Below are 54,740 nucleotides of genomic sequence, written 5' to 3'. Positions count from 1 at the left end.
TACCTCGCGGGACCGGGGCTCTACCTCGGCAGGGCGCTCGGGCTGGGATCCCGGGCCGGACGACGCGCGGTCAGGACTCGGTGGTCTCGTCCTGGCCCGTGGTGCCGTCTTGGCCCGTGCCGTCCGGGGTTGTGGTGCCGTCCTGCGTGCCCGGGCGGGTGGGGCGGCCCCCCATGCCGCCGCCGGTCCACTCGCCCGCGACGGCGGTCACCGAGCCGGACGGGGCGGTCACCGTGTAGGTCTCACCGGTCGTCACGTCGGGGGAGGAGACGACGACGTTCGCCGTCTCCTTGGTGACGGTGAGCTCGGCGACGACGGTGCCGTCCGACGCCGTGACGGTGACGGTGTCGCCGGCGCTCGCAGAGACGTCGGCGGCGAGCCAACCCTGCTCGGAGTCCGTGGCCGGCACGACGACCATCCCCGCGCTGCCCGCCGCGACGAGCGAGCCGCCGGAGACGGCGAACGTGCCGTTCACGTCGAGCGCGCCGTTGCCGTCGTTCGTCGGGCCCTGGACGACCGTCTCGCCGCCCGTGACCGTGAGCGACCCGTTCGAGTCGATCCCGTCGCCGCCGGCGTCGATCGTGAGCGTGCCGCCGGAGATCGTCAGCGACGAGCCGTCGTCGGCGTCCATGCCGCCGCCCGCCATGCCGCCCGCCCCACCGCCAGGGCCGCCCTGCGGCAGGTCCGCGCCGTCGGGGGGCTCGACACCGTCGGGCAGGTCGCCGCCCTGCGGGGGCTCGGGCATCTCGCCGTCGGCCGGCATCTCCGGCGGGGTGCCGCCCGCCGTGCCACCCGGTGCACCGTCCGGCGGCTCCGGCATCGTGCCGTCGGCCGAGCCGTCGGCCGGGCCGCCCGCCGAGCCGCCCGCCGCCGAGCCGCCTGCTGCCGTGTCGCCTGCCGCCGAGCCGCCCGCTGCCGTGTCGCCCTCGCCGGTGCCGGTCGTCGACCCGACCGTCGCGTTGAGGCCGTCGTCGCTCGCCGTCACGTCGACGTCACCGCCGGAGATCGTGAGGGTCGCGCCCTCGATGCCCTCCACGGATGTGGTGACGGTGAGGTCGCCGCCGGAGACGGTGACGTCGCCGTCGGCGTGCACGCCGTCGTCGCCGGACGACAGCTCGACGGTCCCGCCCGAGACGGACACCGCGCCGTCCGAGTGCAGGGCGTCGTCGGCGGCGTCGACGGTGACCGTCGCGTCGTCGCCGACCACGACCCCCACGTCGCCCTTGAGACCCTTCGCGGACGCGTCGTCGCTCACGTCGGTACCCGCGCCGCCGGCCGCGGTGACGGTCAGCGTGCCGCCGGAGACGACGACGTCCGTCACCGCCTGGACGCCGTCGTCGCCCGACGTGACGGTGACGTCCCCGCCGCGCACGTCGACGAACCCGAGGGCCGCGTCGCCGTCCTCGGTCGACTTCAGCCCGTCCTGCGCGGCGGTGACGTCGAGCGTCCCGCCTGTGACGACGAGGTAGTCCTTGCCGCGCAGGCCGTCGTCGCCCGCGTCCACGGTGAGGTCGCCGCCCGCGACGACGAGGCCGTCCTTCGAGACGATGCCGTCGTTCGCGTGCGACGTCACGGTGAGCGCGCCGTCGCCGCCGATCACGAGGTCGGCCGTCGAGAACAGCGCGCCGTCGGGCTCGCCGTCGGCGTCCAGCTCGGAGGGCTCCTCGGTGTCGGTGAGGCTGTTCGTCGAGCCGTCGGCGAGGACCACCGCGACCTTCTCCGCGTCCTGGACGTTCACGGCGGCGTTGGTCGTCGAGGTGATGTCGGCGTCGTCGAGCACGAGCTGGACGAGCCCGTCCTCGGCGGTGTCGACGACGACCTGGCCCTCCAGCGTGCCGCTCAGCACGTACGTGCCGGGGGCGGTCACGGTGACGGTCGCGCCGTCGACGGTCGCGCCCTCACCGTCCACGGTGGCGGTGCCGCCGTCGAGCGCGACGGTCGTCGCCGACGCCTCGTCGACCGCGAGGTCGGCGTCGTCCAGCGCCACCTCGGTGTTGTCGGCGCGCGCCTCGTCCGGGGTGAAGCCGGCGACGGCGTCGGACGCGGTGGTCGAGGTTGTGGTGCTCGCGCTCGCGGACGTGTCGTCCGTGGCGGCGTCGCTGCCCAGGACTGAGCAGCCGGCGAGGACGGCGGCCGCCGCGGCCGCGGTGAGGTACGTGAGGGGTCGTCGGATGCGCATCACAGGCTCCTGTCGTCGTGCCCGGGGGTGCGGGCGGGGTGTCGGGCGAGGTGGTGGGCGGGAGTCCGGTCGGACCTCGTGCCGCCCGGGGAGGGGGTGAGGTGGCGGCGGATCACGCGCCGCCAGGGGCCGTCGGGCAGGTCGGGGCGCAGCAGCGCCAGCCCGGTGCCGTACTTGGAGATCCGCTCGGGGCGGTGGCCGTGCCGCCACAGCAGCCGGTCGAGGTCCGACGGCGTCGAGCCGCCCTTCGTCTCGACGACCGCCAGGTGGGTGACGGGCCAGGAGAGGGGGCGGGCGCCGTCGGGCCGGTCGAGCTCCCACGTGAGCCCGGTGTCGACGGTGGCGCGCGCGGCGCCGTCGGGCCGGGGGAGCAGGAGCGTCGTGCGGCGGTACCGCGACACGAGGCCGGGTGCGAGCGCGTGCTCCGGCACGCCGTCGATGCCCTCGGCGGCGAGCGTCCGGTGGACGAACTCCTGCCCGCCGCCGAGCGCCGTCGGGCAGTCGTGGGCGACGCGCTGCTTGAGCGTCGTGCCGCGCGCGGCGCGCGTCTTGACCTCGAGGAAGCTCGTCCCGGAGTCGAGGTACGTGCGCGTGCGGACCTTGAACCGCCGACGGCGGCGCGTCACCGTGAGGCGGAACGACGCGAGGTCGGGCGTGTCGAAGTACACCGACTCGTAGGCCGCGCTGCGTGCCCCGTCGATCTCGAGGACGCGCGCGGCGGTCGTGCGGGCGAGGGCGTCGAGCACGGCGACCGCGTCGTCCACGGGCAGGACGTACTTCCAGTCGACCCGGGTCAGCAGCGCGGCGGTCCCAACGAGCTCGTCGAGGTCCACCCCGGCGAGCGGGTGCAGGGCGGCGCGCACGCGGTCGTCGGCCGGGAGGGTCTGCGGGCTCATGCGCGCGCCCCCGTCCGGGCGGGGAGACCGTCCGGGTCCGCGGCGGCCACGCGGAGCGGCGCGGCGTCGGCCGCGAGCGGGGGGACGGCGTCGGGCAGGACGGCGGGGCGGGCGGGGCGCGCGCCCCGGCGCGGCGTCCGTGGGGCGGTCCAGCGGACGTCGACCCAGGTCGTGTCGTTGACGAGGTCGAGCCGCTGCACGCTCACCCCGCGGACCTCGGCGCCGAGCAGCTCCTCCAGGTAGCGCGTGAGCTCGGTCGGGTCGGCGAGGGCGCGGTCGACGACGACGGTCTGGCTCTGCGCGCGGCGCAGGACGCGCGGGTGGTCGACGACGGCCATCACCCCCACGACGAGCGCCATGCCGGCGAGGGACAACCAGCCGGTGGTCGCGCCGAGGCCGCCGAGGAGGCCCAGCGCGAGGGCCGCGAAGTAGTAGGCGACCTCGGTCTGCGAGAGCTCGGTCGAGCGGAGCCGGATGATCGACAGGACGCCGAAGAGCCCGAGCCCCAGACCGGCGCCGACGCTGCTCGTCGCGAGCGTCGCCGCGACCGCGAGCACCCCCACGTTGACGCCGAGGTACGCGACGACGAGGTCGCGGCGGCGGTGCCGGGGGAAGTAGAGGCCGAACGCGAGGACGGTGACCGCGACGAGGTCGACGAGGTACAGGACGGGCTGGGACACGAGGCCTCCGGGTGCCGGGGCGCTGGGCGCCGTGGTCGAGGACGTCCTCATTCCGCCGGTCGAGCCTGTGCGGTCGCTGTGGAGGGCACAGGGTGCGTGTATGAGTTCCCTCGGGGTCTCTCGACCGCGCGATCCACGCTGCTCGGCACAGGTGGTGACCGGCGTCACGACCTCGCGCCCAGGCGGTGATGTTAGCCTCACCTAAGTCACCGACGAGAGGTTGTCATGTCGACCACCACCGCGCCCGCCCCGCGGCGCGCCCGCCCGCAGACGGTCCTCGAGGTCCTCGAGACCGCGTGGCTCTCCCCGCACCTCGTGCGCGTCGTGGCCGGGGGCGACGGGTTCGCCGCGTTCACGACGAACGAGCACACCGACAAGTACGTCAAGATCTACTTCGCCAAGCCCGAGCTCGGGCTCGAGCCGCCCTACGACCTCGTGACGCTGCGCGACACGCTCGCGCCCGAGGACGTGCCCGTCACCCGCACGTACACCGTGCGCTGGGTCGACGAGGCGGCGCAGCGGCTCGCGATCGACTTCGTCGTGCACGGCGACGAGGGCCTCGCCGGGCCGTGGGCCGCCCGCGCGAAGCCCGGCGACCGCCTCGTCCTCTCCGGCCCCGGCGGCGGGTACCTGCCCGACCCAGCCGCCGACTGGCACCTGCTCGCCGGCGACGACTCCGCGCTCCCCGCGATCGCCGCCGCGCTCGAGGCCATGCCGCGCGACGCCGTCGGGCACGCCGTGCTGGAGGTCGGGACCGAGGCGGACCGCCTGCCGCTCGAGGCGCCCGGCGGCGTCGAGGTCACCTGGGTGCTGCGCGGCGACGCGCCCGCCGGGACGACGACGCTCCTGCCCGACGCCGTCGCCGACCTCCCGTGGCGCGAGGGCCGCGTCCACGTCTTCGCGCACGGCGAGCGCGGGGCCATGAAGTCCCTGCGCCGCGTCTTCACGGAGCGCGGCGTGCCGCGCTCCGACCTGTCGCTCTCCGGCTACTGGGCCTACGGCCGCGCGGAGGACCGCTTCCAGGCGGAGAAGCGCGAGCCCGTCGGCCAGATCTTCGAGGACTGAGGAGTTCCATGCACCGCACCAGCACCACCCGTCCCCGCCGCGCGCTCGCGGCCGTGTCCGCGCTCGCCGTCCTCGCGCTCGCCGCGTGCTCGTCCGGCGACGGCTCCGGCGACCCCACGCCGTCCGGCAGCACCACCGCCGACGGCGCCGCGGACACCTTCCCGGTGACCATCCCCACGGCGTTCGGCGACGTCGAGATCCCCGAGGAGCCGGAGCGCGTCGTCGCGCTCGGGTGGGGCGACGCCGAGACCGCCCTCGCGCTCGGCGTCCAGCTCGTCGGCGCGAGCGACTGGCTCGCGTTCGGCGGCGACGGCGTCGGCCCGTGGCTCGCCGACGCGTACGACGAGTCGCCCGAGATCATCGGCACCCTCGAGCCGTCGTACGAGCAGATCGCCGTGCTCGACCCCGACGTCATCCTCGACGTGAAGTCGTCCGGCGACCCCGAGCGGTACCAGCGGCTCTCCGAGATCGCCCCGACCGTCGCGATCCCCGAGGGTGGCGAGGCCTACCTCACGCCCATGGAGGACCAGGTCGGCATGATCGCCGCCGCCCTCGGGCGCAGCGAGGCCGGCGACGAGCTGCTCGCCGAGGTCGACGACGCGTTCGCCGCCGCGCGCGACGAGCACCCCGAGTTCGCGGGCAAGACCGCCGTCATCGGGTCCTACTGGGCCGAGGGCTTCGGCGCCTACGTCTCGACGTCCAGCCGCGGCGAGTTCATGCAGGGCCTCGGGTTCGACACCAAGCCCGAGATCGACGAGGCCGCCGGCGAGGAGTTCTCCGCCACCCTCGGCACCGAGAACGTCGACCTGCTCGACGCCGACCTCACCGTCATCCAGCCCATCGGCTTCACCGCCGCCGACGTCGAGGCCCTCCCGATCTTCCAGACCGTGCCGTCCGTCGCCGACGGCCGCTACGTCGTGTTCGACGACAAGGACCTCTCCAACGCCTTCTCGCTCGGCACGCCCACGGCCGTGATCTACGCGATCGACAACGTCACCCCGCTGTTCGCCGAGGCGCTCGCCGGCAAGTGACGCCCGTGCCCGGCGGCGGGGTGCGTGACGCCCGCGCGGTCCGGCGGCGGGTGATGCCCGACGGCGTGGGGCGGGCCGGGTGGTCCGGCTCCGCGCGGGTGTCGAGCGAGGCGTGAGTGACCCGGCGCAGGACCGGCTGACCGGCCGATTCGGTGTCCGGGGGTGTGACCAGGTATCCTTCCTGGGCCGGGTATCCCGGCGAGGTAGCGTGTCCGAGCGGCCTAAGGAGCACGCCTCGAAAGCGTGTGTGGGTGAAAGTCCACCGTGGGTTCAAATCCCACCGCTACCGCCACCCGAAGGGCCCCACCCGCAGAGTTCTGCGGCGGTGGGGCCCTTCGTCGTACGCCACCCTCCGATTTCGCTCCGTCTTGCCTGGCTGACCGCCTCCCGGCGCGGCCCCGCGCTCCGCCCGCTGCGCTCGCTTCGCGCACCCCACCGTCCGGCGGCTCACACTGCGGAGGGGCCCAGGAGTCGTTCCAAGACCGCTTCGTCGTCACACAGCCGCGCTCACGTCCAGTAGCGAGGGTCCCGCCACCAGTAGCCGTCGAGATCGCCGACCATCCGGACATCGGAGTCGCGCACGAGCCGCCGCAGCTCTCGCCCGGCGCCCGACGATGACTGACGCATCAGGGACTCGATGATGTCGCGTGTCTCAGCGAGGGGCCTGTGGAAGCCGCAGCACTCCCAGATGCCGCAGCTGGTCACGGACGGTTCGACCACGGCATCGGCGCGTGTCCAGACCGACAACGCGACGAGGAGCGATCCGCGCATCAGGCCTGCCCGATGCTCGTAATGGAGCACCGCCGCTCGGGCTGACCCGGACAGGCTGCCGCCACCGACCTTCGGTCTTCGGAGCGGAGTCGTCGCTCGCGCGATCAACTGCGCCTCCGCGCGCAGCTGGGAAGGACGCCTACGCGGCATGTCCCTTCGTGGAGGTGTGCATGCCGCGATCGTAGGGGCGCGGAAGGAGCTGCGTCCATCCGTCACTGTCCGGCCCCGAACCGACAGCCGAGCATCCGGCCAGCTCCGGCCTGCGTCAAGGGCGCCTGCGCGGTCGCTGCGCGATGGCCTGCGGCCACCCTTGACCCGGACCTCCGCGGAACTCTTGTGAGGCCGCGCGTCGGTGCAGGTCAGCGGCGATTCCATCCAGTCTCGACCGAGGGCATGAAAGGCGACCATCCAAGCCACCGCTACCACCCCGGAGGGCCCCATTCGCGGAACCTGCGGCTGTCGGGCCCTTCGTTGTCACCCGGTCGTGCTGAGACGCGCCGCCGACATGGCGCGATGAGTTCCCGTCCGCACGGAGGTCTGCCGTGCAGACCGTCGGAGCCGAGGAGGACGCGATGAAGCTGTTGCTCACGTCAGGGGGAATCACGAACCCGACCATCGAGGGGGCGCTCGTCGGGCTGCTGGGCCGGCCGATCGGTGAGTGCTCGGCGCTGTGCATCCCGACGGCGTTGTACGGCCACCCGTGGGTGGGGCCGGGGAAGAACGCCCGGGACTTCATCACGGGGGAGTCGGACCACATGGCGGGTCTGAGGTGGGGGTCGGTCGGCGTGCTGGAGCTGACGGCGCTGCCGAGCATCCCCGCGGACCGCTGGGTGCCGCTCGTCCAGGAGACGGACGTGCTGCTGGCCGCAGGCGGTGACGCGGGCTACCTGGCGCACTGGATGCGGCGGTCAGGGTTCGCGGACCTCGTGCCGTCGCTCGCCGACACGGTCTACGTCGGGATGAGCGGCGGCAGCATGGCGCTGACGCCGCGCATCGGCGAGGAGTTCGTGGGGTGGGAGCCGCCCGACGGCGAGGACGCGACGCCGCTGGGGCTCGTCGACTTCTCGATGTTCCCCCACCTGGGCCACCCGGACCTGCCCGACAACACGGAGGCCGCGGCGCGGCGGTGGGCCGCCGCCCTGGGCGGGCCGGCGTACGCGGTCGACGACGAGACCGCCTTCGTGGTCGACGGCGCGGTCGAGGTCGTGTCCGAGGGCGTCTGGCACCGCCTGGCGTAACCCGCGTCGGCTCGACCCGACCCCGGGCTCGACCCCGCGCCGGCTCGACCCTCGCTCCGGCGTCGGGCCCGACCCTCACCCCGAACGGCGCGACGCCCGCACGACGGCCGTCGCGGACGCGAGGCCGAGCACCAGGAACGCTCCGGCGACGAGCAGGGACCCGCGCGTCGCGTCGGCGAACCCGGACGCGAGCGCATCGACGACCTCGGGTTCCTGCGGCCCGAGCTCGCCGTGCGTGCCCTCGGCGCGCAGCTTCGCGATGACGTCGCCGGCGGAGCCGCTCGTCGCGTCGGCGAGGCGCGTGACCTCGGCGTCGGGCAGGCCCTCGCCGTCGAGAGCCGCGGGCACGGCGCTCGCGAGCAGGACGGCGAGCGCGGTCCCGACGAGCGCGGTGCCGAGCGCGGAGCCGACCTGCCGCGCCGTCGACTGCGTGGCGGAGCCCTGGCCGGACTCCTCGGCGGGGACCTGCACGAGGGTCGTGCTGGTGAGCTGTGCCGACGCCAGCCCCAGTCCGACGCCGTAGACGACGAGCAGGGCCGCGAGCAGCCACGGGGAGACGGTCGCGGTGACCGTGAGCGCGACGGCGACGACCCCGACGATCTCGAGCGCGAGGCCGATCACCACGACGAGCGGGGCGCCGACGGCGGCGGCGAGGTGACGCGCCGACGCACCGGAGAGGAACGCGCCGAGCGCCATCGCCGCGAGCACGAGCCCGGCGCCCATGGTGGACAGCGCGAGCACGTTCACGAGGAAGAGCGGCAGGACGAAGATGATGCCGAACTCGCCGACCGCGACGGTCGTCGCGGTGACGTTGCCCCACCGGAACGTCGGGATGCGGAAGAGCGTGAGGTCGAGCAGCGCGGACCGCCGCACCCGCGCGCGGTGCCGCTCCCACACGACGAAGAGCACGAGCAGGAGCAGCCCGGCCGCGAGGAACACGGGGGTCGGCGAGACGGGCGCGGACGCCGGCCAGGTGGCCCCGAGCAGCTCGACGTCCCCCTTCGGGCTCCACCAGCCGAACGTCTGGCCCTCGATGAGCCCGAACACGAGCGCGCCGAAACCGAGCGCGGACAGCAGGAGCCCGACGAGGTCGAGCCCGGGGGCGAACGCGTGCGCCCGGGTCTCGGGCACCCAGAGGTAGGCGCCGACCACGACGAGCGCGCCGACGGGGACGTTCACGAGGAAGATCCACGGCCAGGTGAACGACGTCGTGATCCACCCACCCGCGAGCGGGCCGACCGCGGCGGCGCCCGAGATGACGGCGCCCCACACCCCGAACGCCGCGGCCCGGTCCTTGCCGCGGAACGTCGCGTTCACGGTCGACAGCGTCGAGGGCAGGATCGCGGCCGCGCCGAGGCCCTGGGCGAGCCGCCCGACGATGAGCGAGCCGCCGTCGTCGGCCGCGGCGGCGAGCAGCGACCCGGCGAGGAAGACGACGACGCCCACCACGAGGAGCCGCCGTCGCCCGAGCCGGTCCCCGAGACGGCCCGACGAGAGCAGCAGCGCGGCCAGCACGACGGCGTACGAGGCGCTGATCCACTGCGCCTCGCTCAGCCCGAGGTTCAGGTCGGCGACGATGTCCGGGACGGCGACGGCGACGATCGTCCCGTCGATGACGACCATCGACAGCGCGACCGCCAGGACGACGAGCGCGCGCCACCGGTTGGCGTGGGCCCGCGGGTCGACGGCGGGTTCGTCGTCCTCGGGCGGTTCGGTCTGCGGCGCGTTCCCCTGCACGGACTCCACGGGGCCTCCCTCGTGTCGTGACGCGGCCCTGCCTCCAGGATCGCCGCGCACGCGGGGGAGCGCATCAGCAGCGCCGGGCAGGTCAGGCGCGGTGGCGCGCGACCGCCCCGGCGGCGAGGTCGCGCCACGGGAGGGGCGTCGGACCGTCGTCGCCCGCGACGGCGCGGCGCGTGCGGGAGGCGAGCACGGCGTCGTAGAGCGCGAGGAGCTCGGCCGCGAGGGCGTCGGGGTCGGCGGCGCCGGTCGCGGCGGCGAGGTCGCGCAGCCGGTCGACGAGCAGCCGGGTGTCGGCGGCGAGCCATTGGTACGCGGGGTGCTCGGGGTCGGTGACCTCGACCGCAGCGGCGAGGAACGCGCAGCCGCGGGTGCTCGTCGCGGTGGGGAAGCCGTCGAGCGCGTCGAAGACGGTGAGCGCCCGCGCGTCCGCGTCGTCCCCGCAGCGGTCCAGCGCCGCGTCCCACGCGGCCCGCCAGCGCTCGTGCCGCCGTTCGAGGTAGGCCGCGACGAGGTGGTCCTTGCCCGGGAAGTGCGCGTACAGGGTCGCGGGGGAGACCTTGGCGCGGCGGAGCACGGCGTCGACCCCGGTCGCCGCGATCCCGTGCTCGACGAACAACGCCTCCGCGGCGTCGAGCAGGCGGTCGCGGGCCGGTCGGCGTGCGTCGGTCCGGGGCATGGGGATAGCGTAACGATCACTATGCTGAAACGATCGTTACACCCCGTCGCACCCGCCCCCGGCCGCCTGGTCGCCGCGGGCACCGGCCTCGTCGCGGTGACGTACGGCGTCGTCCGCTACGGGTACGGCCTCCAGCTCCCGACGCTCACGACCGAGCTCGGCCTCTCGTCCGCTGCCGCGGGCGCGATCGCCGCCGGCAGCTTCGCCGCGTACTGCGCCGCCGCGCTCGGCGCCCAGCGCGCGATGGCCCGACGTTCCCCGCGCGCGGTCGTCTGGGCCGCCGCGGCGCTCGCCGCGGCGGGGGCGGTCCTGGTCGGGCTGTCGTGGTCGTCCGCGAGCCTCGCGGCGGGCGTCCTCGTCGCGGGCAGCGCCGCCGGTGCGGCGTCGCCCGCGCTCGTCGCCGCGGTCGGCGCGACGGTCGACGGCCGCCGGGCCGGGCGCATGCAGGCCGTCGTGAACTCCGGGACGGGCGTGGGCGTGGCGCTCGTGGGGGCGGCGACGCTCGTCGCGCCGGACGTCTGGCGGCCCGTGTGGTGCGCCGCCGCGGTCGGGGCGGTGGTCACGGCGGCGGTCGTCGACCGGAGCGCGCGCTGGCCCGCGGCCCCCGAGTCGCCGCCCGCGTCCGGGGGCGCGGGCGGACGGTCGCTCGGGCGCGCCGGGTTTGCGGCCGCGGTGGCCGGGATCGGCAGCGCCGCGGTCTGGACGTTCGGACGCGACCTCGTCACCGTGACCGGTGGTCTCCCCGGCCGCACGACGGCGGCCCTCTGGTGCCTCCTCGGCGTGGCGGCGGTCCTCGGCGCGCTCAGCGGCGACGCCGTCCGCGTGCTCGGCCTGCGCGGCGCCTGGGTCGTGACGGCCGTCGCGACGGCGGTCGGCACCGCCGCGCTGGCCCTCGCCCCGGGCAGCGTGCCCGTCGTGGCGGTGGCGGGCGCTCTTTTCGGCGCCGCCTACACCGCCCTGAGCGGCGTCCTCATCGCGTGGGGCACCGCGCTGCGCCCGCACGCCGCCGGGCGCGCGACCGCCGCCCTCTTCGTCGCCCTCACGGCCGGGCAGGCGGTCGGCGCGCTCGCGACGGGCGGGCTGAGCGACGTCGTCGGGCCGCAGGCCGCGTTCTGGGTAGGCGCGGCGCTCCTCCTCGTCGCGGCCGGGGTCGTCCCGCGCGTGCCCGACGGCGCAGGGCCCGGTCGGCAGCGCGCCGACCGCCCGGCGTCGGGCAGGACCGGGACGGTGGGCGCGCGCACGGACGGGGCGAGCGCGGGAGGGGCGAGCGCGGTCGGGACGGGTGCGGGCGGTGCGAGCGCGGGCGCGACGGCTAGCGGCTACGCGTCGTCGTCCGCGGGCGAGGCGCGCACGGGCTCGCCGTCCGGGCCGAGCGGCTCGACGAGCGCGAGCTCCTCCGCCTCCGGGTCGACCCAGCGCTGGTAGCCCGGGCCGGTCCGCGCCGTCTCGAAGCGGACGGCGACGCGGCCGTCGTCGCCGACGCGCACGACCCACCCGCGCCCGTCGGCCGGGGTCGCGACGTCGAGGCCGGGGGCGAGGAGGGCGGCCGTCGTCCGGACGGGGCCTGTCGCGGCCGCGCCGGGCGCCTCGGCACTCGCCGACTCTGCACCCACCGACTCTGCACCGACCGCCTCGGTGCCGACCGCCTCATCGCCCGCCGCCTCGGCACACACCACCTCCGCGGCGATCGGAACGGCGGGGGCCTCCGGCGCGTCCGCGCCGAGCGGCAGCATGAGCTGCGCGTGCTCGGACAGCGCGTGGAACGCGACCCCGAGCAGGCGGACGGGCTCGGTGACGTCCGCGAGGCGGAGCGCGCGGTGGGCCGCGTCGCGGAGGGCGCCCTCGTCGGTCGTCGGGCGGGACAGCGTGACCGAGCGGGTGAGGGTCGTGAACGACGCGAGGCGCACCTTGACCACGACGGTGCGCGCCGCGACGGCGTGCCGCTCGAGGCGGGCGAGCGCAGCGTCGACGACCGGGTCGAGCGCCGTGGCGATCGCGGCCCGGCCGTGGAGGTCGGTGTCGAACGTGTGCTCCGCGCCCGCGGACTTGCGCTCCCGCACCGTGGAGACCGCGCGGTCGTCCCAGCCGCGCGCGATCCGGTAGAGGTTGGTGCCGCCCGCCTCGCCCGCGACGAGGAGCAGCGTGTCGAGCGGCTGGCGGCGCAGGTCGGCGACGGTGCGCACCCCGAGCTCGTCGAGCCGCGCGGCTGACACTGGGCCGACGCCCCACAGCGCCCGCACGGGCAGGTCGAGCAGGAACGGGTCTTCGTCGTCGGCCCCCACGACCCGGACGCCGCCCGGCTTCGCGGCCTCCGAGGCGAGCTTCGCGACGAGCTTGGACCGTCCGAGCCCGAGCGAGACGGGCAGGCCGCTCAGCTCGCGCGCCCGCTCGCGGATCCCCGTGGCGAGCGCCTTGAGGTCGGTCTCCGGCCCGACGGCCGCGGCGACGTCGGCGAACGCCTCGTCGATGCTCACGGGCTCGACGAGGTCCGTCACCTCGCGCAGCGCCGCCATGATGCGGGCCGAGTAGGCGGAGTACGCGGCGAACCGCGGCACGACGACGACCGTCGACGGCGGGCACAGCCGCCGCGCCTGCTCCATCGGCATCGCCGAGCGGGCGCCGTACTGCCGGGCCTCGTACGACGCCGTCGCGACGACGCTGCGCGGACCCACGCCGCCGACGAGCACCGGGCGCCCGCGCAGGGACGGGCGCTGGTGCTGCTCGACGGCGGCGAAGAACGCGTCGGCGTCGAGGTGCGCGATCGTCGGGCGGGCGCGCAGCACGGGGGCGTGCGGCGCACGGTCGAAGCTCACCGCCCTACTCTGCGCCCTGCCACCGACAGCCGGTCACAGTTTCGTTCGGACCCTGGCGTTTCGGGGAGGCGCACGGGTATCTTGCAGGAGACCGAACAAATCCCGGGATCCCCAGCCCGGGCCGAAGAGCAACGAGGCCTTCATGACCGATCGATCGACACCCAGCGCGGCTGCCCCCGGCCGCTCGTTCGCCAGGACCTCGCCGCGACGCTCGCGCGTGGTCACGGCTTCCGCCGTCGTCGGGGCGCTCGCCCTCACGGCCGCCACCTTCGCGTCGCCCGCCGCGGCGGCGCCCCAGCCCACGGCGAAGCCGGCGGCCTCCGTCGCCGGGCCGTCGGACATCAACGGGTTCCGCAGCGTCGGCTACGTCATGGCCGACTCGCGCGTGACCCGCGACTTCCACGTGGCCGACCTCGTGCGCACCGGAGCGATCGAGGACCTCACCCACATCAACTACGCGTTCGGCAACGTCACGACCGACCTGGTGTGCGACATCGCCGACGTCCCCGGCGAGGGCGACCCCCTCAACGACTTCGTCGCGGAGGTGCCCGCCGCGGACTCCGTCGACGGCAAGGCCGACAAGCCCAACCAGAAGCTCGCCGGCAACTTCAACCAGCTCAAGAAGCTCAAGGCCGTCAGCCCGGAGACGAAGATCCTCGTCTCCCTCGGCGGCTGGACCTGGTCGGACAACTTCTCCGAGGCGGCGTCCACGGCCGAGGGTCGTACGCGGCTCGTCGACTCGTGCCTCGACCTCTACATCGACGGCAACCTGCCGGTCGTCGACGGCAAGGGCGGCCCCGGCGTCGCGGCCGGCATCTTCGACGGCATCGACATCGACTGGGAGTGGCCGGTCACCGGTGGCGAGACGGCGAACGTCCGCCCGGAGGACAAGGAGAACTTCCTGCTCCTCATGGAGGAGTTCCGTGCCGAGCTCGACGCGCGCGGCGCGACGACCGGCCAGGACTACCTGCTGACGGCGTTCGCGCCCGCGGGCGGCTGGAACGCAGGCCAGGGCGGCTGGCTCGACCCGCGCCTGTTCGCGGTCGTCGACTTCCTCAACGTCCAGGGCTACGACTTCCACGGCGGCTGGGTCCCGAACAAGACGGGCCACCAGGGCAACCTGCACCCCGACGGCGCGGAGAACTGGGGCCTCGGCCTCGACGGCGCGCTCGGCATGTACGTGAAGGCGGGCGCGGACCCGTCGCAGATCAACGCGGGCCTCGCGGCCTACGGCCACGGCTGGTACGGCGTCAAGGACGGCACGAAGGGCTGGCAGCCCGCCGCCGGGTACGTCGGCACCAAGACGTACGCCGAGCTGCGCTCCTTCGGCGGGAAGAAGTTCTTCGACCCGAAGATCGGCGCGAGCTGGCTGTACAACGGCGACCAGTGGTGGAGCTACGACGACCCGGCGTCCGTGACGGCGAAGGCCGAGTTCGTCGCGACGCAGGGTTACGGCGGCGCGATGTGGTGGGACCTCTCCGGCGACTACCGCAACGAGCTCGGCGACGCCCTGGGCTCGACGCTGCGCGCGGCGACCCCCGGTCCCGGCGTGGCCGAGGAGTGCGCGGTGCCCTGGTACGGCACCGGCGTCTACACCGGTGGTGAGGTCGTCTCGCACGAGGGCACGGAGTACAAGGCCCAGTGGTGGACCCGCAACCAGGAGCCGGGCGCGAGCAACGCCTGGAAGAAGATCGGCCCCTGCGGTACCGCGCCCGAGGTCGAGGCGGCGGTCTGCGCCCCGGCTTGGTCGCGCGAGGCCGTCTACACCGGCGGGCAAACCGTGTCCCGCGCCGGCGTGAACTACACGGCCCAGTGGTGGACGAAGGGCGAGCTCCCCGGTTCCGTGACGTGGGGCTCGTGGGACCCGGTGGGTCTGTGCGCCTGAGCTGACGGCTGGTCCGGGTGCCGCGCGCGCCCGGACCGCCCCCGCACGACGACGGCGGGCCCGGTCTTCGGACCGGGCCCGCCGTCGTCGTGGTCGGGGGAGAGCGTCGCCGACGGGGCGCCGCGAGCGCGACCCTCGGCGTCTCAGCGCTTCGAGCGCAGGTCCCGGCGCAGGTAGTGCCACGCGAGGACGCAGCACACGATGCCGTTGAGGAGCCCCACGACGACGTCCGCCGGCCCGTGGGCGCCGCGGTAGAGCCGCGAGAGCCCCACGCCGAGCGGCACGAGGCAGCACAGCACCGTCGCGACGACGCGCAGGACCGGGTTCGTGATGCGCTGCGCGAGCAGGGCGAGGGTCAGGTAGAACGCCGCCGACGCGCCCGTGTGCCCCGAGGGGAAGCTGGACGTCGGGGGCGCCTCGTCGAGCCGCGAGACGTCGGGCCGCTCGCGCCCCACGACGATCGACGACGTGAGGAAGATCAGCGCCTGCAGCGCGACGGCGAGCGCGGGCACGAGGGCGAACCACCACTGCCGGGTGCGCCACCACACGAGCGCGACGGTGAGGAGCGTGCCGCCGATGATGAACTCGGTCGTGCCGATGAGGGAGAGCACGTCGGTGACGGTGTCCCAGAACGGCGTGCGCCGTTGCTCGAACCACCGGTTGAGCGCGACCTCGCCCGGCAGGTCGCCGAGCGGCCCGGTGACGAGGAAGCCCGTCGCGACGATGACCACCCACAGCACCGCCCCAGGGAGGAACGCCCGCAGGCCGACGTCGCGCAGCACCTCCTTCGCCGTGGGGCGGGTCGTGTCCAGCTCGTAGCGGTGCACGAAGGGTTGCATCAGACCTCGTTCCTGGGAGTGTCACCGGAGGGACGGCCGGACCGCGCGGCGGTCCAGCCGTGGTAGCCGACGGCGGACGCCCCCGCGACCGCGCCGCCGAGGAGGATCCCGCCGACGACGTCAGACGGGTAGTGCGCGCCGAGCAGCACGCGGTCGGCCGCGGTGACGAGGGCGAGCGCCGTCGCACCGCCGACCACCGCGACGCGGCCTCGCCGCCCGAGCAGCGGCCAGACGAGCACGCTGAGCGTCACCCCGACGGCCGCCGCGTTCATCGCGTGCCCGGAGGGAAAGCTCGCGCCCGGCACGGTCGACACGGCGTCCTCGAGGACGGGCCGCGCACGGCCGACGACCTCCTTCGCGCCGAGGCCCAGAGCCCATGCGCCCCAGATCGTCCCGGCCGCCCAGGCCGCGCGCGACCCGAGCCCGTGGCGTCGCCACGCCCAGACGCACACGCCCATCGCGGCGAGGTTCATCCACCGCGCGGCGAGCGCCTCCTGCCCCACGAGGAGCGCGCGCTCGAGCGCGGGGCGCTCGCCGGCGAACCGCGTCGCCGCGGCGACCGCGGCGCGGTCCGCGTCGACGACGACCCCCGACTCCGCGCGCACGAGCCACGCGAGCGCGAGCACGGGAAGCGAGGCCGCGACCCCGTACGCCGCGGCCCGCCAGAGGGCGCGGTACGGGGTCCGGTGGGCTGACACCCCCGGACAGTAGCGGCACCCCCGCGTCGTCGCGCGCGGGAGCCGGTGCCCCGCGTCAGGCGGGGAGCGCCGCGACCGCCTCGATCTCGACGAGCGCGCCCGGCCGTGCGATCCCGACCCGCAGGACGGTCACGGCGGCGGGGTGCTGGCCCCAGACCTCTCCGACGGCGCCGAACCCCTCCATGAGGTCGGCCTCCGGGTCGAGGTAGACGGCGAGCCGCGCGACGTCCTGCGGGCCCGCGCCCGCCTCCGCGAGCACGGCGAGGACGTTCCGCAGCGCCTGCGCCGTCTGGGCCGCGACGCCGCCCTCGACGATCGCGCCCGCGGCGTCCGTGCCGTTCTGCCCGCCGACGTAGAGCGTGCGACCGGTCTCGACGATCGTGCCCTGCGAGAACGCCGGGTTGCGGTGCAGCCCGGGCGGGTTGAGGTGCGTGACGCTCTGCGTGGCCATGGTCGTCCCCTTCTGCGGTCCCGGTCCTGGTGCTGCCGACGCTACGCCGTGCCCCCGACAGACCCCCGACAGACCCCCGACAGGCCACCGGACACGACCCCGAAACGCCCCCGGCGGGTGGTCCGCGCGGCTCCGACGGGCCGGTCCGGCGTCGGCTGTGTAGGAAGGAGGGGTGAAGCAGTCAGCAGGGCTCGTGCTCTACCGGTTCCGTGCCGACGCCGTCGAGGTGCTCCTCGGGCACATGGGGGGCCCGCTGTGGGCGCGCAAGGACGCGGGCGGGTGGACGATCCCCAAGGGCGAGGTGGAGCCGGGGGAGGACGAGCACGCGGCGGCGCTGCGCGAGTTCGCCGAAGAGCTCGGCGTCCCGGCTCCTGCCGGCGCGGCGCCGGACCTCGACCTCGGCACGGTGCGCCAGCGCGCGGGCAAGCTCGTCGCGGCGTGGGCGCGGGAGGCGGACCTCGACGTCACGACGATCACGAGCAACACGTTCGCGCTGGAGTGGCCGCCGCGCTCGGGGCGCATGCAGGAGTTCCCGGAGCTCGACCGGGCCGGCTGGTTCGCGCTCGCGCGCGCCCGCGGGCTCGTCGTCGCGGGCCAGGTCCCGCTGCTGGACCGGCTGGAGGAGCTGCTCGCGCGCGAGCCGGCGCGGAGCACGACGACCGAGGGATGACGAGAGCCCGGGACCGCGGTCCCGGGACCGTCGAGCGGGAGACGTCAGCCGAGCAGGTAGGGCGCCGCGGCGAAGCCTGCGGCGAGCCCGACGAGCGCGACGGCGACGGCGGACAGGTGCGAGCGGCGCGCACGGCTCGCGGTACGGCGGGCTGCGTCGGTCACGGTGGTCATGACGGTCCTCTCGTGGGGGGCGGTTCCAGGGAGAGGGACCACGTCAGGCGCGATCCATGACGCGAAATCCGGCCGTCGTGGCGCGATCTGCGTCACACGCGGCGGCCGAAACGCGCCAACCCTGGTGCAGCATCGTGCACCAGGGTTGGTCGGCTCGCGCGGCGGAGCCCCGAGGGGGCCCGCCCGGAGGGTCAGGCGCGCAGGACGAGCGCGTCCCCCTGACCGCCGCCGCCGCACAGCGCCGCCGCGCCGACGCCGCCCCCGCGGCGACGGAGCGCGAGCGCGAGGTGCAGCGCGAGCCGAGCGCCCGACGCGCCGACCGGGTGGCCGAGCGCGATGGCGCCGCCGTCGGCGTTGACGACGTCCGCGTCGATGCCGAGGTCCGCGACGGACTGCAGCGCGACGGCGGCGAACGCCTCGTTGATCTCCACGAGGTCGAGGTCCGCCGCGGCGATCCCCTCGCGCTTCACGGCGGCCTCGATGGCCCGCGCCGGCTGGGAGTGCAGCGAGTTGTCGGGTCCCGCGACCTGCCCCGCCGCGCCGATCTCGGCGAGCCACGGCAGGCCGTTGCGCTTCGCGAAGGCGCGGCTCGCGACGACGACCGCCGCCGCGCCGTCGGACAGGGGCGAGCTCGACCCGGCGGTGATGGTCCCGTCCTGCACGAAGGCCGGGCGCAGGCGCTCCAGGGCCTCGAGCGTCGTGTCGGCGCGCACGCCCTCGTCGTGCTCGACGACGACCGGCTCGCCCCGCCGCTGCGGCACCTCGACGGGGGCGATCTCCTCGGCGAGCCGCCCGGCGTCGCGCGCCGCGGCGGCCCGCTGGTGCGAGCGCAGCGCGAACGCGTCCTGCTCCGGGCGGCCGATGCCGCGCGTCGCGCAGCCGCGGTCCGTGAGCTCGCCCATGACCTCGCCGCTGAACGGGTCGTTCAGGCCGTCGTGCGTGAGCGAGTCGGCCATCGTCACGTCCCCGAAGGCGAACCCGGAGCGCGACCCGACGACGAGGTGCGGCGCGTTCGTCATGGACTCCTGGCCGCCCGCGACGACGACGCTCGCCTCGCCCGTGCGGACCAGCCGGGCCGCGTCGATGATCGCGGTGAGGCCCGAGAGGCACAGCTTGTTGATCGTCACGGTGGGCACGTCCCAGCCGAGGCCCGCGAGGATCGCGGCCTGGCGCGCGGGGCCCTGCTTGGCGCCCGCCTGCACGACCTGCCCGACGATCACCGTGTCGACCTGCTCCGGCGCGACGCCCGCGGCCGCGAGCGCGCCCCGGATCGCGTGCGCGCCGAGCTCGGCCGCCGAGAGCGAGGCGAGCGCGCCGCGGAAGCGCGCGAACGGGGTGCGCGCGCCGTGCAGGAGGACCGGGGTGACCTCGTCCTCGGGGGTGACGGCGGCGGCGTCGGGCAGGGGGCTGGCGTCGGTGCTCATGGGACTCCGATCCGGGGAGGGCGAGGAGACGGGGCGAACAGGAAGGAGCCCCGGCGCCGCGAGGAGGGGCGAGCGGCGCCGGGGAGCGGAGGGAGGGCGTGCGCCCTCGGGACCGTCACACGAACGCGGAGACGCCCGTGATGTCGCGCCCGACGATGAGCGCCTGGACCGACTCGGTGCCCTCGTACGTGTGCAGGGCCTCGATGTCGGCGAAGTGCCGCGCGACGCGGTTCTGGAGCAGGATCCCGTTGCCGCCGAGCAGGTCGCGCGCGCTCGCCGCGACCTCGCGCGCCCCGCGGGTGCACGTGTACTTCGCGAGCGACGCCTGCGGGCCGGTGAGCGTCCCCGCCTCGTCGAGCCGCGTCATCTGCGCGACGAGGAGCTGGAGCTGCGTGATCGTCGAGAGCATCCGCGTGAGGCGCTCCTGCACCATCTGGTTCGCGGCGAGCGGGCGCCCGAACTGGACGCGCTGCTTCGCGTACGCGACCGCGGCCTCGTAGCACGCGACCGCGTGCCCGACGGCGGCCCACGCCACCCCGAGGCGCGTCGCGAAGAGCACGCGCGAGGTGTCCTTGAACGACCGCGCGCCCGGCAGGGCGTTCTCGGCGGGGACGAACACGTCGTCGAGCACGACGTGCGCCTGCCAGATCGCGCGGAGCGACACCTTGCCGGTGATGGTCGTGCCCGTGTAGCCCGGGGTGTCCTGCGGCACGACGAACCCGTGGACCTGGCCGTCGCCGTCGCCGCCGACGAGGCGCGCCCACACGACCGTGATGTGGCCCGACGACCCGTTGCCGATCCACTTCTTCTCGCCGTTCAGCACGTAGCCCTCGACGCCGTCGCGCGTCTCCTTGCGCGCCGTCGTCTCGAGCGAGACGGAGTCCGAGCCGTGGGTGGGCTCGGTGAGCGCGAACGCGCCGAGGATCTCCCCGCGCGCCATGGGCTCGGCGTACTTCGCCCGCTGCTCGTCGGAGCCGAGCATCTGGATGCTGCGCAGCGCGAGACCGCCCTGGACGCCGCAGATCGTCGCGACGGAGCCGTCGCCGCGCGACATCTCCATGGCGGCGAGGCCTGCCGCGAGCTGGCTCACGTGCGGACGACCGTCGACGTCGACGCCGTCGCGCAGCAGGTCGAGCTCGCCCATGCGCTTGACGAGGTCGAACGGCACCTCGGCGCGCTCCCAGTAGTCGTCGATGACGGGGAGCACCTCGTCCTGGACGAACTGCCGGACGCGCTGGAGGTGGGCGCGGTCCTCCTCGGTCGCGTCGGCGAACGCGCCGGCGTAGTCGAGGTCGAGCGGGGTCGCGAGGTCGTAGGTGGGCTCGGTGACGCCGGGCATGATCGGGGTGGTGGGCATCGGTGCTCCCCTGGGAGGGCGGCTGCGGTCGGTCGACCGTCCTCGACGCGGTTGCCCGGGGTGCGGGCCCGGCGTCGGCGGCGGTCCCTCCCATAGTGCAGCGATACCCCGTCTCAGTCAATCGAGACGGCGTATCGGCGGGAGGTGGGCGCCTCCGTCGTAGGGTGCCTGCGTGACGACGACGACCGGCCGGGTGGCCTGGGACGACGACGCCTCCGCGGGCGAGTGGATCGCCGGGCGGCTCGGGGAGTTCGGCCCGCGCGTCGACGGCACGGTCCCGCGCGGGTACGCGGCGTACGCGTGCGTCCCGCACCCGTCCTGCGACGACGACGGCACCCTGGCGACGCGGGCCGACGCCCTGGCGGCGGTCCTCGGGCCGTTCACGGGGGACCAGCCCGTCCACCTCGGCCTGTGGACGGGGCACGCCTTCTTCTACGACCACGGGACCGACCCGCGCACGACCTCCGGCGTAGCGCCGTTCGTCGGGTGGCCCGAGGACGAGCCGCGGTCGACCCCCGAGGAGATCGAGCGGGCGCTCGACGAGGCGTGGGACCACATCGCTCCCACGCTCGTCGAGCGCCCGGCCGCCCCGATGCTCGAGCTTCCGCACCGCGAGTACCACCTGTGGACGGGGACCCTCGGCGACGTCGGCGCGTTCCGTGACCACCAGCCGCCGAACCTGTGGTGGCCGGCGGACCGGTCGTGGTTCGTCGGGACGGAGATCGACGCCGCGGCGACCTACGTGGGTGGGAGCGACGCGCTCGCCCGGGCGGTGTGCGCGGACCCGACGCTGCGCGCGAGCCGCGTGGCGCCGTCGGACAGGATGCTGTTCGACGACTGACCCGCGGCCACGGCGGCGACCGGACGGGAGCCGGCGGTCAGGCGGGTGCGCCCGCCGCCGCGGCGTCCGCCTCGGCTGCGGCGGCCGCGCGGCGGTTGACGCGCCACCACACGAAGAACCCGACGAGCGTGAACGCGCCGTAGAACACGTACATGAACGCGGACGCGTAGAAGCCGGCCGAGATCAGCAGGGGCACGCCCACGACGTCCACGGCGACCCAGATGAGCCAGAACTCGACCCAGCCCTTCGCCATGCCGTACGTCGCGAGCAGCGAGCCCATGAAGATCCACGCGTCGGCCCAGACGGGCTCGTACGACTCGAGCGCGCGGAACACGGGGGTCAGGAGGGCCGTGCCGCCGACGAGCGCGACGACGAGGAACACGCGCTGGCGCCACGACGCCCAGCGCGGCACGACGGCGACGCCGTGGCTGTCCGCGTCGGCGTCACCGAGCCGCGCCTGGGTCTTGCGCCACTGCACCCACCCGTAGACCGACACGACGACGAACATCACCTGGCGGCCCGCCTGGCCGAGCAGGTTGACCGGGTTGGGCGTCGCGAACACCGCGCCGAGGAACACCGTGAGCAGCAGCAGGTTGCCGACGATGCCCACCGGCCACGCCCACACCTTGCGCCGCATGCCGCCCAGCGCCGACGCCAGGCCGAACCCGTTGCCCACGATCTCGCGCCACAGCAGGTGCTGGTCGCCGATCGTCAGCTGCGCGTCGAACAGCGCGTGGATCAGGTCCATCGGATGTCCTCGTCCTCCCGGGCACGAGCGCTCCGGGGTGAGGGCGGGCGGCGGGGACGGGCCACGAGGGCCCGACGGCGTCGCTCACCACGGCGAGACCGCGCCCCGTCGCGCGGGCTCGCGAGAGCCCGGCCGAGGACGGCCGCGCCGCACGTGCTTCCTCCCATCCGGACTGTCACCGTCGGTCCTGGAGTTCCACCAGGTCAACCGCGCGTGGGCGCGGGTCGCGGACTGTCACCGCCGGCTCGGAATTGCACCGACCCCGGAGCACGTTCGTGCGTACTGCGTTCTGCAACCGCCGATGCTACTCGCGCATTCCCCGGGCACGGGACTCGCACCGCACCGTCCCACGGACTGGAACACGATGCGATCTTGCGCCGCCGAGCAGGTGGTCCTGGTCCGTCCGCAGGCGCAGACGGACCAGGACCACCTGTTCGGCGGGGCGGGGTGGGAGGGGTCAGGCGAGGGCGTCGCGGACGGCGCGCGCGACGTCGTCCGCGACGGCCTGCGCGTCCGCGTCCGCGTCCACCACGGTCACGACGACGCGGCGCGCCGCGGGCACGCCGTCCCCGCTGCGCTCCCGGGCGGCGCCGTCCGGCGCGGCGTACCGGCCGACGGCGGCGCGGCGCAGGTCCGCGAACGCCTCCTCGAGCTGGGGGCGCAGGTCCTGCTCGGGGGAGCGCAGCCACCGGCGCAGGAGCGCGTTGTGCACCGCGACGACGGACGCCGCGAACGCGATGGACGCCGTCGAGCGGCGCTCGTCCGGCGGGAGCGCGTCGCGCAGGTACGCGGTGAACGCGCGCTCGTAGCGGTGGGTCGTGACGAGCTCGCGGTCGCGCAGCGCCGGCACCTGCTGGAGGAGCTGCCAGCGGGCCAGGGACGTCTCGCGCTGACCGACGTGGTGGTCGAACACCAGCCGCGCCGCGCGGCACACCTCGAGGTACGGGTCGACCGTCGGGTCGGGCGTGAGGTGCCCCTCGGCGTCGGGCACGGGCCGCGTCGCGGCGAGCATGACGACGACCTCGTCGAGCAGGAGCTCGTGGTCCGCGAAGACCACGTCCTCCTTGGACCCGTAGCGGCGGAAGAAGGTGGCGCGGCTGACCTGGGCGGCGTCGGCGATCTCCTCGACGGTCGTCTGCTCGTACCCCTTGCGGGTGAAGAGCTCGATCGCTGCGTCGACGGCCTGGGCATGGGTGCGGCTGCGGACGTCGGTCATGCACCGGACGGTACACCGGTACCCGGCGCTCGCCCGGCCCGGGGGCGGTGGCCCCCGGGCGGCGCCGGGTGCGAGGCTGGGGCCATGCCGGACCAGCCTCGCGTGCACGCGATCCACGTCGCGAAGGCCCGTCGGCTGCCGACGCGGGTCGTCGCGTCGGTCGAGGCCGAGGAGGGCAAGGGCCTCGTCGGCGACCGGTACCACGGGTCGAAGCACCGCCACGTGACGATCCAGACGCTCACCGACCTGGCCGCCGCCTCCGCGGAGCTCGGGCAGGAGATCGACCCCGGTCTCACCCGGCGCAACGTCACGCTCACCCACGGCGACCTGCCCACGAAGCCGGGCTCGTTCCTGCGGATCGGGGACGTCGAGCTCCAGGTGCTCCGGATCGCCGCGCCGTGCCGCCTGCTCGACGACTGGATCGCGCCCGGCGCGATGCGCGCGATGCACGCGCGCGGCGGCGTCGTGTGCCGTCTGCTGTCGTCCGGCATGGTCCGGGCGGGCGACGTCGTGGTGTGGGACGCGGCGGCCGCCGGCGGGGCGTGAGCCCCGGGGCGGCCTCTCGTCCGACGGTGGCCGGGCGCGTGCCGTCGGCAGCGGCGCCCGTGCTTCGACGGTAGACCCGTGGTGGCCCCGCGTCGACGGCTGGGGCGGGTGAGACGACGGCCGTCCACAGCCCCGACGGTCGTCCACAAACCCGGTGCCGTGGGCCCCGCCGGGTGGCACCATGGCGGCCATGCTCGTGACCCTCGCCGCGACGGCGTCCCCCGGGACGCTCGACGACGCCACCGACCTCGGCTTCCTGCTGCACAAGCACCCGGACCGGGCGCAGGTGTTCGACCTGCCCGTCGGCCGCGCGCACGTCTTCTACCCCGAGGCGACGGCGCAGCGGTGCGAGGCCGCGCTCCTGCTCGAGGTCGACCCGGTGGGGATCGTGCGGAACAAGCGGTTCGGCGGCGGCGACGCGTTCGCGCTCGCGCAGTACGTGAACGACCGCCCGTACGCCGCGTCGTCGATGGTCGCGGTCGCGCTCGGCAAGGTGTTCGCGACGGCGATGAGCGGCCGGTGCGACGCACGACCGGCGCTCGCAGACGCACCGATCCCGCTCGACGTGCACGTGCCGTCCCTGCCGTGCCGGGGCGGCGCGGACCTCGCGCGCCGGCTGTTCGAGCCGCTGGGGTGGAGCGTCACGGCGACGGCGGAGCCGCTCGACCCGACGGTGCCGTCGTGGGGCGCGTCGCGCCACGTCGACCTGCGCCTGCGCGGTACCCGCCGGCTCGCGGACGCGCTCGCGCAGCTCTACGTGCTGCTGCCCGTGCTCGACGACGCGAAGCACTACTGGGTCTCGACCGACGAGGTGGACAAGCTCGTGCGCGCAGGCGGCGGCTGGCTCGCGGACCACCCGGAGCGTGCGCAGATCCTGCGCCGCTACCTCGCGCACCAGCGCCGCTACGTCGAGGACGCCACCGCGCGTCTCACCGCGCTCGACGGGGACGTCCCCGAGGAGGACGCCGCACCCGCCGCCGGCACGCCGGCCGGCGCCGTCGCGTCGTCCGACGTGGGCCCGCAGGTCGCCCTGACGGGGACCGGCGTCGTCACGGCGGGCGACGCCGAGGACACGCCGGAGCCGCCGCTCGCTCGGCAGCGGGCCGACGCGGTGCTCGCGGCCCTGCACGACGCCGGGGCACGGACCGTCGTCGACCTCGGGTGCGGAGAGGGCGCGCTCCTGCGTCGCCTCGCCGCGGACCGGACCTTCACGCGCGTGCTCGGGACCGACGTGTCGGCGCGCGAGCTCGAGCGGGCGGCGGTGCGCCTGCGCCTGCACGAGGCGAGCGACGCCGAGCGGGAGCGGGTGCGGCTCGTGCAGTCGTCGCTCACGTACGTGGACGACCGGGTGGCGGGGTTCGACGCCGCGGTGCTCATGGAGGTCGTCGAGCACGTCGACCCGTCGCGCCTCGACGCGCTCACGGCCGCGGTGCTGGGCCACGCCCGGCCGCGGACCGTCGTCGTGACGACGCCGAACGCCGAGTACAACGTCCACTACCCGAACCTGCTGGACGGGCCCGGGGGCGCGCTCGTGCGCCACCCCGACCACCGGTTCGAGTGGACGCGCGCGGAGCTGCGCGCGTGGGCGGCCGCCGCGGGGGAGCGCTACGGGTACGCGGTCGAGCTGCGCGACGTCGGCCCGCTCGCCCCCGACGTCGGGGCGCCCACCCAGATGGCGGTGCTGACCCTCGTCGGGGACGCGGCGTCGCCCGACGTCGCGCCGGCCCCGGCCGCGGCACGGACCACGGAGGAGACCCGATGACCGGGCAGGCGACCGAGAGCGCGAGCCCGACCTCGGGCGCGACGCCGACCCCGACCCCGACCTCGACCTCGACCCCGAGCACGACGCGCGAGCTGCGCGTGCCTGCGTCGAGCCTCGTGGTGCTCGTCGGCGTGTCCGGCTCGGGGAAGTCGACCTTCGCGCGCGAGCACTTCGGGCCGTACGAGACGGTGTCGTCGGACGTGTGCCGCGGGCTCGTGTCGAACGACGAGAACGACCAGGCGGCCACGCGCGCGGCGTTCGAGGTCCTGGAGACCATCGTGTCCAAGCGGCTGGAGGCGAACCTGCTCACGGTCGTCGACGCGACGAACGTGCAGCGCGAGGCCCGCGGGTCTCTCGTCGCGCTCGCCCGCGCGCACGACGTCCTGCCCGTCGCGATCGTCCTCGACGTGCCGGAGAAGGTGGCGGTGGAGCGGAACGCGGCGCGCCCGGACCGCGGGTTCGGCGCGCACGTCGTCAAGCGCCAGCGCGCGGCGCTGCGGTCGTCGCTGAAGAGCCTCCAGCGCGAGGGCTTCCGCACCGTGCACGTGCTGCGCGGCGAGGACGAGGTGGCAGCGGCCCAGGTCGTGCGCACGCCCCTGCTCACCGACCGTCGCGACGAGCACGGTCCGTTCGACGCGATCGGCGACGTCCACGGCTGCCTCGACGAGCTGGTGGCGCTGCTCGGGGTGCTGGGCTACGCCGTCGTGCGTGACGACGCCGGCCGGCCCGTCGACGCCGTGCACCCCGAGGGCCGGCGCGCGATCTTCCTCGGCGACCTCGTCGACCGCGGGCCCGACTCCCCGGGGGTGCTGCGGCTCGCGATGGGCATGGTCCGTGCGGGGCACGCGCTCGCGGTGCCGGGCAACCACGAGCACAAGCTCGTGCGCGCGCTCGGCGGGCGCGACGTGAAGGTCTCCCACGGCCTCGAGACGACGCTCGCCCAGCTCGCCGCGGAGCCCGAGGAGTTCCGGCGCGGGGCCGAGGCCTTCTGCCGCGACCTCGTGTCCCACCTCGTGCTCGACGACGGCCGCCTCGTGGTCGCGCACGCCGGGCTCAAGGAGTCCTACCAGGGCCGCGCGTCGGGCCGCGTGCGCAGCTTCGCGCTGTACGGCGACACGACCGGCGAGACGGACGAGTTCGGCCTGCCCGTGCGCTACCCGTGGGCCGACGACTACCGCGGACGCGCCATGGTCCTCTACGGGCACACGCCGACGCCCGAGGTCGAGTGGGTCAACGGCACGATGTGCCTCGACACCGGGTGCGTCTTCGGCGGGAAGCTGTCCGCGCTGCGCTATCCCGAGAAGGAGGTCGTGCAGGTGCCCGCCGCGCGCGAGTACTACGCGCCCGCGCGCCCCTTCCTGCCCGATGGCGCGACCGGTCCCGGATCGTCCGCGCGCGCGGACGACTTGCTGAGCGTCACGGACGTGCTCGGCCGCCGCGGCGTCGAGACGGCGACGCACGGGCGCGTGACCGTGGGCGAGGAGCAGGCGGCGGGGGCGCTCGAGGTGATGAGCCGGTTCGCCGTCGACCCGCGCCTGCTGCTCCACCTGCCGCCGACGATGAGCCCGGTCGCGACCTCGACGCTGCCCGGGCTGCTCGAGCACCCCGACGGCGCGTTCGCCGCGTACGCGCGCGACGGCGTCGACCGCGTGGTGTGCGAGGAGAAGCACATGGGGTCGCGCGCCGTCCTGCTCGTCGCGCGCGACTCGGGGCCGGGCGGCTCCCGCGTCGTCGCGGAGCGGTTCGGCATCGAGGCGCCCGGGGCCGTCCACACCCGCACCGGCCGGTCGTTCCTCGACGGCCCGACGACGGAGCTCCTCCTCGCGCGGGTCGCCGCGGCCTTCGACGCGGCCGGGACGTGGGACGCGCTCGGTGCCGACTGGGTCCTGCTCGACGCCGAGGTCCTGCCGTGGTCGCTCAAGGCCGACCAGCTCCTGCGCGACCAGTACGCGAGCGTCGGCGCGGCCGCGCGCGCCGTCATGCCCGCGGCGCTCGCGGCTCTCGCCGCGGCGGAGGCGCGGGGCGTCGACGTGGGCGAGCTGCGCCGTCGGACGGCGCGGCGCGCGACCGGCGCCGAGCTCTTCGTCGAGGCGTACCGGCGCTACCGCTGGGACACGGGCGCGGTCGGCGACGGTGGGGGCGGCGGCGCCGATCCGCTGCACGGCGTCCAGGTCGCCCCGTTCCAGGTGCTCGCGAGCGGGACGGCCGGGCGACCGGGCTCGCCGGAGGTCACCGGAGCGACGCACGCCGACCGTGACCACCTGTGGCACCTCGGCGTCGCTGACGCGCTCGTCGCCGCGGACCCGGCGCTGTTCCGGGCGACGCGGCGCGTGGTCGTGGACCTCGCCGACGAGGCGTCGCGCGCCGAGGGCACGGCGTGGTGGGAGGAGCTGACGGCAGCCGGGGGAGAGGGGATGGTCGTCAAGCCGCTCGCCAACCTCGTGCGGCGGCAGGGGGCGCCGGGCAAGGGCGGCGGGCTCGTCCAGCCCGGCCTCAAGGTCCGCGGCCGTGAGTACCTGCGCATCATCTACGGACCCGAGTACACCGAGGAGCGCAACCTCGAGCGCCTCCGCGAGCGGTCGCTGGGACGCAAGCGCTCGCTCGCGCTGCGGGAGTACGCGCTCGGTCTGGAGGCGCTGGACCGGGTCGCGCGCGGCGAGCCGACGTGGCGCGTCCACGAACCGGTGTTCGCGGTGCTGGCGCTGGAGTCGGAACCGGTCGACCCGCGGCTCTGAGGCGCCTCGGCCGCGCTGCGGGCGTCGTGGGGGCAGGGGTGGGTCAGCCGCCGAGGAACGCCTTCATCGCGAGGGTCGAGAAGAGCACGGCGCCGGCGGCGACGGCCAGGGCGACGACCCAGCCGTTCGCCCGCTCGACCGGGGGGACGGCGGGCCGACGCGCGGGGGCCGCGCCCCGCCGTCGGGCCCGGGACGCGCGGCGCGCGGTGAAGCGCAGGCCGCGCGCTGCCGCGCGGGCGGACGGCTGCTCGGGTGCGCCGTCGTGGGCGGGGAACGCGGTGTCCCGGGCGGGGGTGGGGGTCACGGTGCGCCTCCGGAGGTTGGCCGGCGCCGCTGACCGGCGCCGTACCGACAGTCTGTCCCGCGGCCCACCCCGGGCGCGTCGCCCGTCCGGTGGATCCTGCGGCCCGCCGGGGTGCGACCTCCGGATGACGAGCGCGTGGTCCTCGTGGCCCGCGAGGTGCATGCTCTCGCACCGCCGACCGCACCGCCGACCGCACGGGCGAGCCCACGGCCGACCGCACGACGGCCCGCACGAGCGACCGCTCGGCGGTCAGCGCGGGGCGTTCTCCTGGTACCGGGGCCGCCCGCCCCGGGCGGCGCGCTTCAGGTAGCGGACCTCGCGCAGCGCGACGGCCGCCGCGACCACCAGCGGGACCCACGCCCAGACGCGCCCGCGCAGCACCAGCACGAGGCACACGACCGCGACGACGATCCCGCCGAGCACGGTGGCGACGCTCGCCCAGCGCACGCCGGTCCGGACGTCGTCGGCCCGCTGCCACCAGCGGCGCAGCCGCTCGCCGAGGCCGGGGCGGGGTGCCGGCCCCGGGCTGACGCTCATGCGCGGGCCTCGCGCGTGAGAGCGACGCCCTCGATGCTGCGGACGGCCATGCGGAGCGCGTCGGCGCGCGAGATCTCGCCGTCGTCGGCCATGGACCACGCGTTGAAGAGCATCCACCACAGGGTGCGGACGATCCACGCCACGCTGAGCTGGTCGTCGACGACGCCGGCCTCCTGCCCGCGGCGCAGCAGCTCCCGCACCGGCTCCTCGGCCTGCTCGGACTCGGCCCAGAACGCGGACTCGGCGTCGGCGAGCTCGGTGAACAGCACCATGTACCAGGGGCCGAGGTCGAAGTACTCGAAGGCGAGGCGGCGCAGCGCGGAGGCCGGGGGTCCGTCGTCGAGCCGCGCGGCGGCGATCGCCGCGCGCGTGCGCTCGACGGTCTCGGCACCGATCGCCTCGACGAGGTCGGCACGCTCGGGAAAGTAGCGGTGCAGGGTCGTGCGGCCCACCTGGGCGGCCTGCGCGACGTCGCCGAGCGACGCGGACTTGTCCGTGCTGAGCACCGAGACGGCCGCGTCGAGGATCGCGCGGCGGGTCCGGGTGCGGGTGCCGCTCGTGGGCGGCTCGTCGGGAGCCGCTCGGGAGGGCGTGGCCGCAGGGGTGCTCCGCGCGCTCGTTCGTGCCGTCACGCGGCCCACGATAGCCCGCGCCGTGACGGAACGCCGCTTGTCACGGATGGAACACCCATGTTCCACTAGGGGCGTCGAGCGCCCCGGCGCACGACCTCCCGCGCCGCGTCAACGACGGTTGACACGAGAGAGGATGTCAACCATGGTTGACGACATGTCCCCGACCTCCACCACGCCCGAGGCCCCACCCGCTCCTCGCGACGCCACCCCTCGGGGCCCGTTCCTCCCGCGCCTCGCGGTGCTGTGGCAGTTCGTCCGCCCGCACCGCCGGACCCTGCTGCTCGGCCTCGTGCTCGGGCTCGGGACGACGGCCGCCACCCTCGCGACGCCGATGGTGACCAAATGGGTGCTCGACACGCTCGGCACGGGGGAGTCGCTGACCCCGGCCGTGCTCACGCTCGTCGGGCTGCTCGTCGTCGGGCTCGTGCTCGGGCTGTGGCAGTGGGTCCTGCTCGGCACGCTCGCCGAGCGCGTGGTGCTCGACGCGCGGTCGTCCATGGTGCGGCGCTTCTTCCGCGCGCGGATCGGCGCGCTCACCGGCCGCCCGACGGGCGAGCTCGTCACGCGCGTCACGTCCGACACGGTGCTGCTGCGCGAGGCGGCGTCGTCGAGCCTGGTCAACCTCGTGAACCTGGCGGTGTCCCTGGTCGGGACGGTCGTCCTCATGGGCGTGCTCGACCTCGTCCTGCTCGGCACGACGCTCGGGGCGATCGTCGTCATCGGCGTCCTCGTGGGCGCGCTCATGCCCCGCATCGCGAAGGCGCAGGAGAAGGCGCAGGAGTCGCTCGGCAGCCTGGGCGGCACGCTCGAGGGCGGATTGCGCGCGATCCGCACCATCAAGGCGAGCCGCGCGGAGGGCCGCCAGATCGACCGGGTGCTCGACGACGCGCAGGACTCCGCGCGCCACAGCGTGCGGGCCGTGCGGACCGAGGCGGTCGCCTGGAGCATCGCCGGGGGCGGCATCCAGCTCGCGATCATCGTCATCCTCGCGCTCGGCGCCTGGCGCGTGGACCAGGGGATCCTGGCCGTGTCGAGCCTCGTCGCGTTCCTGCTCTACGCGTTCCAGATCGTCGAGCCCGTCACGGGCCTGACCATGAACGTCACCCAGCTCCAGGCCGGCATCGCGGCCGCGGGGCGGATCCGCGAGGTCCAGGCCATCGAGCCGGAGGAGGACGACGACCCCGCCGCGCGTCGTCCGGCCGGGGTGGGCGCGGCGTCGGGCACGGCGGCCCTGCACGACGCGCCGCGGCTGTCGCTGCGCGGCGTCACCGCGCGGTACCTGCCGGGCGGCGAGCCCGTGGTGCGCGACCTCGACCTCGACGTGCCCGCGCGCGGGCAGGTCGCGATCGTCGGCCCGTCCGGGGCGGGCAAGACCACGACCTTCTCGCTCCTGCTGCGCTTCCTGCAGCCCGAGTCGGGGCGGATCCTCCTCGACGGCGTGCCCTACGACGACCTCACGTTCGACGACGTGCGGCGCCGCTTCGCGTACGTCGAGCAGGAGACCCCCGTCGTGCCGGGCACCATCCGCGAGAACCTGCGCCTCTCGGACCCCGCCGCGACGGAGGAGGCGATGTGGGCGGCGCTCGCGCAGGTGCGGCTCGACGCCAAGGTGCGCTCGCTGCCCGACGGCCTCGACACGTCGCTCGTCGGGACGACCGTCTCGGGCGGCGAGCGCCAGCGCGTCGCCCTCGCGCGCGCCGTCCTGCACGCGCCCGACGTGCTGCTCCTCGACGAGGCCACCGCCCAGGTCGACGGGCTCACCGAGGCCGCCGTGCACGCCGTCATCGAGGACCTGGCCCGCGACCGCGCCGTCGTGACCATCGCGCACCGCCTGTCCACGGTCATCGACGCCGACGTCATCCTCGTCATGGAGGACGGCCGCGTCCGCGCGCGCGGCACGCACCCCCACCTCCTCGCGACCGACGAGCTCTACCGCGAGCTCGTCGCCGCTCTCCGCATCGCCACCGAGGAGGCCCCCGCACCGCGGTGACCGGGGTGCGGCAATGAGTTCCGCGCCCGCCCGCGGTCGGACGTGTCGTCAGGACGGACGACGGCGGCCGCGGCGCACGCGGACCGCGGAGGGTGAGGGCGGCATGGGGAACGTGACGTGCGACGTGGCGGTGTCGGTGGACGGGTACTCCTCGCGCCCCGACCAGACGCTGGAGCACCCGTTCGGCGCGGGCGTGGACCTGCACCGGTGGATGGTCGAGACCGCCGACGAGAACGCGGCCGAGATCGCCGCGATCGTCGACGCGGGGGCGTTCGTCATGGGCAGGAACATGTTCACGCCCGGGCGAGGGGAGTGGGACCCGGACTGGCAGGGCTGGTGGGGCCCGGAGCCGCCGTACCACGCACCGGTGTTCGTGCTCACGCACCACCCGCGCGAGCCGCTCGTCCTGGAGGGCGGGACGACGTTCTTCTTCGTCACCGACGGCGTCGGGTCAGCCGTCGCGCAGGCGCGGGAGGCCGCGGGGGACCGGGACGTCGCGATCGCGGGCGGGGCCGCGACCATCAACCAGGTGATCACGGCGGGGCTGCTCGACGAGCTCCGGCTGCACGTCGTGCCCCAGGTCCTCGGCCACGGCGACCGCGTGCTCGACGGCGGCGTCCCGCCCCTCGCGCTCGAGACCGTCGCCGTGCGGGCGGCGTCCCAGGTGACCCACGTGACCTACCGCGTGCGGGGGCCGCTCGGCTGACGCGTCTTCCGGCGGGCGCTCTCCCGGCAGGCTCAGCCGAGCACGGCGAGGAGGAGCGGCGCCGCGACGACCAGCACGACCACCGACCCGAGCACGACCACCCGCCGCCACGGGCCGACGTCGTCGCGCGCCCGGCGCTCGCGCGTCCGGTCGGTCCACGCCGCGCCGTCGTACCAGCGCTCCCTCCCCGAGCCCGGTGCGTCCGCGTACCACCCCGCCGGTGCCTTGCGCACGTCGCCTCCTCGCGTCCCGGTCCGGTGAGCCCTCGCACGACATGTGTCGCGGGCCCTCTGTCTCTGACACGCAGCGACGCCCCGAGAGGTTCCACCCGAGCGGGAGGACGTGCCGGAGGTGCGGCACACTGTGCGCGTGGAGGACACCGCCGAGGCGCCGCCCAGCGGTCCCGAGCTCGACCCCGTCGGGGCGTGGGGCCTCGTGGTCAGCCTCGTGCTGGGCGGGGTCGCCGCCGTGCTGTCGCTCGTCGGCTACCTGGTCGACCTGCCGCCGTGGCTCGTGGGCGTCTGCCTGGGTGCCGCGGTCCTCGGGGGGATCGCCGCCGCCGTCTTCTCCGCACGCCTGGCGCGCCTCGAGCAGAGGTCGGCCGGGCGTGTGCTGTGGGAGACGGTGACGGCCCCGGTCCGGTTCGTGCTCGACGTCCTGTTCTAGCCCGTCACCCCGAGGCGTGACGGCCCGCGCCCTACAGCCGGGCGACCTGCGCGGCGCCGTCGGTCGCGATCTGCTCGAACACGCGCTCGTCGGCCGCGAACTGGGTGCCCGGGATGGGCCGGTGGACGACGATCTCCGTGATGCCGGCCTCCGCGTAGCCGTGCGCCGTCTCGACGAACGCGTCGACCGACTCCAGCGCGGGGTCGGGCGTGAAGCCCGTGAGCAGGATGCGCTCCACCGACCCCGGGTCGCGACCGGCGTCGCGGCAGGCGGCGTCGAGCCGCTCCACCTGGTCGCGGACGGCGGCCCGCGACTGCGCCGGGGTCGCGTCGTCCCCGAGGCGGCCGTCGCCCGTCGTCACCCACGCCTGCCCGTAGCGCGCGGCCAGCCGCAGCCCGCGCGGGCCGGTCGCGGCGATGGCGAACGGCATCCGGGGCGACTGGACCGGGCCGGGAATGGTCCGCGCCTCGTGCGCCCGGTAGTGACCCTCGTCGTGCGTGACGGCGGGCTCGGTGAGCAGGCGGTCCAGCAGGATCGTGAAGTCGCGCAGCCGGTCGGCGCGCTCCCGGGCCGGCCACGGCTCGCCGCCGAGGACCGTCGCGTCGAAGCCCGTCGTCCCCGCGCCGAGGCCGACGGTCACGCGCCCGCCCGACAGGTCGTCGAGCGTCATGACGTCCTTCGCGAACGTCACCGGCTCGCGGAAGTTCGGCGACGACACGAGCGTGCCCAGCCGCACCCGCTCGGTGACGCCCGCCGCGGCGGCGAGCGTCGGGACCGCGCCGAACCACGGGCCGTCGCGGAACGACCGCCACGACAGGTGGTCGTACGTGTAGGCGGCGTGGAACCCGAGGTCGTCGGCGGACCGCCACACGTCCCGGCCCTCGCGCCACGGGTAGATCGGCAGGATCACGGTGCTCACGCGCATGGTCGCCAGCCTAGGGACAGCGGCCCACGCTGTCCGCCTGCCGGGTGTATCGCAGGAACGGCGTGGTCGTCCCCTCCGGGCACAGGTCGACGTCCGTGGCGAGCGCCCGGCCCGTCTGCGCGAGGAAGCGGCAGACCGCGCCGAGGGTGTGCTGGTCGTGGATCTCCCGGGCGTCGACGTCGAAGGCGATCTCGTCGTCGGGCCACAGGAACAGGTTCACGGAGACGCCGGGGGCGGGGCGGACGAAGACCGTCGGGAGCGCGTGGTCCGCGGCGCGGTGGAGGGCGCCGCCGTCCCACGGCCGGCCGTCCCGCTCGACGGACCAGCCGAGCGCGCGGTACCGCTCGACGAGCCGCGCGCCGTCGGACGCCCGGCTGCCGCGCACGAACCCGTCCGGCAGGCGCCCCTCGACGCTCCCGTCGAAGAACCTCGCGACGTCACGCCAGAGGATGCGCACGCGGCGAGACTAGCGGGCGCCGGTCACGTGCCCCGTCTACCGTGGCGAGGTGATCCAGCACACCGTCGCCTTCCGCCTCGTCCACCCCGCCGGCAGCGCGGAGGAGGCCGAGTTCCTCGGCACCGCCCGCGCGACGCTCACCGAGGTCCCGGGCGTCCGGGACTTCACCGTCTCGCGCCAGGTGAGCCCGAAGAGCCCGCTGACGTTCCAGTTCTCCATGGTGTTCGACGACGACGCCGCGTACGCCGCGTACGACGCCCACCCGGACCACCGCCGCTTCGTCGCCGAGCGGTGGGTCCCCGAGGTCGCGGAGTTCCAGGAGCTCGACCTCGTCCCTCTGGCGGACTGACCGCACCGTGTCCGTCGTGGCTGTGAGGGAGGACGTCCGGGCGCGAGGTAGAGCTCTGCGCGTCCTCGTTCGCGACCGCACGTCCTACCTCGCGGAGCGGGCGACGTGCGGGCGGGGGCGGGCGCGCGGTGTGGCAGGGTGACGGCATGACCCAGATCGACCTGCGCATCTTCACCGAGCCCCAGCAGGGCGCGTCGTACGACGACCTCCTCGCTGTCGCGAAGGCCACCGAGGACCTCGGTTTCGACGCCTTCTTCCGCTCCGACCACTACCTCGTCATGGGCGACGGCGACGGGCTGCCCGGCCCGACCGACGCCTGGACGACGCTCGCCGGCCTCGCCCGCGAGACGAGCCGGATCCGGCTCGGCACGCTCGTGTCGTCGGCGACGTTCCGCCACCCCGGCGTGCTCGCGATCCAGGTCGCGCAGGTCGACCAGATGTCGGGCGGCCGCGTCGAGCTCGGCCTCGGCGCGGGCTGGTACGCCCGCGAGCACGAGGCGTACGGCATCCCGTTCCCAGACAAGCGGTTCGGGATCCTCGAGGAGCAGCTCGCGGTGATCACCGGGCTGTGGGAGACGCCGGTCGGCGAGACGTTCTCGTTCAGCGGCGAGCACTACACGCTCACGGACTCCCCGGCCCTGCCGAAGCCCGCGCAGGAGCGCGTCCCGGTGATCGTCGGCGGCCACGGGCCCCGGCGCACCCCGGCGCTCGCGGCCCGGTACGCCAGCGAGTTCAACGCGGCGTTCCCCGACCCGGGCGTCCTGCCCGACCGGTTCGAGAACGTGCGCGCCGCGTGCCTCGACGCCGACCGCGACCCCGACTCGCTCGTGTACTCGGCGGCGTTCGTCGTCGCGGTGGGCAAGGACGAGGCGGAGTTCCGCCGTCGGGCCGACGCGATCGGGCGCGAGCCCGACGAGGTCCGCCGCAACGGCCTGGCCGGCACGGTCGGCGAGGTCGCGGACAAGATCGCGGCCGCCGCGGAGCAGGGCGCGACGCGCTTCTACCTCCAGGTGCTCGACCTGCACGACCTCGACCACCTGGAGCTCGTCGCGAGCGAGGTCGTGCCGCAGCTGCCGTGACGCCCGTGCCCACGGGTCGCCCCGGAAACACCGCCGTGACGTCGGGCCACTACCCTGCACCGGGGGTTTTTTCACACGGGCTTCACGGACGGGAGAGACATGAGCGCCATCGGGTGGCGGTTGCACGGTGACGGGAAGACGGTCCGACCGGGGGACGTCGTCGACCCGGACGAGCGTCTGACCTGGCCGCGGACCATCGGGATCGGGATGCAGCACGTCGTCGCCATGTTCGGCGCGACGTTCCTCGTGCCGCTCCTCACGGGCTTCTCGCCCGCGACGACGCTGTTCTTCTCGGCGATCGGCACGGTCGGGTTCCTGCTCATCACGCGGAACCGCCTCCCGAGCTACCTCGGGTCGAGCTTCGCGTTCATCGCGCCGATCGGTGCGGCGACCGCGTCCCAGGGCCAGTCGGTCGCGGTCGGCGGGATCCTCGTCACGGGCCTCGTGCTCGCGGCCGTCGGCCTCCTGGTCCACGTCGCGGGCGCGCGGTGGATCGACGTCGTCATGCCGCCGATCGTCACGGGCACGATCGTCGCGCTCATCGGGCTCAACCTCGCCCCGGCGGCGTGGGGCAACTTCCAGCAGGCGCCGGTCACGGCCGTCGTCACGCTCGCCGCGATCATCCTCGTGAGCGTCCTGTTCAAGGGGATCCTCGGGCGGTTGTCGATCCTCGTCGGCGTGGTCGTCGGCTACGTCGTGGCCGTGATCCAGGGCGAGGTGTCGTTCGACGAGGTGCGCAAGGCTGCCTGGGTCGGGCTCCCGGAGTTCGTCACGCCGACGTTCGACATCGCCGTGCTCGGCCTGTTCGTCCCGGTCGTGCTCGTGCTCATCGCGGAGAACGTCGGGCACGTGAAGTCGGTCGCCGCGATGACGGGCAAGAACCTCGACGACCTCACCGGCCGCGCGCTCTTCGCCGACGGCCTCGCGACGACGTTCGCGGGCGTCGGCGGCGGGTCGGGCACGACGACGTACGCCGAGAACATCGGCGTCATGGCCGCGACGCGCGTGTACTCGACCGCGGCGTACTGGGTCGCGGCGGCGACCGCGCTGGTGCTCTCCCTGTCGCCGAAGTTCGGCGCGCTCATCGCGACGATCCCGGTCGGCGTCCTGGGCGGCGCCGCGACGATGCTCTACGGCATGATCGGCATCCTGGGCGCGCGCATCTGGGTGCAGAACAAGGTCGACTTCTCCGACCCGGTCAACCTCACGACCGCGGCCGTGCCGCTCGTCGTCGGCATCGCCAACTTCACGTGGGTCGTGGGCGACCTGACGTTCGAGGGGATCGCGCTGGGCACCGCCGCGGCGCTCGTGATCTACCACGTGATGCGGAACGTCTCGCGGTGGCGCGGCACGACGCAGGAGCCCGCGAGCCCGGCGTCGGCCCCCGGGGGCGACGAGCCCGCCGTCCACGAGACGGTCGAGGACGCCCGCTGACGCGACGCGCGGGAGCGGCCTCCTCGGAGGCTCCATAGAGACGACGGCCCGGCAGGCGCGAGCCCGCCGGGCCGTCGGCTAGAGGCGCAGGCCCAGGACGAGGCCCTCGGCGACGTCGAGCCGGGTGAAGCCGAGGTGCTCGTAGAAGCCGATCGCGGACGCGTTGTCCTCCGCCACGCCGAGGTGCACCCCGGGCGACCCGGCGGCGCGGAGCGCGTCGAAGAGCACCTCCATGAGGCGGCGGCCGTTGCCGCCGCCCTGGGCGGACGGCAGCAGGTCGACGTGCAGGTGCGACGGGTAGTCGCCGAGCACGGACGGGTCCGTGCGGTGCGGGCGGTGGATCTGCTCGACGAGCGCCTCGTCGCGCGACCCCGCGGGGAAGCTCCCGAGGGGGTAGCGCTCCCGCAGCGGCGGCCACCACTCGCGCTCGCACCGGTCCTCGAACGCGGCGGTGTCGCGGGCGCCGAGCACGTAGCCGGCGGCGACGCCGTCGGCCTCGACGACGGACGCCAGGCCCGGCTCGAGCGCGAGGTACGCGCCGAGATAGACCTCGCCGAGCAGGCGCTGGTCGGCGTAGAGACCGCTCGCGTCGGCGCCGGACGCACCGGTCCGCAGGCAGATCTCGTACAGGCGGTCGACCTCGGCGGGGTCGGTGGTCCGGGCGGGCCGGAGGGGCAGGGTGCTCATGGGTACCGTTCGGCGGTCAGGGTGCCCGGCGGGCGCCGGGCCGGGACGTGCTAGCTAGCCCTCGGCGGGGGGCACGGGCAGCGGGCGGGGCGTGATCTCCTCGATCGGGACGCACCCCGTACGGCTCTCGAGCGGGACGTCGCCGGACAGGCCGACGAGCTCCGGGTCCACGATGTTCTCGAAGTCGGCGCCCACGTAGAGGTCGACCGTCGCGTCCCCGCGCGCGTCGAGCACGAGGCCAGGGTTCTCGTAGTGCGCAGCGAGGGTGTACGCCTGCGCGATGCCCGCGGCACCGAAGTGGATCTGCGTGCGCGACACGACGTCGGACTTCCCGTCGCCGTCGAGGTCCGGGGCGTTGCCCGTCGAGAGCACCGCGAACCCGCGCGACGTGAGGATGTCCTGGTTGAGCCGACCCAGCGGGTCGTCCTTGCCGGACGCGTTGTAGACGTTGACCTGGATCTCGCCGGTGGCGACGGGCAGGGTGCCGTCCGCGAGGCAGGGGACCTTGACCCCCGCGAGGTCGTCGACGGGCTCGGGGGAGGACAGCTCCCGGTCGAACGGCGCCTCGATCGCGCCGGTGTACACGGCGAGGGCGCCGATCCCGACGACGGCGAGCGCCGCGATGAGCAGCCCGAACACGACTGCCTGGCGCTCGTGCATGCGCCGGCGGCGGACGGCGCGCGCGGTGTCGGGGCGGAGTGTCACGCCAGCAACCTACCGGACCGGCCGCTCATCGCAGCGTCAGCACGCGCGCGTGCAGGATCGCCCGCTGCTGCAGCGCGGCGCGGACGGCGCGGTGCAGGCCGTCCTCCAGGTAGAGGACGCCGTCGAACTCGACCACGTGCGCGAAGAGGTCGCCGAAGAACGTGGAGTCCTCGGCGAGGAGCGCGTCGAGGTCGAGCGTGCGCTTGGTGGTGACGAGCTCGTCGAGGCGCACCTGACGCGGGGGCACCTCCGCCCAGTCGCGGGCGGTGACCCGGCCGTGGTCCGGGTAGGGGCGCCCGTCGCCGACGGCCTTGAAGATCATGCGGGACATCCTAGGTGCCCGACGGCGCGCACCGCCCCCGATGGCGGGGCGTCGGTCACGCACTCGTCACGAACTCCCCACGGGAACCGACGGGCTCGTCCGCGACCGCCCGGACCGACGGCCGACCGTCAGGAGATCGTTAGCGTCGCGCCCCGGCCCGTATGGGTCCCGTGAGGACGGGCTCCGCCGTCCCGGAGCGGGTGTTCGATCGTCGTCGGCGCCCCGTCCGGTGGGTGCCCGGCCGCCCGACAGGGGGCCGTCGGTCTCGACCTGGGGACGTCTCGTGCTCGACATCGTCTACGTGCTCGGCGTGATCGCCGTGTTCGTGCTGGTCGCCGGAATCGGGAAGGCGGTGGAGAAGCTGTGATCGTGCTCGAGCTCCTCGCCGCGGCTCTCGGTGCGGCGGCGATCGTGTATCTCGTGGTGGCGCTCGTGAGACCGGAGCGCTTCTGATGACCTGGATCTTCGCGCTCCTCGCGCTCGGGACCGTCGCCCTGGTCCTCGCGGCGCTCTACCGCCCGCTGGGCGACCACATGGCGCGGGTCTACTCCTCGCCGAAGGACTGGCGGGTGGAGCGGGGCCTGTACCGCGTCCTGGGCGTCGACCCCCGCTCCGAGCAGACGTGGCCCGCCTACCTGCGCAGCATCCTCGCGTTCTCGGCCGTGGGCCTCGTGCTGCTCTACCTGCTCCAGCGCACGCAGCAGTGGCTGCCGTACTCGCTCGGGCTGCCCGCGCCCTCGGAGCACCTCGCCTTCAACACGGCCGCGTCGTTCGTGGGCAACACGAACTGGCAGTCGTACTCGCCGGAGCAGACGCTCGGCTACACCGTGCAGCTCGCCGGGCTCGCGGTGCAGAACTTCGTGTCCGCGGCGGTCGGCATGGCGGTCGCCGTCGCGCTCGTGCGGGGCTTCGCGTACCGCCGGGTCGGCACGATCGGCAACTTCTGGGTGGACCTCGTGCGCGGGTGCCTGCGCATCCTGCTCCCGATCTCCCTCGTCGGCGCGGTCGTGCTGCTGGTCGGCGGCGTCGTGCAGAACTTCGACGGCTTCACGCAGGTCACGACCCTCGCGGGCGGCACCCAGAGCGTGCCGGGCGGGCCGGTGGCCTCGCAGGAGGTCATCAAGCTGCTCGGCACGAACGGCGGCGGGTTCTTCAACGTGAACTCGGCGCACCCGTTCGAGAACCCGTCGGCGTGGACGAACGTCGTCGAGGTCCTGCTCATGCTCGTCATCCCGTTCTCCCTGCCGCGCACGTTCGGCCGGATGGTCGGCGACGACCGCCAGGGCTACGCGATCCTCGCGACGATGGGCGTGCTCTTCGTGGCGTCGTTCGTCGCCCTGACCGCGCTGGAGTCCGCCGGGAACGGCACCGCGCCGCAGCTCGCCGGGGGCGCGATGGAGGGCAAGGAGGCGCGGTTCGGGGTCATCGGCTCGACCCTCTTCGCCACGACGAGCACCACGACGTCGACCGGCGCGGTCAACTCCATGCACGACTCCTACACGGCGCTGGGCGGGATGCTCCCGCTGCTCAACATGATGCTCGGCGAGGTCGCCCCGGGCGGCGTCGGCTCCGGGCTGTACGGGATGCTCGTGCTCGCCGTCATCGCGGTCTTCATCGCGGGCCTGCTGGTCGGTCGCACGCCGGAGTACCTGGGGAAGAAGATCGGGCCGCGCGAGATCAAGCTCGCGAGCCTCTACATCCTCGTGACGCCGACGCTCGTGCTCGTCGGCACGGCCCTGAGCTTCGCGATCCCGCCCGTGCGCGAGAGCGTCGAGACGGTGTCGATCTGGAACCCCGGCGTGCACGGCACGACCGAGGTGCTGTACGCCTTCACGTCCGCGGCCAACAACAACGGGTCGGCGTTCGCGGGTCTCACCGCGAACACCCCGTGGCTCAACACCGCGCTCGGGGTCGCGATCCTGCTCGGCCGGTTCGTGCCGATCGCCCTCGTCCTCGCGCTCGCGGGCTCGCTCGCGCAGCAGGACAAGGTGCCCGCGACCGTCGGCACGCTGCCGACCCACCGCCCCCAGTTCGTGGGGCTCCTGACCGGCGTGGTGGTCCTCCTCACCGCGCTCACGTACTTCCCCGTTCTCGCGCTGGGTCCCCTGGCTGAAGGGCTGCTGTAACCCATGTCCACGCTCACCCACCCGTCCCCGCGCACCGTGCACCAGCCGGCCGCGACCACCGGCGGCCTCTTCACCTGGTCGCAGGTGCGCCAGGCGCTGCCCGGCGCCTTCCGCAAGCTCGACCCGCGCCAGATGTGGCGCAACCCCGTGATGTTCCTCGTCTGGGTCGGGGCCGCGCTCACCACCCTGATCGCGGTCGTCGAGCCGTTCCTCGGCGGCCCGGAGGAGTCGGGCGGCACGCCCGTCCCCGGGTCCTTCACCGCGGTCATCGCCGTGTTCCTCTGGCTCACGGTCCTGTTCGCCAACCTCGCGGAGTCGGTCGCCGAGGGCCGCGGCAAGGCCCAGGCCGACTCGTTGCGCCGGACCCGCACCGCGACCGTCGCGCACCGGGTCGCCGCGTACGACGAGACGGGCGACCCCGGCGCCCTGCGCGCCCGCGCGGTCGAGGTGTCCTCGGCCGACCTGCGGCTGGGGGACGTCGTCGTCGTCGAGGCGGGGGAGCTGGTCCCCGGCGACGGCGAGATCGTGTGGGGCATCGCGTCGGTCGACGAGTCCGCGATCACGGGCGAGTCCGCGCCGGTGATCCGCGAGTCGGGCGGCGACCGGTCCGCCGTCACCGGCGGCACCCGGGTCCTGTCGGACCGCATCGTCGTGCGTGTCACCTCGATGCCGGGCGAGACGTTCGTCGACCGGATGATCGCGCTCGTCGAGGGCGCGAGCCGGCAGCGCACGCCGAACGAGATCGCGCTGAGCATCCTCCTCGCGTCGCTGTCGATCGTGTTCGTCGTGGTCGCCCTCACGCTCAACCCCGTCGCGTCGTACGCGGCGAGCCCGGTGAGCGTCGCGGTGCTGGTCGCGCTCCTCGTCTGCCTCATCCCGACGACGATCGGCGCGCTGCTCTCGGCGATCGGCATCGCGGGGATGGACCGCCTCGTGCAGCGCAACGTGCTCGCGATGTCCGGTCGCGCGGTCGAGGCGGCGGGCGACGTCACGACCCTCCTGCTCGACAAGACGGGCACCATCACCTACGGCAACCGGCAGGCCGCGCGGTTCGTCGCGCTGCGCGACGTCGACGAGCGCGAGCTCGTCCGGGCCGCCGCGCTGTCGTCCCTCGCGGACCCGACGCCGGAGGGCACGTCGATCGTCGAGCTCGCGCGCCGCGGGGGCCTCGACGTCGGGCCGACCGCGCCGGGCGAGATCGTGCCGTTCACGGCGCAGACCCGGATGTCGGGGCTCGACGAGCCGGACGGGACCCAGATCCGCAAGGGCGCCGGCTCCGCCGTGACGGCGTGGGTCGAGCAGGGCGGCGAGCGGGCGGCGTCGAGCGTGCTCGCGGAGCTCGACGACGTCGTGGAGGAGGTCGCGCAGTCGGGCGGCACGCCGCTCGTCGTCGCGGTGCGGACGCCGGACGGCGTGAGCCGCGTGCTCGGCGTCGTCCACCTCAAGGACGTCGTCAAGGAGGGCATCGCGGACCGCTTCGCCGAGCTGCGGTCTATGGGCATCCGCACGGTGATGATCACGGGCGACAACCCGCTCACCGCCGCCGCCATCGCGCAGGAGGCCGGCGTCGACGACTTCCTGGCCGAGGCCACGCCCGAGGACAAGCTCGCGCTCATCCGCGCCGAGCAGGAGGGCGGCAACCTCGTCGCGATGACGGGCGACGGCACGAACGACGCGCCCGCCCTGGCGCAGGCCGACGTGGGCGTCGCGATGAACTCCGGCACGTCGGCCGCGAAGGAGGCCGGCAACATGGTCGACCTCGACTCCGACCCGACGAAGCTCATCGACGTCGTGCGCATCGGCAAGCAGCTCCTCATCACGCGCGGGGCGCTCACCACGTTCTCGATCGCCAACGACGTCGCGAAGTACTTCGCGATCATCCCCGCGATGTTCATGGGCGTGTTCCCCGGCCTCGAGGTGCTCAACGTCATGGGCCTCAGCTCGCCGTCGTCGGCGGTGCTGTCGGCGATCGTCTTCAACGCGATCGTCATCGTGCTGCTCATCCCGCTCGCGCTGCGCGGCGTGCGGTACCGGCCCGCCGACGCCTCGACGATCCTCGGGCGCAACCTGCTCGTCTACGGCGTCGGCGGCCTCGTGGCCCCGTTCGTCGGCATCTGGCTCATCGACCTCGTCGTGCGCCTCCTCCCCGGCTACTGACCCGCACGACGACCAGGAGAACCCCATGAACACCACGGCACGCAGCACCGGGCGGGTCGTCTGGGTCGCGACCCGGGCGATGCTCGTCCTCACCCTCCTCCTCGGCGTCGGGTACACGCTCGTCGTCACGGGCGTCGGGCAGCTCGTCCTGCCCGCGCGCGCCGACGGCTCGCTCGTGCACGACGGCGCGGGCCGGGTCGTCGGGTCGGCCCTGCTCGGGCAGGCGTTCACCGACGCCGACGGCGACCCCCTGCCCGAGTACTTCCAGCCCCGGCCGTCGGCCGCGGGCGACGGGTACGACGCCGCGGCGTCGTCGGGCTCGAACCTCGGTCCCGAGAACGAGGACCTCGTCGCCGCGATCACGGAGCGGCGCGCCCAGGTCGCGGAGCTCGAGGGCATCGACCCGGCCGACGTCCCCGTGGACGCGCTCACGGCCTCGGGCTCCGGGCTCGACCCTCACATCAGCCCGGCCTACGCCGCCGTCCAGGTCGACCGCGTCGCGGCGGCGCGCGGTCTGACCACCGCGCAGGTCGAGGAGCTCGTCGCGCGGCACACTGGGGGGCGTGCGCTGGGGTACCTCGGCGAGCCGACGGTGAACGTGCTCGAGCTCAACGTCGACCTGGACCGGATCGGAGGCTGAGCATGGCGCGCGGACGGCTGCGGGTCCTCCTCGGGGCGGCGCCCGGCGTCGGGAAGACCTACGCCATGCTCGAGGAGGGCCGCCGTCTGCGCGACGAGGGCCGGGACGTCGTGGTCGCGGTCGTGGAGACCCACGGCCGCGCCGCGACGGCGGCCATGGCGGAGGGCCTCGAGGTGGTGCCGCGCGTCCGCGTGACCCACCGGGGCGTCGCGCTCACGGACCTCGACCTGGACGCCGTCCTCGCGCGGCGCCCGGACGTCGCGCTCGTCGACGAGCTCGCGCACACGAACGCGCCGGGCCTCGCCCACGAGAAGCGCTGGCAGGACGTCGACCGGCTGCTCGACGCCGGGATCGACGTCATCTCGACCGTCAACATCCAGCACATCGAGTCGCTCAACGACGTGGTCGAGAAGATCACGGGCGCCGTGCAGCGCGAGACGATCCCCGACGCCGTCCTGCGCGGCGCCGACCAGATCGAGGTCGTCGACCTCGCGCCCCAGGCGCTGCGCGACCGCCTCGCGGGCGGGTACGTGTACCCGGCCGAGCGCGTCGACGCGGCGCTGTCGAACTACTTCCGCCTCGGCAACCTCACCGCGCTGCGCGAGCTCGCGCTGCTCTGGCTCGCCGACGAGGTCGACGCGGCGCTCCAGCTCTACCGGACCGAGCACGGGATCGACAGCACCTGGGAGGCGCGGGAGCGCGTCGTCGTGACGCTCACGGGCGGCCCGGAGGGGGAGACGCTCGTGCGGCGCGGCGCCCGGATCGCCGCGCGGTCGGCGGGCGGCCAGCTCCTCGCGGTGCACGTCACGACGCAGGACGGCCTGCGCGACGCGGCCCCCGGCGCGCTCGCGCACCAGCGCGCGCTCGTCGAGCAGCTCGGCGGGACGTACCACCAGGTCGTGGGCGACGACGTCCCCACCGCGCTCGTCGAGTTCGCCAAGGGCGTCAACGCCACGCAGCTCGTCATCGGGGTCTCGCGCCGGGGCAGGCTCGCGTCGGCCCTCAGCGGCCCCGGCATCGGCGCGACGGTCACGCGCGAGGCGGGCAACATCGACGTCCACATCGTCAACCACGCCGCCGCCGGGGGAGGGGCACGCCTGCCCCGCTCGGGCGGCGCGCTCACCCTGCGGCGTCGCGTCGCGGGGTTCGTCCTCGCGCTCGTCGGCGGACCGCTGCTCACCTGGCTCCTCGTCACGGCGCGCGACGAGGACACGCTCGTGACCGACGTCCTGGCGTACCAGCTGCTCGTCGTCGTCGTCGCGCTCGTCGGGGGCGTCTGGCCCGCGGTCTACGCCGCGGTCCTGTCGGGCGTCACGCTCGACTACTTCTTCGTCGAGCCCCTGCACACGATCACCGTGGGCGAGCGGTTCCACCTCGTGGCCCTCGTCCTGTACGTCGTCATCGCCGTCCTCGTGAGCGTCGTCGTCGACCGCGCGGCGCGCACGACGCGCGCGGCCCGGCGGGCGGCCGCGGAGTCCGAGGTGCTCGCCACGGTCGCGGGCAGCGTCCTGCGCGGGCAGGACGCCGTGCAGGCCCTCGTGAGCCGGGCGCGCGAGGCGTTCGGCATGGTGGGGGCGCGGCTCGTCGTCTCCGGGACGGAGCTCGCGGCCGACGGCGACCCGGGGCCGGGCACGCCCAGCACCACGGTGCGCGTGGACGACCGGGCGGACCTCGAGCTGTTCGGGCCGGACCTCGCCGCGTCCGAGCGGCGCCTGCTCAACGTCATCGCGGTCCAGCTCGAGGCCGCGCTCGAGCACAGCGACCTCGCCGAGGTCGCGAGCGAGATGGACCAGCTCGCCGAGTCCGACCGCGTGCGCAGCGCGCTGCTGTCGGCGCTGAGCCACGACCTGCGTCGTCCGCTGAGCGCCGCGACCGCCGCCGTGAGCGGCCTGCGCTCGACGCGCGGCGCGCTCAGCCCTGCCGACCGGGACGAGCTGCTCGCGACCGCTGACGAGAGCCTCGGCGCGCTCGGCACGCTCATCACCGACCTGCTCGACGTCAGCCGGCTGGAGGCGGGCGTCCTCGGGGTGTCGCGCACCGAGGTCGAGCCGGCCGACGTCGTGCTGCCCGCGCTCGACGAGCTCGGTCTCGGGCCCGCCCAGGTGGAGCTCGACCTCGAGCTCGACGTCCCCGCGGTCGTCGCCGACCCGGTGCTGCTCCAGCGCGTGCTGGTCAACCTGCTCGCCAACGCGACGCGGCACTCGCCGCCGGACGAGCGCGTGCGGATCTCGACGAGCGCGTTCGGGGGGTCGGTCGAGATCCGCGTCGTCGACCACGGCCCGGGCATCCCGCCCGAGCGGCGCGAGGACGTGTTCGTGCCGTTCCAGCGCCTCGGCGACACCGACAACACGACCGGCCTCGGGCTCGGCCTCGCGCTGTCGAAGGGGTTCGTCGAGGGCATGGGCGGCACGCTCACCCCCGAGGACACCCCCGGCGGAGGGCTCACCATGGTCGTGGCCCTGCCCGCCGCGGGCCCGACGCCCCACCCCGACGCCCCGGAGACCAGCGCGCCATGAAGATCCTCATCGCCGACGACGACCCGCAGATCCTGCGCGCCCTGCGCATCACCCTCACCGCGCAGGGCTACGAGATCATCACGGCGACCTCGGGCTCGCAGGCGATCGCGCGTGCGATCGACCACCGCCCGGACGTCCTCATGCTCGACCTCGGCATGCCCGAGCTCGACGGCCTCGACGTGATCCACGCCGTCCGGGGCTGGTCGGACGCCCCGATCCTCGTGGTGTCCGGGCGCACGGGCGCCGCCGACAAGGTCGAGGCCCTCGACGCGGGCGCCGACGACTACGTCACGAAGCCGTTCTCCATCGAGGAGCTGCTCGCGCGCATCCGCGCGCTCACGCGCCGCGTCGCGCACGAGGACTCCGCCCCGGTCGTCGTGCTGGGCGACGTGACCGTCGACCTGTCGGCACACAGCGTCGTGCGCGTGCGCGACGGCCAGACCGAGCAGGTGCGGCTCACCCCGACGGAGTGGCAGGTGCTGGAGCGGCTCGTCCGCAACCCGGGCAAGCTCGTCACGCGGCAGACGCTGCTCACCGAGATCTGGGGCTCCCAGCACGTGAGCGACACGGGCTACCTGCGCCTGTACGTCGCACAGCTCCGCAAGAAGCTCGAGCCGGAGCCGGCGGCCCCGCGCTACCTGCTCACCGAGGCGGGCATGGGCTACCGCTTCGAGCCGGACCCGGGCTCCCCGACCGCGGCGTCCTGACGCCGGCCGGCGAGCAGCCTCCCCGCGGGCGGACGGCCCCGCGCGTCGGGAGGCCGTGAGGATCCGGGCGCGGGCCGTGTGCGTTCCGTCAGGCCCGGTTCCCGCCCCCGCCGCGCGCGGTAGACCGGAGTCATGACCCTCGTGCACACCGCGTTCTCCGCCCGGCTCGCCGCGCTGCGCGGCGCTCCCTCGTCGGCCTGGCCGGGCGGCACCGTCCTCGCTTCGCACGACGTGCTCGTCGACGGGACGAGCCTCGCCGCCTGCGCCCGGCTGCGCGCGACCCCGACCGTCCACGTGCCCGCGAGCGCCGACCCGGGCCGCGTCGGGCGGCTGTGGGAGGCGTCGCCGCGGTGCGTCGTGCTCGCCGGGGTGGAGGACGTCGTCCCGCGCCTCGGTGGCCACCACCGGCAGCTGTGGCTCGACGCCGACCTCGACGCGCGCGGCGCGGCGGTCGAGGAGGCCCGGCTCGTCGGCCGCGTCTCGGCGGCACCCCTGCGCCGCTTCACCGTGCACCCCGCCCCCGGTCGCGCCGGGGGCGTGGCGCGGCTCCCCGAGGACCTGCGGCGTGGTGACGTCGTCGCGGTCCCGTGCCCCGGCGTCGTGCAGGAGCGCGAGCTCCGGCGCTGAGCGGGAGCCGCGGGCCGTGAGGGGACCGCTACGGCGTCACGGGGCCCGCGGCGTCGTCGACGAGGCGCGCGAGCTCGCGCACGACCGCACCCGGCAGGGCCGGGGGGAACAGCAGCGCGCGCTGCCGCTCGCCCGCCCGCCAGCCGTCGCACGCGAGCGCCGCGAGCACGAGGGACGACGGCGCGCCCTCCTCCCGCCACGCGCGCAGCACGTCCGCGTGGACCGTGTGCTGGCCCTCGGGCACGTCGTCGCGCGCCACCCCGCCGAGGGCGTAGAGGCGCAGGAGCGCCGCCGCCTTGCGCGAGTCGTCGAGCGCCGCGACGGACGCCGCGACCGCGGCGCGCGACGGGTCGAGCCGCAGCGGCGAGAGGTCGTCGAACCCGGACTGCACGACCTCGATCGCGACGTCGTCGACCAGCGTCTCCGCGTCCCCGAACATCGACCGCAGGGTCGACTCGCTGCGGTCGCACCGCCGCGCGACCGCGGCGAAGGTGACGTTCTCGACCCCCTCCTCGAGCGCGACCCGCAGCACCGCGTCCACGAGCGGGCGCTCGTCGTCGCGGAACGGGTCCTCGTCGAGCTCGACGTCGCGGAACACGACGGCGCGCGCGGGCGGCCGGACGTCGGCGTACCGGGAGAGGTCGTCGACGAGCTCGTCCCACTCCGTCTCGGTGAACCGGTACGCGTCCTGGTACAGGCCCAGCCACGTGCCCTCGAGCGCGAGGGCCGCGACCCACGTGCGCGGCTCGCGGGCTCCGGCACCCTCGGTCGGCTCCCGCGTGGGGATCGCGTCGACCCACTCGTGCAGGGTGGCCCTGGCCGAGCGCGTCGCGTCGCTCCGGTCGGGCGTGGACATGACCGTCACCTCCGTGGTCGGAAAAGGTGGATCGAGCCTAGCCGGAGCCCACGACGGCCACGCGTCAGGGGCGCGGGACGTCGCGGCGGCGGAAGCCCGCGAGGCCCAGCGCGACGAGCACGACGGCGAGGAGCGTGAGCCACACGAAGGGCCACGGCTCGGCGTCGGCCCCGGGGAGCTGGGGCACGTGCCAGAAGGGCGAGAGCCCGCTCGCCCACGACGGCAGGTCGAGCAGGGCGCCGAACATCGTCACGACGAACGAGTAGGCGAGGAGCGCCCACGCGAGCGCCGCGAAGCCCGGGCGCGACCCGAACGCCGCCACCGCGACCCCCGCGACGACCGCGACCGCGGGCAGGTACGCGAACGACGCGGCGAGGTAGTCACCGAGGCCGAACGCGTCCTCCCCGACGCTCAGGGCGCCGAGCCACAGCCCGACGGCGCTCACGGCCAGCAGCACGCACGTCCCGACCAGCGTCACGACGAGCTGGCCCGCGAGCCACCGCACGCGCCCGACACCCGTCGCGAGCACCGGCTCGAGCCGCCCCGCGGTCTCCTCGCCCCGCGCGCGCTGGGCCGAGGCGACGGCGAACCCGCCCGCGCCGAGCCCGAGGAAGAGCGCCATGACGGCGACGAAGCCGGCCACGAGGTCGGACGCGTCGCCGATCATCTGGGCGACCTCGGGGTTGGCCGCGACCATGTCGCCCACCGAGTCGACGAACGTCCCGCACGCGAGCGCCGTGACGCCGATCCCGATCGCCCACGCGAGCACGGACGCGCGCTGCTGACGCCACGCCAGGGCGAGCGGGCTCGCGAGCCAGCGGGCGGCGTCGGGCCGGCCCGCGCGGGGCGGCACGAGCCCGGCGCCGAGGTCGCGCCGGGCGGCGAGCGCCGCGCCCAGGGCGAGGAGCAGCACCACGAGCGCGACGGACAGGCCGAGGGGCCACCAGCGCAGGTCGACGAACGCCCGGATCTGCTGCGCCCACCCGATGGGGGAGAGCCACGAGACCCAGCTCCCGTGCTCCTCCTGCACGTCGCCGACGGCGCGGAGCAGGAACGCGACGCCGAGCACGGCGAGCGCGAGCCCGCTCGCGCCGCGCGCGTGCTCGGTGACCTGGCTCGTCACGACGGCGACGGCGGCGAACACGAGGCCCGTGACCCCGACGGCGGCGCCGAGCGCGAGGGAGTCCACGGCGTCGAGCCCGGTCGCGACGAGCACGACGCCGGTCGCGAGCGCGATGGCCGCGTTCGCGACGACCGCCGCCACGAACGCCGCGGTCGCGGGCGCGTGCCGCCCCACGACGCCCGCCCGGACGAGCTCGGCCCGGCCGGTCTCCTCCTCGGCGCGCGTGTGCCGCACGACGAGGAAGATGCTCATGATCGCGACCGCGACCATGACGGTGAGCGCCATCTCGTTGGCGATCATCGCGCCGAGCGTGTAGTCCTCGATGCCGTACTGCGGCCCGGACAGCATGATCCCGGCCGGGCTCGAGACGAGCGCCGCGCGCGCCTGGCGGTCGGCGGCCGTCGGGTAGAGCGTGTCGAGGGCGACGGCCGCGTACCCGAAGAGGAGCGCGACGGACGCCGTCCACACGGGGATGCGGACCCGGTCGCGGCGCAGGACGAAGCGCAGCAGGGTGAGCCAGCCCGTCGCCGCGCGGCCCGGGCGGGGAGGCTCGGGAGCGACGGCGGCGCCTCGGCCGCGGGGCGGTGCCGCGGTGGGGGCGCTCACAGCGCACCGGCCCCGTCGAGCTGGGCGAGCTCGTCGCCGTAGTGGCGCAGGAACAGCTCCTCGAGCGACGGCGGGGTGACCGTGACGGACCGCAGCCCCAGTTCGGTGAGCGCGCGCAGCACGGGCTCCACGTGGTCGTTGTCGACGTCGAACCGCGCCCGCGTCCCGTCGGCGCCGGGCTCGACGAGGAGGTCGTGCACGCCGTCGAGCGCGTCGAGGGCGGCGGGGTCGCGGTCGGTCACCACGGTGACCGACGACCGCGTGAGGTGCCGCAGCTCGGCGAGCGTGCCGGACTGGACGGTGCGGCCGGCGCGGATGATCGTCACGGTGTCGCACAGCTTCTCGACCTCGGCGAGGATGTGGCTCGAGAGCAGCACCGACCGGCCCTCCGCCGTGACCTCGCGCACGCACTGCGTGAACACCGACTCCATGAGGGGGTCGAGGCCCGACGTCGGCTCGTCGAGCACGAGCAGCTCGACGTCGGACGCGAACGCCGCGACGAGCGCGACCTTCTGCCGGTTCCCCTTGGAGTAGGTGCGCGCCTTCTTCGACGGGTCGAGCTCGAACCGTTCGAGCAGGAGCTCCTTGCGGCGCGGGTCGACGCGCCCGCGCAGCCGGGTGAGCAGGTCGATCGCCTCGCCGCCGGTGAGGTTCGGCCACAGGCTCACGTCGCCCGGCACGTACGCGAGGCGGCGGTGCAGGTCGACGGCGTCGCGCCACGGGTCCCCGCCGAGCAGCCGGGTGGTCCCCGAGTCGGCGCGCAGCAGCCCGAGCAGCACCCGGATCGTGGTCGACTTGCCGGCGCCGTTGGGCCCGAGGAACCCGGCGACCTCGCCCGTGCGGACGGTCAGGTCGAGGCCGTCGAGCGCCTGCACGTGGCCGAACGCCTTGCGCAGGTCGTGCACCTCGACGGCGGGGGTCGTGCTCGTCATCGCGTCTCCTCCTGGTGGGTGGTGTGCCGGACGTACGCGTCGAGCAGCGTCGGCTCGACGAAGAGCCCCTCGGTGAAGACCTCGAGCGCGGGCAGCATCACGCGCTCGACGTACTCGCGGAGGTCGGTCTCGGGGTCGCGCGGCTCGGTCCGCTCGCGCAGCGCGCCGTCGACGAGGAGCGAGCCGAGGGAGAGCGAGACGAGGTACCGCGCGCGGGCGGGCTCGTCGCGGCTCGGGCGGATCACCCCGGCGGCGACGCCGTCCTCCATGTACTCGAGCGTGACCTGCGTGAGGTGCTCGACGAACGACCGCGCGAGGTCGCCGCCCGCCTGGAGGCTGCGCAGCGTGTACTCGAACACGGGCGCGTATTCCTCGATCCCGGCGAGCTGCGTGAACAGCGCCATGGGCCCGGCCGCCGGGTCCTGCGGCGAGATCGCGTCGGTCTTCGCGGCGCGGACGGCGTCGAACACGTACGCGTCGCAGGCCCGGCGCAGCCCGTCCTTGGAGCCGAAGTGGTGCACGACGAGCGCCGCGCTCACGCCCGCGTCCGCCGCGACGGTGCGCAGCGGCGCGCCGAACCCGTCGCGCGCGAACCGCGAGATCGCGGCGTCCCGGATGCGGGCACGGGTCGTGAGGTCGTCGGTGCCCGACGGCGCGGGCGTGGCCCGACCGGTCCGCGGAGGCTGCTCTGAACGCATGTTCAATAGACTAAACACGCGTTCAACGCCTGTCCAGGGGTCCAGGGGGCTCCCAGGGTGGGTGGATGTGGCGAAGATCCGGGACTCCGGGGCTCTCCACCCCTGCCGTTCCGGGCCGGACACCCGTAGGCTGGGGGGAGCCGTCGGCGGCACCGCCGGCGCCACGTCCCGGCGCGTCGGACCGTCGGGACGTCGAGAGGCCCGTCGCACCTGTGCGACGGGCCTTTTCGGTGTGCGCCCGCACCCCGACGACGAAGGGCCCGCCGCGAGTGCGGCGGGCCCTTCGGTCTGCGGAGGATGGGGGATTCGAACCCCCGAGGGCTGTTAACCCAACACGCTTTCCAAGCGTGCGCCATAGGCCACTAGGCGAATCCTCCTGGCGACGGTCGGCGACGCACGGATGCGCACCGACAGCAGCGCAACGAGGATACCGGACGGCGGCGCCCCGGCCGAATCGCCTCCGGAGAGCCTGCGATCAGGCGCGCGGCGGGGCGCGCGGTGGAGCGGGTTTCGAGCGCGGCACCGACCTGGGCTAGGGTGGGTGCAGACCCCTCGTGCGGCATCATCTCGCCGAACTCCCCCAGGGCCGGAAGGCAGCAAGGGTAGGTGAGCTCTGGTGGGTGTGCGAGGGGTCCTTTGCGTCCCCGGACCGCACGCCCCACCGTCCGAGTGTGCCGCCCGCCACCTCGCGGCATTCGCCGCTTTTCGCCCGGTTGAGGCGCCTCCGTTCCCGGCATGCGATCACTTTCCGGTCCACATCGTGGACTTTCGCGGTCGGAGATTGGCGTGCGGGCCGCCGTCGTGCCCATGATGTCGGCATGACCCGTCAGCACGTCGTGACCACGGCCCCGCGCGCAGCAGCCTGCGCCGGCTCGTCGTGCTGTCGCCGCGTGCGCACCGGGCGAATGTGCGGCTGCTGACGCCGTCGTGACCCGCAGGGAGACCTGCGCCGCACCCGCCGCGTCGTCCTCGACGACGACCGGCCCCCGCTCGCCGCGTGGCTGATGGCCCGCCGGAAGCACCCCGAACCCCACCGCCTCGCAGGGACCCCCTGCACTCCCGGCCGTGCCGGTCGCCACCCGTGACCGCGCCGCCGTCATCGGAAGGAACCCCCATGTCGTTCTCCACCACCCGCAAGCGCCTGACCTGGACCGCGATCGCCGCGACGGCCGCCCTGACCCTCACCGCGTGCGGTGGCGGCGACTCCTCGGGCGGCGCCTCCGGCGAGAGCGGTGACGGGGGTCCGATCCGCGTCGGCGTCGTCGGCGCGTCCGACGACAAGTGGGCCGTCTTCCAGGAGCAGGCCGAGGCCGAGGGCATCGACGTCGAGCTCGTCGACCTCCAGGACTACACGCAGGCCAACCCCGCGCTGTCCCAGGGCGAGCTCGACGTGAACCAGTTCCAGCACCTGCAGTTCCTCGCGGGCTACAACGTGGACGCGAACGACGACCTCCAGCCCATCGGCGCGACCGCCGTCTACCCGCTCGGCCTGTACTCGACGAAGCACACGTCGCTCGAGCAGATCCCCGACGGCGGCCAGGTCGCCGTGCCCAACGACCCGACGAACCTCGCCCGCGCGCTCCTCGTGCTGCAGGAGGCCGGCCTCGTCGAGCTCAAGGACGGCGGGAGCTCCATCTCCACCGAGGCCGACGTGCTGCCCAGCTCGAAGGTGACCGTCACGCCCGTCGACGCCGCGCAGACCCCGATCCAGCTCCAGTCGGTCGACGCGTCGATCATCAACAACGACTTCGTCGAGGACGCGGGCCTCTCGCCCGACGAGGCCCTGTTCCAGGACGACCCCGACTCCGACGCCGCGAAGCCCTACATCAACGTGTGGGTCGCGCGCGCCGAGGACAAGGACGACGAGACGCTGCTCAAGCTCGCCGAGCTCTCGCACTCGCCGGAGGTCGTCGAGGCCGAGAAGAAGGCGTCGGGCGGCACCGCAGTCATCAAGGAGAACTCCCCGGCGGAGCTCCAGGAGATCCTCGCGGGCATCGAGGACGACATCCGCGGCTGACCCCGGCACGTCCCGGGCGACGGGAGGGCGGGCGTGCACGACGCGCCCGCCCTCGCGCGCCGTCGTGCCGGGGAGAGACGATGGCAGGCGGACGGCTCGCCCGACGGCGGGCGCCCGACCGCGCCAGGCGGCCCGGCCCTGCGGCCCGGCCTCCGACGAGAGGATTCCGACGTGACCGACGTCCCCCGCGACCCGGGTGGTGACGAGCAGCCCGCGATCGAGCTGCGCCACGTGAGCAAGACCTTCGGCGAGGGCGACGGTGCCGTGCACGCGGTCGACGACGTCTCGCTGTCCATCCGCCGTGGCGAGATCTTCGGCGTCATCGGCTACTCCGGCGCCGGGAAGTCGACGCTCGTGCGGCTCGTCAACGCGCTGGAGACGGTGACGAGCGGCGAGGTCGTCGTCGACGGGCAGGTCATCACGGGCCTGTCCGAGCGCCGCGTGCGCGAGGTGCGCTCGCGCATCGGGATGGTGTTCCAGCAGTTCAACCTGCTGTCGTCGCGCA

General features: G+C 74.9%; 54 protein-coding genes, 2 tRNA genes, 1 other RNA gene and 1 riboswitch (1 of these 58 cut by a window edge). Of the genes, 28 read left to right on the top strand and 29 right to left on the bottom strand.

Going from position 1 to position 54,740, the window contains the following annotated elements; genetic code table 11:
• Positions 1–70: 70 nt before the first annotated feature.
• The 3 genes from E1O70_RS17970 to E1O70_RS17960 are packed head-to-tail and all read right to left on the bottom strand — an operon-like array spanning position 71 to position 3,755.
• Positions 71–2,179, bottom strand: a complete 2,109-nt coding sequence (locus E1O70_RS17970) for a carbohydrate-binding domain-containing protein (protein WP_128957728.1) — start codon at positions 2,177–2,179, stop codon at positions 71–73.
• Entirely contained in the window at positions 2,179–3,075 is an 897-nt protein-coding gene (locus E1O70_RS17965; RefSeq protein ID WP_061268838.1) for a VTC domain-containing protein, read from the bottom strand. Before E1O70_RS17965 ends, E1O70_RS17970 begins: the two co-directional genes overlap by 1 nt.
• A complete protein-coding gene (locus tag E1O70_RS17960) occupies positions 3,072–3,755 on the bottom strand; it encodes a DUF4956 domain-containing protein (RefSeq protein ID WP_205688668.1) in 684 nt (227 codons plus the stop codon). The genes E1O70_RS17965 and E1O70_RS17960 overlap by 4 nt, the downstream gene beginning before the upstream one ends.
• A gap of 225 nt (positions 3,756–3,980) precedes the next feature.
• Here E1O70_RS17960 and E1O70_RS17955 point away from each other — a divergent pair, with 225 nt between their 5' ends.
• From E1O70_RS17955 to E1O70_RS17945, 3 genes are all read left to right on the top strand, one after another.
• A complete protein-coding gene (locus E1O70_RS17955; protein WP_061268837.1) occupies positions 3,981–4,820 on the top strand; it encodes a siderophore-interacting protein in 840 nt (279 codons plus the stop codon).
• Between the two features lie 8 nt (positions 4,821–4,828).
• Positions 4,829–5,851 carry an iron-siderophore ABC transporter substrate-binding protein gene (locus tag E1O70_RS17950; protein ID WP_061268836.1) on the top strand — a complete coding sequence of 341 codons (1,023 nt, stop codon included), beginning with the start codon at positions 4,829–4,831 and terminating at the stop codon, positions 5,849–5,851.
• Positions 5,852–6,053: 202 nt separating this feature from the next.
• Positions 6,054–6,143, top strand: a tRNA-Ser gene (locus tag E1O70_RS17945).
• A 215-nt stretch (positions 6,144–6,358) separates the two neighbouring features.
• Here the strand turns inward: E1O70_RS17945 and E1O70_RS17940 are convergent.
• Entirely contained in the window at positions 6,359–6,622 is a 264-nt protein-coding gene (locus E1O70_RS17940; protein WP_134724202.1) for a hypothetical protein, read from the bottom strand.
• Between the two features lie 572 nt (positions 6,623–7,194).
• On the opposite strand from E1O70_RS17940, the gene E1O70_RS17935 reads away from it, so the two are divergent.
• Positions 7,195–7,860, top strand: coding sequence for a Type 1 glutamine amidotransferase-like domain-containing protein (locus E1O70_RS17935; protein WP_061268848.1), 666 nt, complete (start codon positions 7,195–7,197; stop codon positions 7,858–7,860).
• Between the two features lie 75 nt (positions 7,861–7,935).
• On the opposite strand, the gene E1O70_RS17930 is transcribed toward E1O70_RS17935, so the two are convergent.
• Entirely contained in the window at positions 7,936–9,606 is a 1,671-nt protein-coding gene (locus E1O70_RS17930) for a DHA2 family efflux MFS transporter permease subunit (protein WP_082774723.1), read from the bottom strand.
• A gap of 82 nt (positions 9,607–9,688) precedes the next feature.
• Positions 9,689–10,279: a TetR/AcrR family transcriptional regulator gene (locus E1O70_RS17925; protein ID WP_061268834.1), complete on the bottom strand. Its 591-nt coding sequence runs from the start codon at positions 10,277–10,279 to the stop codon at positions 9,689–9,691.
• Positions 10,280–10,300: 21 nt separating this feature from the next.
• Between E1O70_RS17925 and E1O70_RS17920 the strand changes: the two genes are divergently transcribed.
• Positions 10,301–11,704 (top strand): YbfB/YjiJ family MFS transporter, encoded by a 1,404-nt coding sequence (locus tag E1O70_RS17920; RefSeq protein ID WP_061268833.1) that lies wholly within the window; start codon positions 10,301–10,303, stop codon positions 11,702–11,704.
• Here E1O70_RS17920 and E1O70_RS17915 read toward each other — a convergent pair.
• Entirely contained in the window at positions 11,599–13,092 is a 1,494-nt protein-coding gene (locus E1O70_RS17915) for a DNA polymerase IV (RefSeq protein ID WP_061268832.1), read from the bottom strand. The two genes, E1O70_RS17920 and E1O70_RS17915, sit on opposite strands and share 106 nt — an antisense overlap.
• A 142-nt stretch (positions 13,093–13,234) precedes the next feature.
• Here E1O70_RS17915 and E1O70_RS17910 point away from each other — a divergent pair, with 142 nt between their 5' ends.
• On the top strand, positions 13,235–14,977 hold the full coding sequence (locus E1O70_RS17910; protein WP_128957729.1) for a glycosyl hydrolase family 18 protein: 1,743 nt from the start codon (positions 13,235–13,237) through the stop codon (positions 14,975–14,977).
• A 143-nt stretch (positions 14,978–15,120) separates the two neighbouring features.
• Here E1O70_RS17910 and E1O70_RS17905 read toward each other — a convergent pair whose 3' ends face one another.
• The 3 genes from E1O70_RS17905 to E1O70_RS17895 are packed head-to-tail and all read right to left on the bottom strand — an operon-like array spanning position 15,121 to position 16,965.
• Positions 15,121–15,816, bottom strand: coding sequence for a phosphatase PAP2 family protein (locus E1O70_RS17905; protein ID WP_128957730.1), 696 nt, complete (start codon positions 15,814–15,816; stop codon positions 15,121–15,123).
• On the bottom strand, positions 15,816–16,514 hold the full coding sequence (locus E1O70_RS17900; RefSeq protein ID WP_061268829.1) for a phosphatase PAP2 family protein: 699 nt from the start codon (positions 16,512–16,514) through the stop codon (positions 15,816–15,818). Before E1O70_RS17900 ends, E1O70_RS17905 begins: the two co-directional genes overlap by 1 nt.
• 55 nt (positions 16,515–16,569) lie before the next feature.
• Positions 16,570–16,965, bottom strand: coding sequence for a RidA family protein (locus E1O70_RS17895; protein ID WP_061268828.1), 396 nt, complete (start codon positions 16,963–16,965; stop codon positions 16,570–16,572).
• Positions 16,966–17,137: 172 nt separating this feature from the next.
• On the opposite strand from E1O70_RS17895, the gene E1O70_RS17890 reads away from it, so the two are divergent.
• Positions 17,138–17,635, top strand: a complete 498-nt coding sequence (locus tag E1O70_RS17890; protein WP_061268827.1) for an NUDIX hydrolase — start codon at positions 17,138–17,140, stop codon at positions 17,633–17,635.
• A 44-nt stretch (positions 17,636–17,679) separates the two neighbouring features.
• On the opposite strand, the gene E1O70_RS20630 is transcribed toward E1O70_RS17890, so the two are convergent.
• The 3 genes from E1O70_RS20630 to E1O70_RS17880 form a co-directional block, all read right to left on the bottom strand.
• On the bottom strand, positions 17,680–17,808 hold the full coding sequence (locus tag E1O70_RS20630) for a hypothetical protein (protein WP_255179672.1): 129 nt from the start codon (positions 17,806–17,808) through the stop codon (positions 17,680–17,682).
• A gap of 191 nt (positions 17,809–17,999) precedes the next feature.
• A complete protein-coding gene (locus E1O70_RS17885; protein WP_061268826.1) occupies positions 18,000–19,232 on the bottom strand; it encodes an acetyl-CoA C-acyltransferase in 1,233 nt (410 codons plus the stop codon).
• A 115-nt stretch (positions 19,233–19,347) separates the two neighbouring features.
• Positions 19,348–20,589 (bottom strand): acyl-CoA dehydrogenase family protein, encoded by a 1,242-nt coding sequence (locus E1O70_RS17880; protein ID WP_061268825.1) that lies wholly within the window; start codon positions 20,587–20,589, stop codon positions 19,348–19,350.
• A 172-nt stretch (positions 20,590–20,761) separates the two neighbouring features.
• Between E1O70_RS17880 and E1O70_RS17875 the strand changes: the two genes are divergently transcribed.
• Positions 20,762–21,430 carry a hypothetical protein gene (locus tag E1O70_RS17875; RefSeq protein ID WP_061268824.1) on the top strand — a complete coding sequence of 223 codons (669 nt, stop codon included), beginning with the start codon at positions 20,762–20,764 and terminating at the stop codon, positions 21,428–21,430.
• Positions 21,431–21,467: 37 nt separating this feature from the next.
• On the opposite strand, the gene pnuC is transcribed toward E1O70_RS17875, so the two are convergent.
• Both pnuC and E1O70_RS17865 read right to left on the bottom strand, forming a co-directional pair.
• Complete coding sequence (gene pnuC / locus E1O70_RS17870; RefSeq protein WP_051027656.1) at positions 21,468–22,178, bottom strand: nicotinamide riboside transporter PnuC; 711 nt, start codon at positions 22,176–22,178, stop codon at positions 21,468–21,470.
• A gap of 150 nt (positions 22,179–22,328) precedes the next feature.
• Positions 22,329–22,452: riboswitch (FMN riboswitch) on the bottom strand.
• Positions 22,453–22,635: 183 nt separating this feature from the next.
• Positions 22,636–23,394: a TetR/AcrR family transcriptional regulator gene (locus E1O70_RS17865; RefSeq protein WP_061268990.1), complete on the bottom strand. Its 759-nt coding sequence runs from the start codon at positions 23,392–23,394 to the stop codon at positions 22,636–22,638.
• A gap of 84 nt (positions 23,395–23,478) precedes the next feature.
• On the opposite strand from E1O70_RS17865, the gene E1O70_RS17860 reads away from it, so the two are divergent.
• The 3 genes from E1O70_RS17860 (at position 23,479) to E1O70_RS17850 (ending at position 28,437) form a co-directional block, all read left to right on the top strand.
• Positions 23,479–23,940, top strand: a complete 462-nt coding sequence (locus tag E1O70_RS17860) for an MOSC domain-containing protein (RefSeq protein ID WP_061268989.1) — start codon at positions 23,479–23,481, stop codon at positions 23,938–23,940.
• A 190-nt stretch (positions 23,941–24,130) separates the two neighbouring features.
• Entirely contained in the window at positions 24,131–25,702 is a 1,572-nt protein-coding gene (locus E1O70_RS17855; protein ID WP_061268996.1) for a 3' terminal RNA ribose 2'-O-methyltransferase Hen1, read from the top strand.
• On the top strand, positions 25,699–28,437 hold the full coding sequence (locus tag E1O70_RS17850) for a polynucleotide kinase-phosphatase (RefSeq protein ID WP_082774756.1): 2,739 nt from the start codon (positions 25,699–25,701) through the stop codon (positions 28,435–28,437). Before E1O70_RS17855 ends, E1O70_RS17850 begins: the two co-directional genes overlap by 4 nt.
• A gap of 43 nt (positions 28,438–28,480) precedes the next feature.
• On the opposite strand, the gene E1O70_RS20625 is transcribed toward E1O70_RS17850, so the two are convergent.
• The 3 genes from E1O70_RS20625 to E1O70_RS17835 form a co-directional block, all read right to left on the bottom strand.
• Positions 28,481–28,741: a hypothetical protein gene (locus E1O70_RS20625; protein ID WP_061268988.1), complete on the bottom strand. Its 261-nt coding sequence runs from the start codon at positions 28,739–28,741 to the stop codon at positions 28,481–28,483.
• Positions 28,742–28,990: 249 nt separating this feature from the next.
• Positions 28,991–29,278, bottom strand: a complete 288-nt coding sequence (locus E1O70_RS17840; protein WP_128957731.1) for a hypothetical protein — start codon at positions 29,276–29,278, stop codon at positions 28,991–28,993.
• Positions 29,275–29,910 (bottom strand): TetR/AcrR family transcriptional regulator, encoded by a 636-nt coding sequence (locus tag E1O70_RS17835; protein ID WP_061268987.1) that lies wholly within the window; start codon positions 29,908–29,910, stop codon positions 29,275–29,277. The genes E1O70_RS17840 and E1O70_RS17835 overlap by 4 nt, the downstream gene beginning before the upstream one ends.
• Positions 29,911–30,052: 142 nt before the next feature.
• Here E1O70_RS17835 and E1O70_RS17830 point away from each other — a divergent pair, with 142 nt between their 5' ends.
• Together E1O70_RS17830 and E1O70_RS17825 are read left to right on the top strand one after the other, a co-directional pair.
• Positions 30,053–31,900 carry an ABC transporter ATP-binding protein gene (locus tag E1O70_RS17830; RefSeq protein ID WP_240696758.1) on the top strand — a complete coding sequence of 616 codons (1,848 nt, stop codon included), beginning with the start codon at positions 30,053–30,055 and terminating at the stop codon, positions 31,898–31,900.
• A gap of 103 nt (positions 31,901–32,003) precedes the next feature.
• Positions 32,004–32,606 carry a dihydrofolate reductase family protein gene (locus tag E1O70_RS17825; protein ID WP_061268986.1) on the top strand — a complete coding sequence of 201 codons (603 nt, stop codon included), beginning with the start codon at positions 32,004–32,006 and terminating at the stop codon, positions 32,604–32,606.
• 32 nt (positions 32,607–32,638) lie between these two features.
• Here E1O70_RS17825 and E1O70_RS20520 read toward each other — a convergent pair whose 3' ends face one another.
• Complete coding sequence (locus tag E1O70_RS20520; RefSeq protein WP_061268985.1) at positions 32,639–32,839, bottom strand: DUF2510 domain-containing protein; 201 nt, start codon at positions 32,837–32,839, stop codon at positions 32,639–32,641.
• 136 nt (positions 32,840–32,975) lie between these two features.
• Here E1O70_RS20520 and E1O70_RS17815 point away from each other — a divergent pair, with 136 nt between their 5' ends.
• Positions 32,976–33,272, top strand: a complete 297-nt coding sequence (locus tag E1O70_RS17815) for a hypothetical protein (RefSeq protein ID WP_061268984.1) — start codon at positions 32,976–32,978, stop codon at positions 33,270–33,272.
• Positions 33,273–33,303: 31 nt separating this feature from the next.
• On the opposite strand, the gene E1O70_RS17810 is transcribed toward E1O70_RS17815, so the two are convergent.
• Positions 33,304–34,197 carry an LLM class flavin-dependent oxidoreductase gene (locus E1O70_RS17810; protein ID WP_061268983.1) on the bottom strand — a complete coding sequence of 298 codons (894 nt, stop codon included), beginning with the start codon at positions 34,195–34,197 and terminating at the stop codon, positions 33,304–33,306.
• A 10-nt stretch (positions 34,198–34,207) separates the two neighbouring features.
• Positions 34,208–34,654 (bottom strand): hypothetical protein, encoded by a 447-nt coding sequence (locus E1O70_RS17805; protein ID WP_061268982.1) that lies wholly within the window; start codon positions 34,652–34,654, stop codon positions 34,208–34,210.
• A gap of 49 nt (positions 34,655–34,703) precedes the next feature.
• On the opposite strand from E1O70_RS17805, the gene E1O70_RS17800 reads away from it, so the two are divergent.
• The 3 genes from E1O70_RS17800 to E1O70_RS17790 all read left to right on the top strand — a co-directional run bounded on the left by E1O70_RS17800 (position 34,704) and on the right by E1O70_RS17790 (position 37,516).
• Positions 34,704–35,003: a Dabb family protein gene (locus E1O70_RS17800; RefSeq protein ID WP_061268981.1), complete on the top strand. Its 300-nt coding sequence runs from the start codon at positions 34,704–34,706 to the stop codon at positions 35,001–35,003.
• A 155-nt stretch (positions 35,004–35,158) separates the two neighbouring features.
• Positions 35,159–36,082 (top strand): LLM class F420-dependent oxidoreductase, encoded by a 924-nt coding sequence (locus E1O70_RS17795; RefSeq protein WP_061268992.1) that lies wholly within the window; start codon positions 35,159–35,161, stop codon positions 36,080–36,082.
• A gap of 99 nt (positions 36,083–36,181) precedes the next feature.
• Positions 36,182–37,516 (top strand): uracil-xanthine permease family protein, encoded by a 1,335-nt coding sequence (locus tag E1O70_RS17790; RefSeq protein ID WP_061268980.1) that lies wholly within the window; start codon positions 36,182–36,184, stop codon positions 37,514–37,516.
• A 78-nt stretch (positions 37,517–37,594) separates the two neighbouring features.
• Here the strand turns inward: E1O70_RS17790 and E1O70_RS17785 are convergent, their stop codons facing one another.
• Genes E1O70_RS17785 through E1O70_RS17775 form a run of 3 tightly spaced genes read right to left on the bottom strand, consistent with a single transcriptional unit; the run spans position 37,595 to position 39,230 of the window.
• Positions 37,595–38,203 (bottom strand): GNAT family N-acetyltransferase, encoded by a 609-nt coding sequence (locus E1O70_RS17785; protein ID WP_061268979.1) that lies wholly within the window; start codon positions 38,201–38,203, stop codon positions 37,595–37,597.
• A 54-nt stretch (positions 38,204–38,257) separates the two neighbouring features.
• Positions 38,258–38,908 (bottom strand): LytR C-terminal domain-containing protein, encoded by a 651-nt coding sequence (locus tag E1O70_RS17780; RefSeq protein WP_061268978.1) that lies wholly within the window; start codon positions 38,906–38,908, stop codon positions 38,258–38,260.
• 25 nt (positions 38,909–38,933) lie between these two features.
• Positions 38,934–39,230 (bottom strand): type II toxin-antitoxin system VapB family antitoxin, encoded by a 297-nt coding sequence (locus E1O70_RS17775; RefSeq protein ID WP_021480409.1) that lies wholly within the window; start codon positions 39,228–39,230, stop codon positions 38,934–38,936.
• Positions 39,231–39,459: 229 nt separating this feature from the next.
• Here E1O70_RS17775 and E1O70_RS19990 point away from each other — a divergent pair, with 229 nt between their 5' ends.
• The 8 genes from E1O70_RS19990 to E1O70_RS17740 all read left to right on the top strand — a co-directional run bounded on the left by E1O70_RS19990 (position 39,460) and on the right by E1O70_RS17740 (position 48,003).
• The gene (locus tag E1O70_RS19990; protein WP_163188684.1) at positions 39,460–39,597 is read left to right on the top strand and encodes a hypothetical protein; all 138 of its coding nucleotides are present in this window, start codon (positions 39,460–39,462) and stop codon (positions 39,595–39,597) included.
• Entirely contained in the window at positions 39,594–39,683 is a 90-nt protein-coding gene (locus tag E1O70_RS17770) for a potassium-transporting ATPase subunit F (protein ID WP_061268977.1), read from the top strand. Before E1O70_RS19990 ends, E1O70_RS17770 begins: the two co-directional genes overlap by 4 nt.
• The gene (kdpA, locus tag E1O70_RS17765) at positions 39,683–41,356 is read left to right on the top strand and encodes a potassium-transporting ATPase subunit KdpA (protein ID WP_061268976.1); all 1,674 of its coding nucleotides are present in this window, start codon (positions 39,683–39,685) and stop codon (positions 41,354–41,356) included. Before E1O70_RS17770 ends, kdpA begins: the two co-directional genes overlap by 1 nt.
• Before the next feature lie 3 nt (positions 41,357–41,359).
• A complete protein-coding gene (gene kdpB, locus E1O70_RS17760; protein ID WP_061268975.1) occupies positions 41,360–43,513 on the top strand; it encodes a potassium-transporting ATPase subunit KdpB in 2,154 nt (717 codons plus the stop codon).
• A gap of 25 nt (positions 43,514–43,538) precedes the next feature.
• On the top strand, positions 43,539–44,153 hold the full coding sequence (kdpC, locus tag E1O70_RS17755) for a potassium-transporting ATPase subunit KdpC (protein ID WP_061268974.1): 615 nt from the start codon (positions 43,539–43,541) through the stop codon (positions 44,151–44,153).
• A 2-nt stretch (positions 44,154–44,155) separates the two neighbouring features.
• Positions 44,156–46,669, top strand: coding sequence for a sensor histidine kinase (locus E1O70_RS17750; RefSeq protein ID WP_061268973.1), 2,514 nt, complete (start codon positions 44,156–44,158; stop codon positions 46,667–46,669).
• Positions 46,666–47,376 carry a response regulator gene (locus E1O70_RS17745; protein WP_061268972.1) on the top strand — a complete coding sequence of 237 codons (711 nt, stop codon included), beginning with the start codon at positions 46,666–46,668 and terminating at the stop codon, positions 47,374–47,376. Before E1O70_RS17750 ends, E1O70_RS17745 begins: the two co-directional genes overlap by 4 nt.
• 132 nt (positions 47,377–47,508) lie before the next feature.
• The gene (locus tag E1O70_RS17740; protein WP_061268971.1) at positions 47,509–48,003 is read left to right on the top strand and encodes a hypothetical protein; all 495 of its coding nucleotides are present in this window, start codon (positions 47,509–47,511) and stop codon (positions 48,001–48,003) included.
• 28 nt (positions 48,004–48,031) lie between these two features.
• On the opposite strand, the gene E1O70_RS17735 is transcribed toward E1O70_RS17740, so the two are convergent.
• The 5 genes from E1O70_RS17735 to E1O70_RS17715 all read right to left on the bottom strand — a co-directional run bounded on the left by E1O70_RS17735 (position 48,032) and on the right by E1O70_RS17715 (position 52,595).
• On the bottom strand, positions 48,032–48,859 hold the full coding sequence (locus E1O70_RS17735) for a hypothetical protein (protein WP_061268970.1): 828 nt from the start codon (positions 48,857–48,859) through the stop codon (positions 48,032–48,034).
• A 64-nt stretch (positions 48,860–48,923) separates the two neighbouring features.
• A complete protein-coding gene (locus tag E1O70_RS17730; RefSeq protein ID WP_128957732.1) occupies positions 48,924–50,588 on the bottom strand; it encodes an ABC transporter permease in 1,665 nt (554 codons plus the stop codon).
• The gene (locus E1O70_RS17725; protein ID WP_061268969.1) at positions 50,585–51,520 is read right to left on the bottom strand and encodes an ABC transporter ATP-binding protein; all 936 of its coding nucleotides are present in this window, start codon (positions 51,518–51,520) and stop codon (positions 50,585–50,587) included. Before E1O70_RS17725 ends, E1O70_RS17730 begins: the two co-directional genes overlap by 4 nt.
• Positions 51,517–52,218: a TetR/AcrR family transcriptional regulator gene (locus tag E1O70_RS17720; RefSeq protein WP_061268968.1), complete on the bottom strand. Its 702-nt coding sequence runs from the start codon at positions 52,216–52,218 to the stop codon at positions 51,517–51,519. The genes E1O70_RS17725 and E1O70_RS17720 overlap by 4 nt, the downstream gene beginning before the upstream one ends.
• Positions 52,219–52,509: 291 nt before the next feature.
• A tRNA-Ser gene (locus E1O70_RS17715) sits at positions 52,510–52,595 on the bottom strand.
• Positions 52,596–52,761: 166 nt separating this feature from the next.
• On the opposite strand from E1O70_RS17715, the gene ffs reads away from it, so the two are divergent.
• The 3 genes from ffs to E1O70_RS17700 all read left to right on the top strand — a co-directional run.
• An RNA gene (gene ffs, locus E1O70_RS17710) (signal recognition particle sRNA small type) lies at positions 52,762–52,858 on the top strand.
• A gap of 474 nt (positions 52,859–53,332) precedes the next feature.
• The gene (locus E1O70_RS17705; protein WP_061268967.1) at positions 53,333–54,235 is read left to right on the top strand and encodes a MetQ/NlpA family ABC transporter substrate-binding protein; all 903 of its coding nucleotides are present in this window, start codon (positions 53,333–53,335) and stop codon (positions 54,233–54,235) included.
• Between the two features lie 171 nt (positions 54,236–54,406).
• Positions 54,407–54,740 carry the beginning of a methionine ABC transporter ATP-binding protein gene (locus E1O70_RS17700; protein ID WP_082774752.1) on the top strand. Its footprint extends 875 nt past the window's final position, so 334 of the gene's 1,209 nt are visible here — the first part of the coding sequence; it begins with the start codon at positions 54,407–54,409; its stop codon lies off the right edge, out of view.

The sequence above is a fragment of the Cellulosimicrobium funkei genome (assembly GCF_004519295.1).
Lineage (GTDB): Bacteria > Actinomycetota > Actinomycetes > Actinomycetales > Cellulomonadaceae > Cellulosimicrobium > Cellulosimicrobium funkei.
Note: the sequence above shows the minus strand (reverse complement) of the source record. Positions and strands in the feature narration are given on the sequence as shown.

Excerpts from the sequence above, each read along its gene's own strand:
- E1O70_RS17970 (WP_128957728.1), bottom strand. The coding sequence starts at position 2,179 with ATGCGCATCCGACGACCCCTCACGTACCTCACCGCGGCCGCGGCGGCC.
- E1O70_RS17965 (WP_061268838.1), bottom strand. The coding sequence starts at position 3,075 with ATGAGCCCGCAGACCCTCCCGGCCGACGACCGCGTGCGCGCCGCCCTG.
- E1O70_RS17955 (WP_061268837.1), top strand. The coding sequence starts at position 3,981 with ATGTCGACCACCACCGCGCCCGCCCCGCGGCGCGCCCGCCCGCAGACG.
- E1O70_RS17950 (WP_061268836.1), top strand. The coding sequence starts at position 4,829 with ATGCACCGCACCAGCACCACCCGTCCCCGCCGCGCGCTCGCGGCCGTG.
- E1O70_RS17940 (WP_134724202.1), bottom strand. The coding sequence starts at position 6,622 with ATGCGCGGATCGCTCCTCGTCGCGTTGTCGGTCTGGACACGCGCCGAT.
- E1O70_RS17935 (WP_061268848.1), top strand. The coding sequence starts at position 7,195 with ATGAAGCTGTTGCTCACGTCAGGGGGAATCACGAACCCGACCATCGAG.
- E1O70_RS17925 (WP_061268834.1), bottom strand. The coding sequence starts at position 10,279 with ATGCCCCGGACCGACGCACGCCGACCGGCCCGCGACCGCCTGCTCGAC.
- E1O70_RS17920 (WP_061268833.1), top strand. The coding sequence starts at position 10,301 with ATGCTGAAACGATCGTTACACCCCGTCGCACCCGCCCCCGGCCGCCTG.
- E1O70_RS17910 (WP_128957729.1), top strand. The coding sequence starts at position 13,235 with ATGACCGATCGATCGACACCCAGCGCGGCTGCCCCCGGCCGCTCGTTC.
- E1O70_RS17905 (WP_128957730.1), bottom strand. The coding sequence starts at position 15,816 with ATGCAACCCTTCGTGCACCGCTACGAGCTGGACACGACCCGCCCCACG.
- E1O70_RS17895 (WP_061268828.1), bottom strand. The coding sequence starts at position 16,965 with ATGGCCACGCAGAGCGTCACGCACCTCAACCCGCCCGGGCTGCACCGC.
- E1O70_RS20630 (WP_255179672.1), bottom strand. The coding sequence starts at position 17,808 with ATGACCACCGTGACCGACGCAGCCCGCCGTACCGCGAGCCGTGCGCGC.
- E1O70_RS17885 (WP_061268826.1), bottom strand. The coding sequence starts at position 19,232 with ATGAGCACCGACGCCAGCCCCCTGCCCGACGCCGCCGCCGTCACCCCC.
- E1O70_RS17880 (WP_061268825.1), bottom strand. The coding sequence starts at position 20,589 with ATGCCCACCACCCCGATCATGCCCGGCGTCACCGAGCCCACCTACGAC.
- pnuC (WP_051027656.1), bottom strand. The coding sequence starts at position 22,178 with ATGGACCTGATCCACGCGCTGTTCGACGCGCAGCTGACGATCGGCGAC.
- E1O70_RS17865 (WP_061268990.1), bottom strand. The coding sequence starts at position 23,394 with ATGACCGACGTCCGCAGCCGCACCCATGCCCAGGCCGTCGACGCAGCG.
- E1O70_RS17860 (WP_061268989.1), top strand. The coding sequence starts at position 23,479 with ATGCCGGACCAGCCTCGCGTGCACGCGATCCACGTCGCGAAGGCCCGT.
- E1O70_RS17855 (WP_061268996.1), top strand. The coding sequence starts at position 24,131 with ATGCTCGTGACCCTCGCCGCGACGGCGTCCCCCGGGACGCTCGACGAC.
- E1O70_RS17850 (WP_082774756.1), top strand. The coding sequence starts at position 25,699 with ATGACCGGGCAGGCGACCGAGAGCGCGAGCCCGACCTCGGGCGCGACG.
- E1O70_RS17840 (WP_128957731.1), bottom strand. The coding sequence starts at position 29,278 with ATGAGCGTCAGCCCGGGGCCGGCACCCCGCCCCGGCCTCGGCGAGCGG.
- E1O70_RS17830 (WP_240696758.1), top strand. The coding sequence starts at position 30,053 with ATGGTTGACGACATGTCCCCGACCTCCACCACGCCCGAGGCCCCACCC.
- E1O70_RS17825 (WP_061268986.1), top strand. The coding sequence starts at position 32,004 with ATGGGGAACGTGACGTGCGACGTGGCGGTGTCGGTGGACGGGTACTCC.
- E1O70_RS17810 (WP_061268983.1), bottom strand. The coding sequence starts at position 34,197 with ATGCGCGTGAGCACCGTGATCCTGCCGATCTACCCGTGGCGCGAGGGC.
- E1O70_RS17790 (WP_061268980.1), top strand. The coding sequence starts at position 36,182 with ATGAGCGCCATCGGGTGGCGGTTGCACGGTGACGGGAAGACGGTCCGA.
- E1O70_RS17785 (WP_061268979.1), bottom strand. The coding sequence starts at position 38,203 with ATGAGCACCCTGCCCCTCCGGCCCGCCCGGACCACCGACCCCGCCGAG.
- E1O70_RS17775 (WP_021480409.1), bottom strand. The coding sequence starts at position 39,230 with ATGATCTTCAAGGCCGTCGGCGACGGGCGCCCCTACCCGGACCACGGC.
- kdpA (WP_061268976.1), top strand. The coding sequence starts at position 39,683 with ATGACCTGGATCTTCGCGCTCCTCGCGCTCGGGACCGTCGCCCTGGTC.
- kdpB (WP_061268975.1), top strand. The coding sequence starts at position 41,360 with ATGTCCACGCTCACCCACCCGTCCCCGCGCACCGTGCACCAGCCGGCC.
- kdpC (WP_061268974.1), top strand. The coding sequence starts at position 43,539 with ATGAACACCACGGCACGCAGCACCGGGCGGGTCGTCTGGGTCGCGACC.
- E1O70_RS17750 (WP_061268973.1), top strand. The coding sequence starts at position 44,156 with ATGGCGCGCGGACGGCTGCGGGTCCTCCTCGGGGCGGCGCCCGGCGTC.
- E1O70_RS17745 (WP_061268972.1), top strand. The coding sequence starts at position 46,666 with ATGAAGATCCTCATCGCCGACGACGACCCGCAGATCCTGCGCGCCCTG.
- E1O70_RS17740 (WP_061268971.1), top strand. The coding sequence starts at position 47,509 with ATGACCCTCGTGCACACCGCGTTCTCCGCCCGGCTCGCCGCGCTGCGC.
- E1O70_RS17735 (WP_061268970.1), bottom strand. The coding sequence starts at position 48,859 with ATGTCCACGCCCGACCGGAGCGACGCGACGCGCTCGGCCAGGGCCACC.
- E1O70_RS17725 (WP_061268969.1), bottom strand. The coding sequence starts at position 51,520 with ATGACGAGCACGACCCCCGCCGTCGAGGTGCACGACCTGCGCAAGGCG.
- E1O70_RS17720 (WP_061268968.1), bottom strand. The coding sequence starts at position 52,218 with ATGCGTTCAGAGCAGCCTCCGCGGACCGGTCGGGCCACGCCCGCGCCG.
- E1O70_RS17705 (WP_061268967.1), top strand. The coding sequence starts at position 53,333 with ATGTCGTTCTCCACCACCCGCAAGCGCCTGACCTGGACCGCGATCGCC.